Source organism: Pantoea eucrina (genome assembly GCF_002095385.1).
GTDB classification, from domain to species: Bacteria; Pseudomonadota; Gammaproteobacteria; order Enterobacterales; family Enterobacteriaceae; genus Pantoea; species Pantoea eucrina.
Window position 1 is genome coordinate 1 of record NZ_MIPP01000034.1, and the last position, 43,760, is coordinate 43,760.

Consider the following 43,760-nt stretch of genomic DNA (forward strand, 5'->3'; position numbering starts at 1 on the left):
GCGCCGTCAGGCAATTAACAGGCCTGCACTGCATAATTAACTTACAGGCGAGCGCTGTTATCCTGAGCGCTCGCATTTTTATTTTTCATCCGCAGGCGCGAATTATTGTCTTTCAGAATTATCGCGCTAATATAGCCTGCTATTCAGCTTATTCTGATTCAAATAGAAAAACCCGCTTTCCCGATCTTTTATTTAGACACATCTGGCAATATTTATCTAAATAACTCTACATTTGCTGCATCTTCACTCCACTATTCCGGCGTAATCTGACCTCACTGGAAAAGAGGAGGTCTTTCCATGAAAAAGCTTATTTCGTTAACGTCGATAGCGGTTATGGTCAGTTTGCTCAGCGGATGTATTATTGAGCACGACCGTGGCCGCGGCGCTGGCTGGGGTCATGACCGCGGCTGGCATCATGGCCACCATGGGCATCGTCACGGATAATCGGGCAAAGCGCACACAGCACTAATAAAAAACAAAAAACCAGGGCGGGAATATATCCCGCCCTTTTTTTAGCTTTTAATCGCGTAATTACACTGATACCAGGCTTTCTTTAATCCTGGCAGATGACTGTCCTGAGCAGGCAGAGAATCCACTTTATCAAAACCCCGCTCGCTGCAGTAATTTGCCAGGTCAACATTCATGGCATCCCGATTAAGGCTATGCGGATCGTAACGATATTGAACGGTGTTGGACGTATTATCTTCATCTACACGTTCAAATCCGCCAGGCTGATTAACGCTGCAGCCCGCCAGCATAATAAGCGCTAACGCGCCGGTAACGATATTTTTCATTCAGGTGTCCTCTTCAGGCGTCGAAGTGTAAACAACGATGCCACCGCGCGCCTATAGGAAAACGCGCGAAACAGTGTTAAGACCAGTGTTTTTGCCAATTGAATCAATAAAACCAAACGGCTTTTCTTATCATATGACAACTGCGATAGTGCAGTCAGACCACACGATGTCTGCTCCACACCAGGTAATATCAATAATAAGAAGATGTAACAAAGTGACCTTTGTGCCCGCGCTGAGCGGGCTTTTTTTCACCGGTTAGCCGTTGCTGTGCACCATATTACGTAAAAGGCCGGCGGCGCGCTTAGCAGGCAATGCGAGAATGGCGCTGTAGAGATCGATAGACATAGCACACAGCGCGCTGCGATCGACGGCGGTATCAGCCGGCTGATTAAGCTGCTGAAGTTTATTGCCCCATTTCCCATAAAGCCTGTCAACTATCTCACGCAGATCGCGGCGGGCCAGCGTCTGGTCGGTCTGCTGCTCTGCCCCCTGGCTGCTCAGCAGCAGGGCTTCAAGCGCATGACCGTCGCGCTGATAGAGTGCCGGAGTGAGCACCTCCTGCAGATTGATGCCGCCACTGACCTGCGGATAGAGGAACTGGAAACAGCGCTGCGGACTCTGCTGCTGCAGCGCCTGCATCTCTTCCACCGACACCTGAACATAGGCGATCACTGCATCATCGCTGGCGCGGGTCATACGTTTATTGACGATATCAGTCAGCCAGCCCCGCAGGTCGCCCAGCGCCTGTTCGGCGGAAACGCCCTGCTGCAGCTTATGCCGCAGTTCACGATTCAGTAATTGCCACAGCTCCGGCTCCTGAACCCTAAGCAGGCGATAGCCTGGCGCCGCGCTGAGCTGCTGCGCAACCGCCTCCATCTGTATCTTCTGTGCCTGACGCGGATGCAGCCAGCTAAACCAGATCAGATTAGCTGCCACAAGCGGCAGGATAAACAGCAGCACCCCCTGCCAGGCTCGCAGCGCCGTGGTGCGTACCAGCATCACAATCACCAGCGCCAGCAGTGCAAAAGCGGCCAGCACCGAAATAAAAAGCAGCGTCATAATACGGCGTTAATCCTTACGCACGTCCAGCAGAACCGGACAGGTCGCGCGTTCGATCACTGCCGCGCTGACCGAGCCTTTCAGCAGCCGGTTAAGCGGCGAGAGGTGCCGGCGTCCCATGATAATCATACTGGCGCGCAGTGCCGCAGCCTGCGCCACAATGGTTTCAGCGGCTTCACCCGCCAGGATGACGCCTCTGGCATTCACACCCGCCCGCAGCAGCGGAGCCAGCGCATGACGCACCACCATCTCGGCGGTGTTCTGCTCATCTTTTGCCGCGACAAAATCATCCGGATCTTCACCGGCGTCAATTTCGATAGGCTGGCTGCAGGCTGAATAGGCGGGATCGATACAGCATAGCACCGTGACCGGGGCGTTGAGCGCCAGCGCCTGTTCAAGGGTCAGCGCAATCACTTTCTCCGCGACCGGTGAGTTATCGATAGCCATTAACAACATTTTCATGAGTCGTTACCTCTTCTCCACAGCGGTTATTTTGCCAATTTCGCGCAGCAGCGCCTCTTTACAGGTGATGATCTCTTTGCGATAGCGCGCTTCATGTTGCGCAAAGCGCGCGCCGGGAACCAGCAGCGAGATAGAGAAACGTCCGAACAGTGTGTCAATGGCGACCGCCAGGGTGGTGATCCCTTCAAGCGTTTCACCGCGATCGATCGCCAGGCCACTGCTGCGTACTTCAGCAATCAGCGCCATCAGCTGCGGCAGCGTTTTTACCGTTTTATCCGTGAGTTCCTGCCAGGCATCGCCCACCAGCAGCTGTACATCTTCATCGCTCTCCAGCGCCAGCAGCGCCCGGCCGCCGGAGGTACTGTAGAGCGGCAGATTAAGCCCCATCCGCGGTACGACCCGCAGCTCGCGCGGCGCCACGACATAATGCACGATCGCCAGCTGCGTCCCGCTGGCGCGCGCCAGCGAGACAGTTTCATTAACCGTTGCTGAGAGCTGTTCCAGCAGCGGACGCGCCAGCTCCACCACATCTGTATGGACGCTGGAGATCAGTTTCAGCAGAGCTGGCCCCAGCCTGAGCCCCCCTGCCCCGCTACTGCGCACCAGCTGAGCGTTGTCGAGCGCTGCCACAATACGCTGTACCGTGGAGCGCGGCAGGTTCACCACCTGCGCAATTTCGCCCAGACTCATACCGCCGGGATGTTCACCCAGCGCATGTAAAATTTTTGCCGCACGCGCAATGACCTGAATGCCACCCGCTTTTTCATCCTCACGGCCTGAGGCAGATCCCACCATAATGCGTTCCTTATGAGCCTGCTTTACTGTAGCGCGAATGATCGCACTTTTGTACCTGCGTATCACATTGCAATACATCATACCGGCATGTAAGATGCGCGTCCTGTATCACATCGTAATACACTGCATCATAATTTCATGAGAGTTCTGCTATGACCGCTTCGCCCGCTGCTCCGCCAGCTCCGCACCCATTTACATTGCGCCTGGCTCTTGGGCTGGCGGGCGTGCTGATCGCGGCGCTGACGTCAGGGCTCAACGATCGGGTCACGGATATTGCGCTGGCAGATATCCGCGCCGCTATCGGTATCAGTCACGATCGCGGCAGCTGGATTGTCTCCGGCTATCAGGCGGCTGAAGTCGCCGCAATGATGATCGCGCCCTGGTTCGCCGTCACCTTTTCTCTGCGCCGCTTTGCCCTGGTGGTTTCTGCCGGCTTTATGCTGTGCGGCCTGGTGCTGCCGCTGACGCAGGATGCGACGCTGTTTATTGCGCTGCGCGTGCTGCAGGGTATCTTTGGCGGCGCGCTGCCGCCCTTGCTGATGACAGTGGCGCTGCGCTTTCTGCCGCCGCCGATCAAACTCTATGGCCTGGGCGCCTATGCGCTCACCGCCACCTTTGGCCCCAATATGGCGGCCTCGCTGGCGGCGTTCTGGACCGATGAAGTGGGCTGGACGTTTGTGTTCTGGCAGGTAGTCCCGGCCATGCTGCTGGCAATGACGCTGATTGCCTGGGGACTGCCGCAGGATCCGCTGCGCCTGGAGCGCTTTCGGCAGATCGACCTGTTTGGCATGCTTACCGGCTGCGCCGGCATGGCGCTGCTGATTCTGGCCCTGACTCAGGGGGAACGGCTGGACTGGCTCAGCTCACCGCTGTTTACCGCCATGCTGCTGAGTGCGCTGGCGCTGCTGACGGTGTTTCTGATTAACGAGTGGTTTCATCCGCTGCCGCTGTTCAGGCTGCAGATGCTGCGCCGTTCCAACCTGGCGCACGGCCTGCTGGCGCTGATGGCGGTGCTGATTCTGGCACTCTCCGGTTCAGCGCTGCCTTCGCTCTATTTTGGTCAGGTAGAGGGATTTCGCACGCTGCAGTTTGCGCCGCTGGCGCTGACCGTGGGCCTGCCGCAGCTGCTGATTGCCCCGCTGATCGCCGCTTTGCTGAACATTCGCCGGGTCGATTGCCGCTGGGTGTTGTGCTGCGGCGTGCTGCTGCTGGTCACCGCCTGCCTGCTGGGAACGCAGATTACCACTGACTGGGCGCGGCAGAATTTCTGGCTGATGCAGATCCTGCAGGCGTTCGGACAGCCGATGGTGATCCTGCCGGTGCTGATGAGTGCCACCAGCGTTGTGGCGCCGCCGGAGGGCCCTTTTGCTTCCGCCATGTTTAACACCGTGCGCGGTTTTTCCAGCATCGCGGCCAGCACGCTGGTGGAGTGGTTTATCAGCCATCGCGAACAGTTCCACTCGCATGTGCTGGTGGATCAGGCGGCCAGCCGCAGCTGGCTGATGACCGCGACCAGCAGCGCGCAGGCAAACAGCAGCACTCCCCTGCTGCCGGACGGCAGCGCCAGTAGCGTGCAGAACCTGAGCGGATTTGCCGCCCTGCTGAAACATCAGGCGCTGGTACTCAGCCTGAGCGACGCCTGGCTGATGCTGACCACCTTTGGCGCCCTGCTGCTGCTGCTGACGCTCTGTCTGGCGCACCGCGTCTGGCCGCCTCAAACATTGATTCAACCTGTTACGCCACGTCGGGAAAACTGATATGCAACTCTCTGCTGTAAAAAGAACGGCGCTGCTAAGCGCCCTGTTAGTGCTGCTGCTCGCGCTCGCCTTTCTCCTCTGGCGTGCGATGACCACCAACGATCATCGCACCGATGATGCCTGGGTTAATGCGGATTACACGCTGGTCGCCCCCAAAGTTTCAGGCTATATCGCCCGGGTCAGCGTGCAGGATAACCAGCACGTCCGGGCGGGCGATCTGCTGGCAACGCTTGACGATCGCGATTTTCGCGTGGCGCTGGAAACCGCGCGCGCTTCGCTGCAGGTCAGCGAGGCTAAGCGGCTAAGCACCCAGGCGCAGCTGGCGCAGCAGCAGGCGACGATTAATCAGGCAAAAGCGACGCTGGCGGCCAGTGAGGCAGCGGCCCGCTACGCCGGCCAGAACGCCGCACGTTATAATCAGCTTTATAAAAGTGGCACCATTGCGGCTGACGATCAGCAAAAAGCGGATACTAACCAGCGTTCCGCTTCGGCGACGGTACGACAGAGTGAGGCGGCGCTGGACGCGGCGCTTAAGCAGGTTAATGTCCTGCAGGCGGCCGTGCGTCAGGCGGAAGCGGATGTCGCAGTCGCGCAGGCGAATGTCGACCAGGCGCAGCTTAATCTCTCTTATACCCGCATTGTTGCGCCGGTAGAGGGCACGGTCGGCCAGCGTACCGTACGTCCGGGCGCCTATGTCAGCGCCGGCAGCCGCCTGCTGGCAGTGGTGCCGCTGCAGCAGCTCTACATTACGGCTAACTATCTGGAAACCCAGCTGACCGACGTGCGGCCAGGGCAAAAGGTCAGCGTTACTGTTGATGCGCTACCGGGTAAAACTTTTACCGGGCGTATCGACAGCATTGCGCCGGCAACAGGGGCAACCTTCTCGGCAATTTCACCTGATAATGCAACGGGTAACTACACTAAAGTGGTTCAGCGTCTGCCGGTAAAGATTGTGCTTGATGCGGGTCAGCCCGATCTGGCGCAGCTGCGCGTCGGCATGTCGGCGATCCCGCACATTCAGACCCAATAAATTGTGAGCAATATCTCAGAACCGGCCTATTTATTTCTGGATCGATTCCGCGTAAATTAGCGCCCGATCCTGTTCCGGTCTGGCCGGGACCACCTGAGTAGAAAGCGTGTAGCGTTAATGAACTCCACCTTTCTCTTATTCTGTTCGGGTTACGCTGGTCTGGGATCGCCATCACGGTAACCGCACAGAGGAGTTATGTTGTGAAATACGCTTTGATGGGCATCTCTTTTTTCGTGTTGCTTTGGGTCGGCACCTTTGTGCTGATGCTCTGAGTACCGGACGGGGCGACCATACCAGTCGCCCCGACGCACGCTTAACGCGTCTCTTCTGCTTCTTTTACCGCTCCCGGTAAGATACCGTCGGCGCGGAACATCGCCTTAATTCCCCGCACCGCCTGACGAATGCGATCGCTGTTTTCAATCAGCGCAAAGCGCACGTGTGTATCACCATATTCACCAAAACCGATGCCCGGCGACACGCAGACTTTGGCCTCCTGCAGCAGCAGTTTGGCAAACTCCAGCGAGCCAAGATGCGCGTAGCGTTCCGGGATTTTTGCCCAGACGTACATCGATGCCTTAGGCAGATCCACCATCCAGCCCGCTTCATGCAGCCCTTTTACCAGCACATCACGCCGGCGCTTATACTGCTCAGCGATATCGCGCACGCACTGCTGATCGCCCTCCAGCGCGGCAATGGCTGCCACCTGTAGCGGCGTGAATGTCCCGTAATCGTGATAGCTTTTGATGCGCGCCAGCGCCGCTACCAGCTCTTTGTTTCCTGTCATGAAACCGATACGCCATCCCGCCATATTGTAGCTTTTGGAGAGCGTAAAGAACTCTACCGCCACGTCGCGCGCACCCGGCACCTGCATGATTGAGGGCGCTTTCCAGCCGTCGTAGGTGATGTCAGCGTAGGCGAGATCGTGGATCACCAGCACGTTATACTGTTTTGCCAGCGCAATAACCCGTTCAAAAAAGTCGAGTTCGACGCACTGAGCGGTGGGATTAGAAGGGAAGCCGAGGATCATCATTTTCGGCTTTGGATAGCTTTCGCGAATTGCACGCTCCAGCTCAGTAAAGAAATCCACGCCCGCGACCAGCGGCACGGAGCGAACCTGCGCCCCGGCGATCACCGCGCCATAAATATGGATAGGATAGCTGGGGTTGGGCACCAGCACGGTGTCACCGTGATCGAGCGTGGCGAGCATCAGGTGCGCCAGTCCCTCTTTGGAGCCGATAGTCACAATCGCTTCTGACTCCGGATCGATATCCACCTGATAGCGCTCAGCGTACCAGCGCGAAATCGCCCGGCGCAGGCGCGGAATACCTTTTGAGGTGGAGTAGCCGTGCGTATCTTCACGCTGCGCCACCTGACAGAGCTTTTCCACAATATGCGGCGGCGTAGCGCCATCCGGATTCCCCATTGAAAAGTCGATAATATCTTCGCCGCGCCGACGCGCAGCCATCTTCAGTTCAGCGGTGATGTTGAATACGTATGGGGGAAGGCGTTCTATACGCGAGAAACGACGGGGTATGCTGTTATCAGCCATGATGTCCTCAGGATTACGTGAGCGCCCGGACCGTCCGAGCGACGCGGATCACTTGCTGTGACCTCACCCCGAACATAGCGCGCTGTGAGCTGCGCTGTCGAGAGCAGCAGAAAATTTTTTTATTTTTCGGGATTCAGGCAGCCAAACACCCAATCGTTTACCCACTGTCCATTTAACAGATAATTATCCCGCAGAGTCCCCTCCAGCATAAAATTATTCTTTTCCAGAATGCGTCGGGATGGCCAGTTTCCCTCAATTACCAGCGCTTTCAGCTTATGAAATTCTGCGCTGAACAGAAAGTGAACCAGCGCCGCCAGCGCTTCGCTGCCGTAGCCCTGCCCGATGTGGCTATGGCGCAGCATATAGCCAACTTCCGCCTGGCGATAAGGGTGCCACTCGGCGCTGCAGCCAAACAGGCCTATCGGTTCCTGATTTGTTTGCAGGCGCGCCACCAGGCACAGCATATGAAAGCTGGCGGGCTGCCACGGCGCCAGGCGTTCATTGAAACGCTGACGAATGTCGTTTTCATCGGGAATTTCGCTTACCCAGGTCATGGTGGCAGCGTCTTCATGTACCGCTTTGAAGATCTGCCAGTCCTCCGGCTGCAACCGGCTCAGGGTTAATCGCGGGGTCTGAAGTTGCATGGCGGCGCTCCGCTACGGGGAATAGTGCAACATAGCAAACTGCCGCAGCGACAGCCAGGGCGCCATTAATGGCGCCCCTGTGCGCCTCCGCACGGGCCGCATTTATGCGGCCCGTTAAACCCGGAGCGCTATGCTGGCGCATTGCGCGCGCATTTTTTATTATGACGCCACCGATATTCTGTCCCGGAAATGCCTGTGCCCTTCCATTTTGACATGCTGCTGGCGGTATTCGATCGCGCAGCGCTGATGCTCATCTGCCTCTTTTTTCTCACCCGCACCCGGGTATTGCGCCAGCTGCTGCAGAAAGATGAACACACGCTGAGCGAGAAAGCGATCGTCACCGTGATTTTCTCGCTGTTTGCGCTGTTCAGCACCTGGTCCGGCGTGGCGGTGGATGGCTCGCTGCTGAATGTCCGCGTCATTGCGGTGATGGCGGGCGGCATTCTGTTTGGCCCCTGGGTGGGCGTGACGACCGGCGTCATTGCCGGGCTGCACCGCTTCCTGATCGACATAGATGGCGTCACGTCAGTACCCTGCCTGATCACCAGCATTGTGGCCGGTATCGCCTCTGGCGTAATTAATCGCCGGGTCAGCAAAGAGCAGCGCTGGGGGGCCGGCATAGTGGGCGGCATGCTGTGCGAGGCGCTGACTATGCTGCTGATCCTGTTATGGGCAAAGCCTGCAGCGCTCGGCCTGACGATTGTCTCGGAAATCGCCCTGCCGATGATTCTGGGTGCCTCCAGTATCGGACTGATTGTGCTGCTGGTGCAGAGCGTAGAGGGAGAAAAAGAGGCGATCGCCGCCCGGCAGGCCAAACTTGCGCTGGAGATAGCGAATAAAACGCTGCCGCTGTTTCGGCAGGTAAACAGCGATGCGCTGCGCGAAGTGTGCGATATTATCCGGCGCGACATCCACGCTGACGCGGTTGCCATTACCAATACGCAGCAGATTCAGGCGTATGTCGGCTATGGTGAACAGAACTACCATAATGGCGATGATGGCATCAGCCCCACTACCGCACAGGCGATTGCCAGCGGAAAAATCATCATCAAAAACAACGACGAAGCGCATCGCACGCGCGATATTCACTCAATGCTGGTGATCCCGCTCTGGGAACAGGGTCAGGTGACCGGGACGCTGAAAATTTACTATCGCCGGGCGCATCGCATTACCGGCTCGCTGAAAGAGATGGCTATCGGGCTGTCGCAGATTATCTCGACCCAGCTGGAGGTATCGCGCGCTGAGCAGCTGCGTGAAATGGCCAATAAGGCGGAACTCCGTGCCCTGCAGAGCAAAATTAACCCTCACTTTTTGTTTAATGCCCTGAACGCTATCTCTGCCTCAATCCGGATGAATCCCGATACTGCCCGTCAGCTGGTTATCAACCTGTCGCGCTACCTGCGCTACAACCTTGAACTCAATGAGGATGAGCTGATCGATATCAAGAAAGAGCTGTGGCAGGTAAAAGATTATATTGCCATTGAGCAGGCTCGCTTCGGCGATAAGCTGTCAATGATCTACGATATCGACGACGATCTGCACTTTACTCTGCCCAGCCTGCTGATTCAGCCGCTGGTGGAAAATGCTATCGTGCACGGCATTCAGCCATGCCGGGGCAAAGGCGTGGTGACGCTCAGCGTGAAAGATCTGGGCGATCGGGTGCGTATCGCCGTACGCGACACCGGACCGGGGATCAGCGACGAGGTGATGCGCCGCGTTGCGCGCAATGAGATGCCAGGCAATAAAATTGGCCTGCTGAACGTTCACCATCGTGTCAGACTGCTGACCGGCCAGGGGCTGATTATCATGCGTCACCAGCCGGGAACGGAAATCGCCTTTAGCCTGCCGAAAAACAGCCAGCCTCTCCCTGCCGCGCTCAGCGTTCAACCGGAAATAACAGTATGAAAGCCATAATAGTGGAAGATGAATTTCTGGCGCGCCAGGAGCTCAGCTGGATGATTCAGCAGCATAGTCAGATCACGGTTGAAGCAAGCTTTGATGACGGGCTGGATGTGCTGAAATATCTGCAGACGCACCGGGTCGACGTGATTTTCCTCGATATTAATATTCCGTCGCTCGATGGCATGCTGCTGGCGCAGAATATTCATCAGTTTACCCACAAGCCCCTGATTGTTTTTATCACTGCCTGGAAAGATTATGCGGTGGAGGCGTTTGAACTCGACGCGTTTGACTACATCCTCAAGCCCTATCATGAGGCGCGCATCATCACCATGCTAAACAAGCTGGAGGCCACCACGCAGCCGCCGCCGCCGCAGAACAGCCCGGCTGTTGCGCCGCAGACGGTGAATCTGCAGAAAGATGAGCGCATCATCGTTACCGATATCAACGATATTTATTATGTAGAAGCGCATGAAAAGCTGACGTTTGTGTATACGCGGCGGGAAGCCTACGTGATGTCAGTGGCCATCAGTGAGTTCTGCAGCCGGCTGCCGGAGGCGCTGTTTTTTCGCTGTCATCGCTCTTACTGTGTGAACCTGAGTAAAATTCGCGAGATAGAGCCGTGGTTTAATAATACCTATCTGGTGAAGCTGCGCGATCTGGAAGCGCAGGTGCCGGTAAGCCGCAGCAAAGCCAGACCGTTCCGGCAGCTGATGCGGCTGTAAGGCGGACGACCCGCGCCGTCCGCCGCTGTGTCAGAGCACGCGGCCCAGCGCCTGACGCAGATGCGCGCCGGCACCCAGCAGGCCGGGCTGATCGTGCGTGATCATATACACCGGAATATCGACCAGATAGTCGCGGAAACGTCCCTTATCTTCAAACGCCGCGCGAAAACCGGAGGCTTTGAAAAAGTCGAGGAAGCGCGGCACGATGCCGCCCGCAATATAAACGCCACCAAAGGTGCCGAGGTTCAGCGCCAGGTTGCCGCCAAAGCGTCCCATGATCACGCAGAACAGCGTCAGCGCGCGACGGCAGTCGATACAGGTATCCTGCAGTGCCCGCTCGGTCACATCTTTGGGCTTGAGGTTTTGCGGCTCGCGCGCGTCAGATTTCACAATCGCGCGGTAAAGGTTGACCAGTCCGGCTCCTGACAGCACGCGCTCGGCAGAAACGTGGCCCATCTCTGCACGCAGCACTTCGAGGATCTGATCTTCCTCTTCGCTGTTCGGCGCGAAATCGACGTGGCCGCCCTCACCCGGCAGACTGACCCAGCGCTGATTGACGTGTACCAGATGACTGACGCCCAGTCCGGTGCCCGCACCGTAGATAGCGATCGGCTTATCTTTAACCGGCGCTTTGCCGCCAAACTGGATCACTTCGTTTTCCGTCAGCATCGGGATCGCCATAGAGACGGCGGTGAAGTCGTTGATAATTTCCAGCGTGCTGAAGCCCAGATTCTGTTTCATCTGGCGCGTTGAGAATGCCCAGTCGTGGTTGGTCATCTCGACCCAGTCTTCGGTGATCGGACAGGCGATAGCGATACAGCCATCAGTCACTGCCTGCTGCTGTTCCGCCAGATAGAAACGGATAACGGCTTCAAGATTGTCGTAGTCTGATGTGGAGAATGTTTTGGCGTGTGAGATGGCGCCGGTCTCTACCTCACACAGCGCGAGACGAGCGTTAGTACCGCCCACATCGCCGACCAGGGCGTATTTTGTCATTCTTCTGCTGCTCCGCTTGGGTCATAAATAGTGGCAAACACTATAGAAGCCTGCCAATAAAACAACAACGCCCGCCGGTGAGGCGGACGCTGTTAATCCAGTGTGATGCACAGCCTGGCGATTGTCAGGCCATCTGTATAGAGGCAACTTTCTTAAACTGCACCACTATTACGCTGATGCAGGGCGGCGGTAACTTTGCGCAGCAGCGGCGGCAGATCCTGTTTTTCCATTACCACTTCAATCAGCGACAAACGCGCGGTTTTGCTGACCACCGCCATCGCCGCCTCCAGCTGCGCGGTTTCGCTGACCCGCCAGCTCTGCGCCGCCCCTTCCAGGCTCATCGCCTGCGGCAGTGCGGTCCAGTTCCAGCGCGCAATGTCATTATAACGCTGTTCCGGACCGTGAATGGCGCGCTCTACGGTATAGCCGTCGTTATTGAGCAGGAAAATCACCGGGCGCTGGCCGTCACGCTGCATGGAGCCCAGCTCCTGAATAGTCAGCTGTGCTGAGCCATCGCCAATGATCAGGATCACCCGGCTGTCGGGCCGCGCCGTCTGCGCACCAAACGCCGCCGGCAGCGTATAGCCAATCGATCCCCACAGCGGCTGTACCAGCAGCTGCGCCCCCTCCGGCAGCTGCAGGGCCGCTGCGCCAAATGCCGCCGTACCCTGATCGGCAAGGATAATATCACCCGGCAGCAGGAAGTGCTGCATTGCCTGCCAGAATGCCTGCTGAGTGATTATCCCTGCAGCAATCTGATGATTTTCCTCGCACTGCATGCTCTCTCCGGTCGGCCAGCGCGGGCAGTGACGCTGATAAACCGGCTGCAGCGCCGCCAGCGCCGCCTTCATTGGCAGCGCAAAGCGCTCGCCCGCCACACAGCTGTGAAACGGCTGGATATCGATAACGCGTTCAGCGGAGAGCTGCTGGGTGAAGCCAGCGGTCAGCGTGTCGGTAAAGCGCACGCCCGCGCACAGCGTCACATCCGTCTCCTCAATCGCCCTGCGGATAGCGATGCTGCTGCCCGCCGCCGCGTAAGTGCCGACAAAACCAGGCTGCTGTTCATTGAGCACGCCTTTGCCCATCAGCAGCGTCGCTGACGGGATCGCGCGCAGCTCACGCAGTCCGGCCAGCTGTGCGGCAGCCCCCCAGCGTGCGGCGAGAAAATCAGCCAGCAGCGCCACGCGCTGTGCCGGTGCCAGCAGACGCTCAGCCGCCGCCGCAAAGGCTGCAGCGGCATCTGCGTTTTCGCTGTGCGGCTCAGCGCGGGCTGACGGCGGGGTTATCGCTGCCGCGGCCACATCCACCGCCAGCAGCAGGTAGCCCGGCCGATGCTCATGCAGTGCAGTGCTTACCACGCGATCGATCTCCGCCGCGGCGTTCTCTGCGGTAAGCACCGCTGTCGCGGCGTTGACCTCCTGCGCCATGCGCAGAAAATGGTGAAAATCACCGTCGCCCAGCGAATGGTGCACGCACTCCCCCTGCTGCTGCACCGTCAGCGCCGGCGCACCGACAATCTGGATCACCGGCACATACTCGGCATAGCTGCCGGCGATGCCGTTAATCGCGCTCAGCTCACCCACGCCAAAGGTGGTCAGCAGCGCTGCCGCGCCCTGACAGCGGCCATAGCCGTCAGCGGCATAGGCGGCGTTAAGCTCGTTGGCACAGCCGACCCAGGCGATCGCCGGATGCGCGATCACGCTGTCGAGAAACTGCAGATTATAATCGCCCGGCACCCCAAACAGGTGACGGATGCCAGCCTGTTCCAGCCGCTGTAACAGATAGTCGCTTACGGTGAACGTCTTCATCTGATGCTCCTTCCAGGGGGAATGTTCTGGAGTATCAGTGATGGGTCTGAAATGAAGCGACTTTTTCATCGCGATTGCGCCGGGCGCAATGGCAAGCATTCGTTACGGCATGATATCTCTCTGCAGAATGGGATCTTTCACGCTTTTTAGCGCAGTGTAAACGCATACACTGAGCGGCCAGAATACGCTTTTTTATTACAGGATAACCTCAAGCCATGCCTGTTTTTCCTCATCCCGATCGTTATCAGCAGATGCACTATCGTCGCAGTGGCCAGAGCGGCCTGAAACTGCCCGCTATTTCACTGGGACTCTGGCACAACTTTGGTGATGCGACGCGCGTTGATACCAGTCGCGAACTGCTGCGTCACGCCTTTAACTGCGGTATTACCCATTTCGATTTGGCCAATAACTATGGTCCGCCGCCCGGCTCAGCAGAGAGTAACTTTGGCCGTATTTTACGGGAGGATTTTTCCGGTCTGCGCGATGAGCTGGTGATTTCGACTAAAGCGGGATACACCATGTGGGATGGCCCCTATGGTGACTGGGGGTCGCGTAAATACCTGATTGCCAGTCTCGATCAGAGCCTGAAACGCATGGGTCTGGAGTATGTGGATATCTTTTATCATCATCGTCCCGATCCGCATACGCCGCTGGAAGAGACGATGCGCGCGCTCGATCATTGCGTGCGTCAGGGGAAAGCGCTCTACGTTGCGCTTTCTAATTATCCGGCTGAGCAGGCCGCACGCGCCATAGCGCTGCTGCGTGAACTGGGCACGCCGTGTCTGATTCATCAGCCACGTTATTCTCTGTTTGAACGCGGTCCTGAACAGGGTCTGCTGGATGTGCTGGGCGAACAGGGAACCGGCTGCATCGCCTTTTCGCCGCTGGCGGGCGGCATACTGACCGATCGCTATTTACAGGGTGTTCCGCAGGATTCACGCGCCGCCAGCGGCAGTAAATTTCTGAATGAGGACCAGCTTACCGCAGATAAAATGGAAAGAGTCCGGCAGTTGCAGGCGCTGGCGCAGCAGCGCGGGCAGAAGCTGGCGCAGATGGCGCTTAGCTGGGTATTACGCGATCCACGCATCACTTCTGTGCTGATTGGTGCCAGCAAAACCGCGCAGATTGACGATGCAGTAGCGATGCTGAGCCAGCCGGCGCTTACCTCCGAAGAGCTGCAGTCCATTGATCAGATCCTGATGTAACCGCTCTCTTTTACGGCAGCAGAGACTATTAACAGCCCACATAATCTGCTGCCGTCGTGTTTTTTCAGACTAAATCTCAAGGCTAAGCTGGTCCGATGTGGCACACTGGCCTGACGGCAGCAGTGATAAGCTGTCGCAAGGAGATAACATGAAATCTGCACTTTTCGTTGCCGTTTTGCTGGCAACATTATCGCCGCTGGTGCCACACACAGCCCATGCTACCAGCGCTACCATCAATCTTGCTCCCGGCGTCAGTTTACAGCTGGGTGAACGCGACCGTCGCGGCTATTACTGGGATGGCGGGAACTGGCGCGAACCGCGCTGGTGGAACGACCGCTACCAGTATAATGAACATCGCTGGTGGCGCCATGAAGAGTGGAAACGTCATAAAGCGTGGGAGCGCGACCGCGAACATGAACGACGCCGGCACGAGCGGGAGCGCTGGCGTGAACAGGATCGTCATCATGAACGGGAACGTCGCGCGCACTGGCGACACGGTGGCCCGCCGCATCATCATCATGACCACCATCACTGATCCCTCTCCCGGCGCTTTGGCGCCGGCTTTTACGCTACCAGCCGAGCGCCTCTCCCACCAGTAAATAGATGTTCAGTGCCACCACCAGCATCACAATCAGCCGGCCGGTGTTCTGCATCAGGCGGGAGTTCACCAGTTCATCTCCCATCAGTTCACGATTACCGGTAAATGCCAGCAGCGGGATCAGCGCCAGCGCGATGCCAAAGCTCAGCAGCACCTGACTCATCACCAGAATGCGCGTCGGGTCCCAGCCAGCCCAGATAACAATAAACGAGGGCAGCATGGTAATTACCCGCCGGACCCACAGCGGAATATGAAACCGGATAAAGCCCTGCATCACCACCTGCCCTGCCAGGGTGCCGACCACCGTGGAAGAGAGTCCGGCCGCCACCAGGCTCAGCCCAAAGACAATTGCCGCGGCCTGCCCGAGCAGCGGTTCCAGCGTCAGGTACGCCTGATCGAGATCAACAATGGAGGTGTGTCCGCTGAAGTGAAACGCCGCCGCTGCCGTAGCCATCATCGCCAGGTTAACGAAACCGGCAATGGTCATGGCGATCGCCACATCCAGCTTGGTAGAGGAGTAACGTTCTGCTTTAGTGCCTTTATTACCGTGCTGAGTCAGCGCTGAATGCAGATAGATAACGTGCGGCATAATGGTGGCACCCAGTACACCGGCTGCCAGAAATACCGCATCAGAGCCCGGCAGCGAAGGCAGGGCCATCCCGGTAACGAGCTGGCTGACGCTGGGCTGGGAGAAAAAGAGCTCAACGATATAGGCCGCGGCAACAAACAGCAGCAGGCCACCAATCACCCGCTCCAGCGGTTTCTGTCCGCGGCTTTGCAGCATCAGGATCAAAAAGGTCGCAATGCCGGTCAGTACGGCGCCCTGCAGCAGTGAGATGCCAAGCAGCAGCTTAAAGCCCAGCGCGGCACCGATAAACTCTGCCAGGTCGGTCGCCATCGCGATGATTTCGGCCTGCACCCAGTAAAACCAGACGGCGGGACGCGGGAAACGGTCGCGTATGTGCTCCGCCAGGTTTTTACCGGTTGCGATCCCCAGTTTGGCTGACATCAGCTGGATCAGCATCGCCATGATGTTTGCCCAGACCACTACCCACAGCAGCTTATAGCCATAGGCGGCTCCTGCCTGAATGTTGGTTGCAAAGTTACCCGGATCGATATAACCGATAGCGGCGATAAACGCAGGCCCCAGCAGGGCGAGCTTGAGTTTTCTGGCTCCGCGGGCGGCGCGCTCTGCGGTGCGGCTTTCTGACATAGTGTGATCCTGTCCTGACGCGTGTAGACCCGCTGAGTTTAAGGGGCCTTACAGGCAAGTGAAATCTGGTTATATTTATCGCAGTAATAGATAGTGCTATAAAGTATAGCCAATGCTATACATCAACGCAAAGATCGGCCTCTGACAAAGCATAGAACGGATTTACTCTACGCCCGGAACAAATTATAAACAATCTCTGTGTGGATAAATTGTGTGAGCGGTTTGTTACGGTGATGTGAGCAGGCAGAGTTATCCGCAAAAAATTGCGATACTGAATACTTATAATGCGGGTTTGATCTCGTTTTTAAGTAACGTGTTACATAGAATACGCAGCAAAATACAACCCTCCTCAAATTTGGAGCCGATATGTCCCATATTTTGCATTTCCTTTTAGCACTGGTGGTCGTCGGCGTGCTGGCCCTGCTGGTCAGTCACGACCGTAAAAGTATTCGCTTTCGCTATATCGCACAGCTTTTAGTGATTGAACTCCTGCTGGCGTGGTTTTTCCTGACCTCTGAGGCGGGACTGGGCTTTGTTAAGGGCTTTGCCAGCATGTTTGATTACCTGCTGAAATATGCAGGTGAAGGCACCAATTTTGTGTTTGGCGGCATGAACGAAAAGGGACTCGCCTTCTTCTTCCTTAATGTTTTATGCCCTATCGTCTTTATTTCTGCGCTGATCGGTATTTTGCAGCATTTCCGCATTCTGCCGTGGATCATCCGCGGTATCGGAACCGTGCTGTCAAAAGTGAACGGCATGGGCAAGCTGGAGTCTTTTAACGCCGTCAGTTCTCTGATTCTGGGACAGTCAGAAAACTTCATCGCGTATAAAGATATTCTCGGCAAAATGTCGCAGCGTCGTATGTACACCATGGCGGCCACCGCTATGTCGACCGTATCGATGTCCATTGTTGGCGCCTACATGACCATGCTGCAGCCAAAGTATGTGGTTGCCGCACTGGTGCTAAATATGTTCAGTACCTTTATCGTTCTGTCGCTGATCAACCCTTACCGCGTAGAGAACGAAGAAGATCTGCAGCTGCAGGATCTGCATAAAGGTCAGAGCTTCTTTGAGATGCTGGGTGAATATATTCTTGCCGGATTTAAAGTGGCGATTATCGTTGCGGCTATGCTGATTGGCTTTATTGCCTGATCTCCGGTCTGAATGCGCTGTTTGACCTGATTTTTGGTATCAGCTTCCAGGGCGTGCTGGGCTATGTATTCTATCCGTTTGCCTGGGTGATGGGTGTTCCGGCTCATGAAGCGCTGCAGGTAGGCAGTATCATGGCCACCAAACTGGTCTCTAACGAATTTGTGGCGATGATGGATCTGCAGAAAGTTGCAGGCCAGCTGTCACCTAACGCAGAGGGCATTCTTTCGGTGTTCCTGGTATCGTTCGCTAACTTTTCATCCATCGGGATTGTGGCTGGTGCGATTAAAGGACTGCATGAAGAACAGGGCAACGTGGTATCACGCTTTGGCCTGAAACTGCTCTACGGTTCAACGCTGGTCAGCGTGCTCTCAGCTGCCATTGCCGGTCTGGTACTCGCTTTCTGATTATCAGGGCGGGCTTCGGCTCGCCCTGCTCTCCTGCTCAGCCGTTACGCCTTCAGCACCACGCTTCCCGCTTTTTTCTGCGCTTTCTGCGCTTTCTGCACATCACTGATTTTCATCAACGGAATAGCTGCCGCTATAAAGCGTGCGTTGCAGGGAGCAGAACTGACAGAAAAAGGTCATTCAGGAAGAGATTTATCGCAGTAACGGGAAGATATTCAGAACAACAACGAAGATTTGGTGGAGATAAGCGGGATCGAACCGCTGACCTCTTGCATGCCATGCAAGCGCTCTCCCAGCTGAGCTATACCCCCACATCTGGAATCATTCTTTCGGTTCAAACCGTTGGGAGCGGTTTGGTGGAGCTAAGCGGGATCGAACCGCTGACCTCTTGCATGCCATGCAAGCGCTCTCCCAGCTGAGCTATAGCCCCGTACCGAAAAAACTGCCGGGCAGACCCGACGGACGGCATAATATGAAACCACTCTGAGTGTGTCAACGGCAAATTCTCGTTCTGTGTGCAATCGCTGAAAAAGACGGCAAACCCGTGTTGTAGTGACCTTTTTTTCACCACTTATGCTCCTCCTGCTGCTTATGGTGGCCAAAAAGCAGCGCGCTGGCGGGTTAAATTCAGGTTAAAGATGTTAGCGCCAGACTTGTTTTCGTTAATGGTCCGTGTAAAACTTCGCACGCTAATTAACCGGTTGACCTGCCAGGGTTAGCTCCTTAATAACCGGTAAAATCATCCCTTTGTTTAATAAAAGAAAAAGAGAATTATGTCACTACATACTCCTAAAGAGATCGCCCAGCTGGCGATTCAGGCTGGCGTGGCTAAAAGCCGCCTGCCCGTTTCAACCTTATTAATCCTTGGCTTTATGGCCGGTGCCTTTATCGCTACCGGCTTCCTGCTTGATCTGCACGTCATTAACCAGCTGCCTGCTGAATGGGGCTCATTCTCCAGCTTCCTGGGCGCTGCCGTATTCCCGGTCGGTCTGATTCTGACCGTGCTGGCTGGCGGTGAGCTGCTGACGGGCAATATGATGACGCTGCCGGTGGCGTGGTTTGCCCGCCGTATCAGCGCTCTGAGCGTCCTGCGTAACTGGTTCTGGGTTACGGTTGCGAACTTTATTGGTAGCGTCGCCGTCGCCTGGTTCTTTGGGCATATGCTGGGCATGACGGAAGGTGACTACCTGAAAAAAACCGTTGCGATTGCGCACGCTAAAGTCAGCGCCGATTTCCTGCATGCCTTTATCTCTGGCGTAGGCTGTAACTGGCTGGTCTGCCTGGCGGTATGGCTGGCGTTTGCCAGTAAAGATATGGTGGGCAAAATCATGGGGATGTGGTTCCCGGTGATGGCGTTCGTGGCCATTGGTTTCCAGCACGTCGTGGCGAACATGTTTATTGTGCCGGCGGCTATCTTTGCGGGTCAGATGAGCTGGGCCGAGTTTGCGCCTAACGTAATTGCCGTGTTCCTCGGCAACGCCGTAGGGGGAGCCATTTTCGTCGGTCTGACCTATTTCCTGGCGTTCCGCCCTGAACAGGCAGTTGCTCGCGAAGCCTCGTAACCTATTAATGTCTTTTATTGGTCGTAAAAAGCATTTTCTGTCCGGATTACTTTTCCCAGTAACGTTTTGTTGTAATATGTAGAGCTAATGTATTCAACAGGGACAGCATCGTGAAAAAGGAATGGCTAACCCCCGAAGAGCTCGCGCTTGAAACGGGCTACAGTCGGCAGACGGTGAACAAATGGATCAAACGCGAAAACTGGACCACCACGCCTAAGCCCGGCGTACAGGGCGGCAAAGCGCGTTTGATCCATATCGATGAGCGGGTGAAAAGCTTTATTCAGTCCACCCGCCACGCGAGTGAACCGGCAGCGAATTACGCCGCTCAGCAGAATACGTTACCTGCGTTATTAATAAATTCTGTCCAGCAAATGACGCAGACAGAACAGGACCAGCTCGCCGCCCTGTTACTGCGTGAAGGGATCCGCGGTGTTCTGGAAAGACTGGGTATTCAGGATGCATAAAAAAGCCGGAGGCAATTGCTTCCGGCTTTTTTGTTGTACCTGATAACGCTCCCGCGGCGTGCGAGAGCGATAAGCTATCAGGCGTTAGCTTCGCGCTCAGCAATAAATGCCAGCGCTTTATCAATCCGCGCAACGCTGCGGCTGCGGCCAATCGCTTCCACGGTCACATCCAGCGCCGGCGACTGCCCTGCTCCGGTAACGGCAACACGCAGCGGCATGCCCACTTTCCCCATACCCAGCTCAAGTTCATCCGCCGCGCTCTGAATCGCATGGTGAATCTGCTCTGCATTCCAGTCGCTGTCGCTCAGTGCAGCCAGCTTGTCACGCACCCGCTCCAGCGGCTGACGCGCAACCGGACGCAGATGCTTCTTCGCGGCATCCGCATCAAAGGCGTCAAACTCTTCATAGAAGTAGCGGCAGGAAGCGGCAATCTCCACCAGCGTTTTGCAGCGGTCGCCCAGCAGCGTCACCAGTTTTGCCAGTTCAGGCCCGGTGCGGGTATCGATCTGCTGCTGTTCAATGTGCCACTGCAGATGCGTCGCCACATACTCTGGCGGCAGCGTAGTAATATAGTGGTGATTCAGCCACTGCAGTTTTTCAGTGTTGAAAGCGCTGGCTGATTTACTGACCGCATCCAGCGTAAACAGCGATTTCATCTCAGGAATGCTGAAGATCTCCTGATCGCCATGAGACCAGCCCAGACGAACCAGATAATTAAGCAGCGCCTCCGGCAGATAGCCATCGTCGCGATACTGCATCACGCCTACCGCGCCGTGACGCTTGGAGAGTTTTTTACCATCATCACCGAGGATCATGGAGACGTGCGCATAGACAGGAACCTGCGCGCCAATCGCTTTCAGGATGTTGATCTGACGCGGTGTGTTATTGATGTGATCTTCACCACGGATAACGTGCGTGATCCCCATGTCCCAGTCATCCACCACTACGCAGAAGTTGTAGGTCGGTGAACCATCGGTACGACGAATGATCAGGTCGTCCAGCTCCTGATTGCTGAATTCAATCGGGCCGCGGATCTGATCGTCAAAGATGACAGAGCCATCCTGCGGATTACGGAAACGGACCACGCACGGCTCATCAGCAGCGTGATGTTCATGGCTGTCGCGGCAGCGACCGTCATAGCGTGGCTTTTCACCGTTAGCCATCTGCTCTTCACGCAGTGCATCAAGACGCTCGCGGGAGCAGTAGCACCTGTAGGCGGTGCCCGCTTCCAGCATCTCATCAATGACGTCGTTATAGCGGTCAAAACGTTTGGTCTGATAGTAAGGACCTTCATCCCAGTCAAGGCTCAGCCAGTTCATACCATCCATAATGGCTTCGATCGCTTCCGGCGTGGAGCGCTCCAGGTCAGTGTCCTCAATACGCAGGACAAACTCGCCTTCGTAATGACGTGCAAAAAGCCAGGAGTAAAGCGCGGTGCGGGCGCCTCCAACGTGCAGATAGCCGGTCGGGCTGGGGGCGAAGCGGGTTTTAATTTTCATTCAGCATTGCCTTAGATGCGCAGGTTTTCTTGTCTGGATGACAAAAAAACGGGTTAACGCGAAAAAACAGTGCGCACATTCTAGCAGGTGGAGACGATTCCTCAATCACTCTCACCGCCGCAGCGCAAACGGCTTTTTCTGCTAATAAAACCAGTACATTGGCTAAAACCCCTTCAGGGTGACTATTTTTAAAGCGAACAAACATTTTAATTTTAAAAAGCGTTGACTCACTTCGAAGGATCCCTATAATGCGACTCCACACAGCGGGGGTGATTAGCTCAGTTGGTAGAGCATCTCCCTTACAAGGAGGGGGTCGGCGGTTCGAACCCGTCATCACCCACCACTCTTAAGGTGGCCCGCAGTGAACAGGTAGTAAGAGATAAGATATGGGTGATTAGCTCAGTTGGTAGAGCATCTCCCTTACAAGGAGGGGGTCGGCGGTTCGAACCCGTCATCACCCACCATATCTTAGCCCGGCAGCCTGTTAAAGAAGTACCGAAGTGGGTGATTAGCTCAGTTGGTAGAGCATCTCCCTTACAAGGAGGGGGTCGGCGGTTCGAACCCGTCATCACCCACCACTTCGGGTCGTTAGCTCAGTTGGTAGAGCAGTTGACTTTTAATCAATTGGTCGCAGGTTCGAATCCTGCACGACCCACCAAATTCAGAAAAAAGCGCCCTATGGGCGCTTTTTTTGTTTCTTTTGGGCGGCATTAATGCCGCCCCTACAAATAAGCCGCTCTGCTCGCACCTGTAGGGGCCGCATTTATGCGGCCCTGAAATCAGCGCGGCCTCAACATCCGGGCGGCACACCTGAAGCTTTTGCTGCTGCTGCCGATAACCTTCAGGGTCTATGGCAAGGAGAAAATCATGACAGCAATATCAGGTATCAGCAGCATCGGAATAGGTGGCAGCAGCGGGGGCGGAGCAGCCTCCGAGATTGCCGGGATTAATAAACAGATCGCCGCGATTACCAGCCAGCTCAAATCTCTGGCAGACGATCATACGCTGACGCAGGAGCAAAAATCAGAACAGCAGCAGATGCTGGAGAATCAGATTCAGATGCTCTTTGCACAGATTGCTCAGATTCAGCAGCGCGAAGCGGAAAAGGCAGAACAGCAGCAGCAGACTGAGCAGCCGGTGAGCGCCCGGGCTGATGGCATTAACCGGCCAACGCCAGATAATCAGATCGACGTCTATATCTAAAACGCCGGATAGAGTGAGCGCGTCTGCGTCAGCAGTTCAGCCTGCTGACGCACTTCCTGCCAGACCGCCTCCGCAGCGGGCGTAAGCGAACGGTTTTTACGTTTGATCAGCATCAGACTGCGGTTCATCTCCGGATAAAGCCGGCGTACCACCAGCTTACGTCCCGAAGGCAGCGGCAGCGCCAGGGCCGGTAAAATACTGATGCCGATGCCCGCTTCCACCATCGGGTAGAGCGTAGCCGGATGACCAATCTCCTGTACCACATTCACACTGACAGCCAGCTGCTGCAATATCGCATCAACCAGCATCCGGCTGCCTGATGCATAATCCTGCAATACCATATTGCGATCTGTCAGCATCGCCCAGGTCACTGTCTCTGTTTGCGCCAGCGCGTCATTCTGGTGACACAGCAGCAGAAAAGGCTCCTGCAGGATCTCTTCGGCATCAAACTCTGCGTCACCCAGTGGGCCAATCACAATGCCAAAATCAACTTCTGCATTGCGCACGCTTTGTAGCACCGCCTGCTGCACCCTGTCGTGCAGGATCACGCGGATATCGGGATAGTGCTGCTGCGTGCTGGCCAGACATTGCGGCATCAGATGCGCAGACGGCGTCTGGCTGGCTGCAACCCGCACGGTGCCGCTGCGCTGCTCGCCGTAACTGCGCACATCCAGCAGCGTAGTATTCAGCTCTTCCAGCAGGCGCGTCAGCCGGGTTGCCAGCTGCTGCCCTGCCCCGGTGAGTAATACTTCACGCGTCGTGCGGTCCAGCAGGCGCACGCCTATTTCCGCCTCCAGCTCTTTCACGCTATGGCTTACCGCCGACTGGCTTAACCCTATCAGCTGCCCCGCCTGGCTAAAGCTTCCCTGTCGGGCAACAGCAACAAAAGTACGCAGCTGGCGTAACGTATAATTCATCGATTCTGCTCATAGATTAATGCAATAAATCAATTTTATTTCTAAACGCGCTTAGCGCACAATCTCTGCCAGACTTTTTCTTTTAACCGGACGTTAACAATGGGCTTTTTACGACTCGATCCAATGATGATCAAACTCATCATTACCGTACTGCTGGCCAGCTTTCTGCCGGCACGCGGCGGTTTTGTCGACTTTTTTGAATACCTCACTACGGCCGCTATCGCCCTGCTCTTCTTTATGCACGGTGCCAAACTGTCGCGCGAGAAGATTATTGCCGGCAGCAGCCACTGGCGTCTGCATCTGTGGATTATGTGCAGCACGTTTGTGATTTTTCCGGCGCTCGGGCTGCTGCTGGTCTGGTGGCACCCGGTTAACGTCGGGCCTGAAATCTATACCGGCTTCCTCTACCTCTGCATTCTGCCTGCCACCGTACAATCCTCTATCGCCTTTACCTCTATGGCAGGCGGGAATGTTGCGGCGGCGGTCTGCGCTGCGTCAGCGTCCAGCCTGCTGGGCGTGTTCATCTCTCCCTTACTGGTCAATCTGGTGATGAACGTCCACAGTGCGGCACCGGGTAACGGTCTGGAGCAGATTGGTAAGATTATGATGCAGCTGCTGGTGCCGTTTGTTATTGGTCACCTCTCCCGCCGCTGGATTGGCGGCTGGGTGGAAAAGCATCGCAGCCTGATTGGCAAAACCGATCAAACCTCGATTCTGCTGGTTGTCTATTCAGCCTTCAGTGAGGCCGTGGTAAATGGCATCTGGCATCGCGTGGGCGTCGATACCCTGCTGTGGATTCTGGCAGGCAGCCTGCTGCTGCTGCTGATTGCGCTGGCAATCAATATCGGTGCCTCACGGCTGTTTGGTTTCAGCCGGGCTGATGAGATTGTGGTGCTGTTCTGCGGTTCGAAAAAGAGCCTGGCGAACGGCGTGCCGATGGCTAATATTCTTTTCCCGGCCAGTGCGGTGGGCATTATTGTGCTGCCGCTGATGATCTTTCATCAGGTACAGCTGATGATCTGCTCGTTCATTGCCCAGCGCTATAAAGCAGGGAATGAAAAGCAGCTGGCGCAGCAGCCAGAAGCGCAGAAATCGTAATAAAAAGCCCGCGCAAGCGGGCTTATTTATTTGGGGCTCGCCTGAGCGGTGTGACCAGTCCCTGCAAACCCTCAATTTTAATCGCCAGCGTCAGCTGCATCAGCTCACCCAGCGTACCTGCCGGGAACGCGTTTTTACGTGCAAACCAAAGCAAATACTCTTCCGGCAGATCGATCAGCAGCCGCCCCTGATATTTACCAAATGGCATCACCGTGCTGGCAATGGCCAGCAGCTGCTGTTTATCCATCTTACACGTCCAGCAGGCGGATCATCTCCGCTTCGTCGATGACCGGAATACCCAGCTCCTGCGCCTTCGCCAGCTTGGAGCCCGCCGCTTCGCCAGCGATCAGCAGATCGGTTTTCTTTGATACGCTGCCGCTGACTTTAGCACCCAGCGCCGCGAGACGCGCTTTCGCATCATCGCGGTTCATCTGCGACAGAGAGCCGGTAAGCACTACCGTTTTACCGGCAAACGGACTGTCGATCTCTTCAGCTTTGATCACCGCGACCGCAGGCCAGTGAACACCTATCTCTTCTGTCAGCTCGCGGATCACCTCACGATTGCTCTCTTCTTCCATAAAATTGCGTACGTGGGCGGCCACAACCTTACCCACATCCGGCACCGCAATCAGCGCGTCGAGATCGGCATTCATCACCCGCTCCAGCTCGCCAAAGTGACGGGCGAGGTTAGCCGCCGTGGCTTCACCCACCTCGCGGATCCCCAGCGCATACAGGAACCGCGGCAGCGTGGTCAGCTTTGCTTTCTCCAGCGCGGCCACCACGTTTTGCGCCGATTTTGGCCCCATGCGATCCAGTCCGGTCAGTTTGCCTGCCGTCAGGCGAAACAGATCGGCAGGCGTTTTCACATACTCTTTCTCAACCAGCTGATCGATGATTTTATCACCCATGCCATCCACATCCATGGCGCGGCGCGAGACAAAATGCTTCAGTGCCTCTTTACGCTGGGCACCGCAGATCAGCCCTCCGGTACAGCGCGTCACCGCTTCACCCTCTACCCGCTCCACGTCAGAGCCGCATACCGGGCAGTGCTGCGGAAACACAATTTCACGCGCGTCAGCCGGCCGGTCAGACTCTACCACGCTGACCACCTGCGGGATCACGTCGCCAGCGCGGCGAATCGCTACGCGGTCGCCGATGCGCAGGCCGAGACGGGCGATCTCATCAGCGTTGTGCAGGGTGGCATTACTCACTATCACGCCTGCAACCTGTACCGGCTCCAGGCGCGCGACCGGCGTAATGGCACCGGTGCGTCCAACCTGAAACTCAACGTCGCGCACTACGGTGAGCTGCTCCTGTGCCGGGAATTTAAAAGCGATCGCCCAGCGCGGCGCGCGCGCCACAAAACCGAGCCGCTCCTGCAGCGTCTGTGAATCGACTTTAATTACCACGCCATCAATATCAAAACCGAGTGCCGGTCGTTCCTGCTCAATATGATGATAAAACGCCAGCGCTTCATCAGCGGTATGAACCAGCTTGATGCGCTCACTGACCGGTAAACCCCAGGCTTTGAACTGCTGCAGGCGTGCCCAGTGGCTGGCCGGCATTTCGCCGCCCTCCAGCAGACCAAAACCGTAGCAGAAGAAAGTCAGCGGGCGTCTGGCAGTGATCCGGGGATCGAGCTGACGCAGCGAGCCGGCTGCTGCGTTGCGCGGATTCGCAAAGACTTTACCACCGGTACGTCGCGCTTCTTCATTGAGCTTTTCAAAACCGCTTTCAGTCATAAACACTTCACCACGCACTTCCAGCCGCGCCGGGATATTGTCGCCCTGCAGCCGCAGCGGAATCGCCCGGACGGTGCGCACGTTAGCCGTGATATTTTCGCCGGTTGTGCCGTCGCCGCGGGTAGCGGCCCGCACCAGTAAGCCGTTTTCATACAGCAGGCTGACCGCCAGACCATCAAGTTTGAGTTCACAGCAGTAGGTCAGCTCATCGCTGCTCTTAAGCCGATCCTGTACGCGTTTGTTAAAGGCGCGGAACCCTGCCTCATCAAAGGTATTATCCAGCGACAGCATCGGCACTTCATGCCGCACCTGCTCAAAAGCGGTCAGCGGCGCCGCGCCGACCCGCTGCGTAGGTGAATCGGGCGTAATCAGATCGGGATGCGCACGCTCCAGCTCGCGCAGCTGATTCATCAGCCGGTCATATTCAGCATCCGGAACTTCCGGCGCATCCATCACGTGGTAGAGATACTCATGATGACGCAGCGTGGTACTGAGCGCTGCGATCTGCTCCTGGACTGATTTCATAGTGTTTATCCGATAAAAAAACCCCCGGCTGGCGGGGGTTGAGAGTGACTCTGTTTCACGCTGCAAATGGCGGGCGTAAACATGTAATACTGCCGTAGCGGTTAGCCGCCAACCACCTCGCGAATGCGGGCTTTGTAAGTCTCAAGCTTCTGCGGCGTCATCATGCGACGCTCATCATCAAGCACCACGCCGCCGACGTCATCGGCAATACGCTGGGCTGACTGCAGCATCAGCTTAAAGTTCTGATGCGCGTCGCCGTAGGATGGCACCATCATAAACATCGAGACGCCAGGTGTCGTGAAGTCGCCCATGGTGTCAGGGTTGAAGGAACCCGGCTTCACCATGTTAGCAAGACTGAACAGAACAGGGCCGCTGCCGGCCGGACTCAGATGGCGGTGAAAAATGTTCATCTCGCCAAACTGGAAACCCGCCTGTAACACGCCCTGCAGCAGCGCTTCACCGTTGAGCGCACCGCCTGCATGAGCGGCAACGTGCAGAACCAGTACCGTCTCTTTTTTACTGCCAGGCGCTGCAGGCTGCGTTTCCTGCGGGGCCGGCGTCGCTTCATGCTCAGGTACGGCTTCAGGCTCAGGTGCAGCGCTGAATTCCGGAGCGGGCTGTACCGCTGGAAGAGGTTCGTTATCCAGCAGCGGATCGGCCTGTACCGGCGCAGGCTGCGGTTTCGCAACCGGCTGCGGCGCAGCAGGCTGCTGCACAGGCGGCGGAGAAACAGGCTGCTGCGGCGCGGAGTGCGCAGGCGCAGGCTTGCTGTCCAGCAGCGGATCGCCCGTCAGCGGGGTTTCATGCTGTGTGAAAGGCTGGCGTGCCGGCTCCGGCGCTCGCGGCGCGGCCGGTTTGGCTGGCGGCGCGGTGAACACAGGTTCATCACTGTCGTCATGCTGACGATGGACGCGCACTTCACCGACGCCATCCTCTTCATCACTCAGCAGATCGTCATCCGCGTCATCGCGCTGTTTGAGACGTTTGTGCGGGCGATCGCGAAATACGGACGAACGCTCTTTACGACTGGTCCACAGTCCGTGAAGAAGCAGCGCTATTATGGCGATCGCGCCAACAACGATTAATATCAGACGCAAATCCTGCATCATTGTATTCTCTGTTGTTCCAATACCTTGCCACCACGGCAAACTTTATCCTCTAACTGTATTTGCCCTGCTACACAAGTGCAAGTCTGCGCACTATTTTCTGACAAATAAGATAGCCAGCCGACGCTTTTTCGCTGTTTTTTCGCACAAAGCAGGCCAGCTCACCGGGAAAAGCCAGGGTATGATGTTGATGCCGCTACTTACAGGAGAAAGGCTTGTTATGCCCGCAGAGAATTCAGTCTCATCATTTAATGGTCTTCACTACTTTGCCCGCGGCTGGAACCTGGTGCATATGCGGGGGATCCGCCGCTATGTCATTGTGCCGCTGCTGGTGAATGTGCTGCTGCTCGGCGGCGCGTTTTACTGGCTGTTCCGGCGGCTGGGAGAGTGGATCCCTCAGCTGCTTTCACACGTGCCCGACTGGCTGCAGTGGCTGAGCTATCTCATCTGGCCGCTCTCAGTGATTTCAATCGTGCTGGTGTTTGGCTATTTTTTTTCCACGCTCGCCAACCTGATTGCCGCTCCCTTTTGCGGCCTGCTGGCTGAACAGCTGGAGGGACAACTCACCGGCAGGCCGCTGCCTGACAGTGGCTGGATGGGCCTGCTTAAAGATCTGCCGCGCATTATGAAACGTGAACTGCAGAAGCTGGGTTACTACCTGCCGCGTGCGCTGGGCCTGCTGCTGCTCTATTTTATCCCTGGCTTTGGTCAGATAGTGGCGCCGGTATTGTGGTTTCTGTTCAGCGCATGGATGCTTTCTGTCCAGTACTGCGACTATCCTTTTGACAACCATAAGGTCAGCTTTCCGCATATGCGCACTGCCCTGCGGCGGCATAAAGTCGCCAATATGCAGTTTGGCGCGATGGTCAGCCTGTTTACCATGATACCCATTCTGAATCTGGTGATTATGCCGGTGGCCGTATGCGGGGCGACCGCGATGTGGGTCGATCGCTATCGTGCTGATTTAGCTCGTCATTAACCGCAGCGATCCAGGCTTATGCATTTTTCCGCACGGCTTATGGTCAGGGGCTATATAGATATACTATTTCTTTCCTTCCGCGCGGAGACAGAACAGGTATCCTCAAAGGGTTCCCAATATTTCATACAGTTAAGGACGGGCAATGAGTAAGATCTACGAAGACAACTCGCTGACAATTGGTCATACGCCGCTGGTTCGACTGAACCGCATCGGTAACGGACGTATTCTGGCGAAGGTCGAGTCGCGTAACCCGAGCTTCAGCATCAAGTGCCGTATCGGTGCCAATATGATTTGGGATGCAGAAAAACGCGGAATTCTGAAGCCTGGCGTAGAACTGGTTGAGCCGACCAGCGGTAACACGGGCATCGCCCTGGCATACGTCGCCGCTGCACGCGGCTACAAGCTAACGCTGACCATGCCAGAGACGATGTCAATTGAGCGTCGTAAGCTGCTGAAAGCGCTGGGTGCCAATCTGGTGCTGACCGAAGGGCCAAAAGGCATGAAAGGCGCCATCGCCAAAGCGGAAGAGATTGTTGCCAGCGATCCGGATAAGTATGTTCTGCTGCAGCAGTTCAGCAACCCGGCTAACCCGGAGATTCATGAAAAAACCACCGGGCCGGAAATCTGGGAAGACACCGATGGCGAAGTTGATGTCTTTATTGCCGGTGTAGGAACCGGCGGCACCCTGACCGGCGTAAGTCGCTATATCAAGAATACCAAAGGCAAAAAAGAGCTAATTACCGTGGCGGTAGAACCTACCGACTCGCCGGTTATCGCACAGGCGATGGCGGGTGAAGAGATCAAACCGGGTCCGCATAAAATTCAGGGCATCGGCGCAGGCTTCATTCCCGGTAACCTTGATCTGCAGCTGGTCGATCGGGTTATTGCCATCACCAACGATGAAGCGATCAGCACGGCGCGTCAGCTGATGGAAGAAGAAGGTATTCTTGCCGGCATCTCATCGGGTGCGGCGGTGGCTGCTGCGCTAAAGCTGCAGGAAGATGAAGCCTTCGCAAACAAGAATATTGTGGTGATCCTGCCCTCTTCCGGCGAACGCTATCTCAGCACCGCACTCTTTGCCGATCTGTTCACGGAAAAAGAGCTGCAGCAGTAATCGTCAAAGTCTTAAAGTGTCGAAAAAAGCACCCCTTCGGGTGCTTTTTTGTGGCGCAGATCTCACTTTCATCACCGGGCAGATTGATTTCAGTGATGCCGCTCTGGTATTTAAGCTGCCAATTATTTCGGTGCCTGAAATTAATCTGCCCTTGAAGTGGATCAAGCTGAATCGATTTACTGATTTGGCGAAATGGCGAATCACGGCATAATTAACCCGGTGACGAACAAACGCAGTTGTTGATCCGTCATTGCAAAAATGGCTTATTCATCAGAGCGTCCTTTTCTGGTCAGCATGATGCCATACCAGCGTACCTACACAGGCTAAAGTTACGGCTCCAGGCTAGACTTTAGATCCATAACACCAAACCTGAAAAAGTTGGGGAAATAGCATGTTCCAGCAAGAAGTTACCATTACCGCACCAAACGGTCTGCACACGCGTCCTGCTGCACAGTTCGTCAAAGAAGCTAAGGCGTTCCAGTCAGAAATCACTGTGACTTCCAACGGCAAATCTGCCAGCGCAAAAAGCCTGTTTAAGCTGCAGACGCTGGGTCTGACCCAGGGAACCGTAGTCACGCTCTCTGCTGAAGGTGAAGATGAGCAGCAGGCAGTTGAACATCTGGTTAAGCTGATGGCCGAGCTCGAGTAACTTCGCGCGGTCACCACCAAATCGACTCCTTTGCCCCATTGAGTGCAACTATCTTGATCGCGGACAACCTGTCCGCGATATCGCTTCACTAGAGTACTGCTCCACGACAATGGCAATGCATCGGGTCAACGAGCCATCGTGATAAAAAGGTAGGGTTATGATTTCAGGCATTTTAGCATCACCGGGTATCGCTTTCGGCAAAGCACTGCTGCTGAAAGAAGATGAGATCGTCATCAACCGTAAAAAGATTACAGACGACCAGGTTGATCAGGAAGTTCAGCGCTTCCTTGATGGACGTAGCAAAGCAGCAGAACAGCTTCAGGCGATCTGCGTCAAAGCCGGTGAAACCTTCGGTGAAGAGAAAGCGGCGATCTTTGAAGGTCACATCATGCTGCTGGAAGACGAAGAGCTTGAGCAGGAAATCATTGACCTGATTAAAAAAGATCATGTCACCGCTGACGCTGCGGCTCACTCTGTGGTTGAAGGCCAGGCTAAAGCGCTGGAAGAGCTCGATGATGAGTATCTGAAAGAGCGCGCAGCGGACGTACGTGATATCGGTAAGCGCCTGCTGCAGAACATTCTTGGCCTGCATATGGTCGATCTCGGCTCTATTGCTGAAGAAGCGATTCTGGTCGCAAAAGATCTGACTCCATCAGAGACTGCACAGCTTAACCTGAAAAAGGTGCTGGGCTTTATCACCGATCTGGGTGGACGCACCTCGCACACCTCAATCATGGCGCGCTCGCTGGAACTGCCTGCGATTGTCGGCACCGGTAGCGTGACTACCACCGTTAAAAACGGTGATTTTCTGATTCTGGATGGCGTAAACAACAAAATTTATGTCAATCCAACTGAAGCGGAACAGGAAGAGCTGAAAGCGATTCAGACTCAGTACCTTTCTGAAAAACATGAGCTGGCCAAGCTGAAAGATCTGCCTGCCATTACGCTGGATGGTCATCAGGTTGAAGTCTGCGCCAACATCGGTACCGTTCGCGACGTGGCGGGTGCAGAGCGTAATGGTGCAGAAGGCGTGGGCCTCTATCGTACCGAATTCCTGTTTATGGACCGTGATTCGCTGCCTTCAGAAGAGGAGCAGTTCCAGGCCTATAAAGCCGTCGCAGAGGCCGTAGGTTCTCAGGCGGTTATCGTGCGCACGATGGATATCGGCGGCGATAAAGATCTGCCTTACATGAACCTGCCGAAAGAAGAGAACCCGTTCCTCGGCTGGCGTGCAATTCGTATCGCAATGGATCGTAAAGAGATCCTGCATGCCCAGCTGCGCGCCATTCTGCGCGCCTCCTCTTTTGGCAAGCTGCGTATCATGTTCCCGATGATTATTTCGGTGGAAGAAGTGCGCTTCCTGAAAGCGGAGCTGGAGACCCTGAAAGCGCAGCTGCGTGAAGAGGGCAAAGCCTTTGATGAGTCTATTGAAATGGGCATCATGGTGGAAACCCCGGCTTCAGCCGTTATCGCCCGTCATCTGGCGAAAGAAGTCGACTTCTTTAGTATTGGGACAAATGACCTGACGCAGTATACTCTGGCGGTCGATCGTGGTAATGATTTGATTTCACACCTCTATAACCCAATGACGCCATCTGTACTTGGCCTCATTAAGCAAGTGATCGACGCATCACATGCCGAAGGGAAATGGACCGGCATGTGTGGTGAGCTGGCGGGTGATGAACGTGCTACACTACTGTTACTGGGAATGGGGCTGGACGAATTCAGCATGAGTGCCATTTCGATCCCGAGCATCAAGAAAATCATTCGTAATACCAATTACGAAGATGCTAAGGCTCTGGCAGAGCAGGCTCTGGCTCAACCCACAGCGGAAGATTTAATGAATCTGGTCAACAAGTTCATTAAAGAAAAAACGCTCTGCTGATCCACGTGATGCTGGCCCCAAAATACTGCTTAGGAGAAGATCATGGGTTTGTTTTCTAAACTTTTTGGCGAAAAATCAGAGAGCGCGTCAGGGACTATCGATATCGTTGCGCCTCTGTCAGGCGAAATTGTCAATATTGAAGACGTACCTGATGTCGTGTTTGCTGAGAAAATCGTGGGCGATGGTATCGCAATCAAACCGACTGGCAACAAAATGGTTGCACCGGTTGATGGTACTATCGGCAAGATTTTCGAAACTAACCACGCGTTTTCCATTGAATCAGACAACGGCATTGAGCTGTTTGTCCACTTCGGTATCGATACGGTAGAGCTGAAAGGTGAAGGCTTTAAACGTATCGCCGAAGAAGGTCAGAAAGTGAAAAAAGGCGACGTTGTGATCGAGTTCGATCTGCCGCTGCTGGAAGAGAAAGCGAAATCCACGCTGACACCGGTTGTGATCTCGAATATGGATGAGATCAAAGATCTGACCAAGCTTTCCGGTCAGGTAACTGTTGGCGAAACGCCGGTTATTCGTATCAAAAAATAACGGACGTTAGCACTCTCTGAAAACGGCACCCGATGGGTGCCGTTTTTGTTTTCGCTACGCTTTGCGCCAGTGCGGGAGCCTGAGAATCACCTCAAGACCACCTTCTGGCATATTCTGCGCCTGAACTTCGCCATGATGAGCCAGCATCACCTTACGGACGATAGATAGCCCGAGGCCGTAACCTTTTCCGGCCAGCGGCGTGTTTACCCGCACAAAGGGATCGAAGATACTGGAGAGTTTGCTGTGATCGACGCCGGGTCCGCTATCGCGAATGCAGATCGTCAGCCAGGCGGCTTCCGCGTGCAGATCTACCCGGATCACCTGCCCCTGCTGCGAAAAACGCAGCGAATTTCGCAATACATTCTCTGCGCCACGCCGGATCAGCTCGGCGTTACCGCGCACCGTATAGTCAGCCGTCTCATCGGCGGTAAACTCCACCAGCACGCCAGTCAGCTGCGCTTCATAGCGCAGATCGGTTATAACCACCTCCAGCAGCCCGAGAAGATCAAAGTAATCTTCTCCCGGCAGGCTTTCGTGACTGACGCGTGACAGCGTCAGCAGCTCGCCAATCATCTTGTCGAGGCGACCCGCTTCCTCATCAATGCGGTTAAGTGATACCGCGACCGTTGCCGGCGTCTGACGCGCCAGCCCGGTTGCCAGCTGCAGGCGCGCCAGCGGTGAACGCAGCTCGTGCGAGATATCGTGCAGCAGCGCCTCGCGGGCGTAATCAGCGTATCAAGCCGCTCTACCATGGCATCAAAATCGTGCGCCACGCTGGAGAGTTCATCGTGACGCCGGCGCATCAGCGGCCAGAGCCGCACCGAGAGATCGCCGCTGGCCACGCGGGCGAATCCTTCGCGCAGCTGACGCATCGGGCGCGTAAGATTCCAGGCGAGCAGCAGGCTGAAGAGCAGCCCCAGCGCACCGGCGAAGATAAACATCGGTTGCGGAATATTCAGAATGCGGCGCGGGCGCTCGCCTATGGTGCTGTCGCGCCGCAACGCCCTGACGTCATAACGCAGCTCCCAGCCGTTGCCGTCTGCGTCTGTTACCTGGCGCACTATCACGTCAGGAATGGGGCCGTGAAACGGCGCGCCAAACGCTGGCTGCGTCCTGCCGGCGGCGCGCGGCGCCGTCGCACGCTGGGGCAGCACCGAGAAAAATTGCCGATCTTCCGCAGACCAGTCAGCCATCATGTCGTCAAGCGCAGCAGGACCGCCGCGCTCAAGAACGGAGACAGCGGAGGCCATCTGCAGATTCACAATGCGCCGTACCGCGGCAATGTCGGGCGGCTCATGCCGGCTGCCCGACAGCGCAAAGCCGAGCCAGAGCAGCTGGCTGATAATCAGGAATACCAGCCAGAAACCCAGCAGAATTTTCCAGAACATGCGCCCGCGATAGCTGCGCTTCATCGGATGCGATAGCCAATACTGCGCACGGTTTCAATCGTCACGCTCTCAGCTGTCAGCGCCGCCAGTTTCTGCCGGATATTGCTGATATGGACATCAACGCTGCGATCGTAAGCTTCCCGCGACCGTCCCAGCCCCTGCTCAGAGAGTTCATCTTTGGTTACCACCCGCTCAGGCGCCCGCAGCAGCAGCTGCAGCAGGTTAAATTCTGACGCGGTCAGCTCCAGCGCCCTGCCCTGCCATGCGGTAACGCGGGTCGCCGGGTTGAGCGTCAGGTCACCCAGGCAGAGCGGCTCCTTTTTATCCGCCTCCGCCGGCAGCTCCTCCACGCGGCGCAAAACTGCACGCAGGCGCGCCACCAGCTCGCGCGGATAGCAGGGTTTCGGGACATAATCATCCGCGCCCATCTCCAGCCCGATCACGCGGTCAATATTGTCGCCTTTTGCCGTCAGCATGATCACCGGCAGGCGGCTGTTCTGGCGCACCTGACGCAGCACGTCGGTGCCGCTCATGTCAGGCAGCATGATATCCAGGATCATGGCGCTGTAGCTGCCTGACAGTGCCCCCTCAATCCCGGCGCTGCCGGTCAGGGCAAGCTGCGTTTCAAAGCCTTCAGCAAGCAGGTACTGGCTGAGCATGGTGCCCAGCTCAGCGTCATCATCAACAAGCAGGATTTTCATCGGTTTCTCTCAGCTAAAGTGGTGTTATTTTGTGCCGATTGCGGGAGAAACGCAGCAGGATTTACGCGATCCTTACAGTCAGATGCGCGGATACAGAAGCGGCAAGCCGGTCAGCGCAGCAGGCTGACCGGGCAGATGCTGTCAGTGAAAAACACCGGTGGAGAGATAACGATCGCCCCGATCGCAGACGATCGCCACTATCACGCTGCCGGGCTGCGCCCGGGCGATGCGCAGCGCCCCCGCCACGGCGCCGCCGGAGCTCACGCCGCAGAACAGCCCTTCACGCTGCGCCAGCGCACGCATCGTCTCTTCCGCTTCCTGCTGCCCCATATCCATGATCTCGTCTACCACCTCAGGGCACCAGATGCCAGGCAGATAGGCTTCAGGCCAGCGACGAATACCGGGTATGGCGCTGCCTTCCTGCGGCTGCAGGCCAATGACTTTGACCGCCGGCGCGTGCTCTTTCAGGAAACGGCCCACGCCGCTGATGGTGCCGGTCGTGCCCATACTGGAGACAAAGTGCGTCAGACGCCCGCCGCTCTGCTGCCAGATTTCCGGAGCAGTGGTGAGATAGTGGCCCAGCGGATTATCGGGATTGTTAAACTGATCGAGCACCCGGCCTTCGCCGCGATCGGCCATCGCCTGCGCCAGATCGCGTGCGCCTTCCATGCCCTGTTCACGCGTTACCAGCACCAGTTCGGCCCCGTAAGCGCGCATCGCATCCTGTCGCTCCTGACTCATGTTCTCCGGCATCAGCAGCCGCAGCCTGTACCCTTTGAGCGCGGCGATCATCGCCAGCGCAATACCGGTGTTGCCGCTGGTGGCTTCAATCAGCCTGTCGCCGGGCCTGATTTCACCGCGCAGCTCAGCCTGATGAATCATCGACCAGGCCGCGCGATCTTTCACTGAGCCGGCCGGGTTATTCCCCTCCAGCTTCAGCCAGACTTCGCTGCCATTATCGGGCGACAGGCGTTGCAGCCTGATCAGCGGCGTATTGCCGATGGTATTTTCCAGAGTGGTCACGATCGTTTTCCAGGCGCAAGAGAGGCAATAAAAACGGGCGGGAAAGTCCCGCCCGAAAGAGATGTCAAAATATCAGGCGCTCTCGGCAAAGGCAACCGGGCGCAGCGGGGTATTCCCCTGATAGAGACGGGCCTGCTGCAGCCCCACAAACAGACGCTCACCGCGTACCGGGGCCGCCTGCTCACCTTCGAAGACCAGGGTAAACGGCTCTTCATGCCAGCCTGAGGCCTGTACCACCAGCTGCCAGAAGTGTCCGCGCGGACTGATTTCCAGCACCTGTACCGGCAGCGGCGTCTCCAGGCTGCTCTGCCGTGAGACATCCACTTCCCACGGGCGCAGGAAGAGTTCAACGCGACCCTGATGCGCTGGCGTATAGCCCAGCGGCCAGTGATGGGCGGCAACGTGGAATTGCGATCCGTGCACTTCGCCCTCAAAGCGATTGACCTCGCCCAGGAACTCCAGCACAAAGCGGGTAGCGGGTTCGCGCCATACTTCATCCGGGGAACCTGTCTGTTCAATGTTCCCCTGGCTCATTACGACCACGCTGTCCGCGACTTCCATCGCCTCTTCCTGGTCGTGCGTAACAAACACGCTGGTAAATTTCAGCTCTTCATGCAGCTGACGCAGCCAGCGGCGCAGCTCTTTACGCACCTGCGCATCGAGTGCGCCGAACGGCTCATCCAGCAGCAGGATCTGTGGCTCTACCGCCAGCGCACGCGCCAGCGCCACGCGCTGCTTCTGTCCGCCAGAGAGCTGGGCCGGAAAGCGGTTTGCCAGGTGCGCCAGCTGTACCATCTCCAGCAGGCGCGTGACGCGCTGTTTGATCTCAGCGGCTGAAGGGCGCTCGCGGCGCGGCAGCACCGTCAGGCCAAAGGCGATATTGTCAAACACCGTCATATGGCGGAACAGCGCATAGTGCTGGAAAACAAATCCCACCTGGCGATCGCGGGCGTGAATGCGGCTGACATCTTTGCCATGAAAGTAGATCTGTCCGCTGTTCTGATGCTCCAACCCGGCGATAATACGCAGCAGCGTGGTTTTGCCTGAGCCGGAAGGGCCCAGCAGCGCCACCATTTCGCCGGAAGGAATATCCAGAGAGATATCATTCAGCACCGGGGTGCGGCCAAAGGCTTTATTAATTTGTTTGATCTCAATGCTCATGATTTTCCTCCTGTTGGCGCTTCTGCTGATGCTCTAATCGCCACTGCACCACGCTTTTCAGAAACAGCGTTACAATTGCCATCAGGGTCAGCAGCGCGGCGGCAGTGAATGCGCCCACGGTGTTGTAATCCTGATGCAGTAATTCAACCTGAAGCGGTAACGTATAGGTCTCACCGCGAATCGATCCTGACACCACCGACACCGCACCAAACTCACCGATGGCCCGCGCGTTGGTCAGTACCACGCCGTAGAGCAGCGCCCAGCGAATGTTGGGCAGCGTTACGCGGCGAAACATCTGCCAGCCCGATGCGCCAAGCAGCACCGCAGCTTCATCTTCGTTACTCCCCTGACTCAGCATTACCGGTACCAGCTCACGCACCACAAACGGACAGGTGACAAATACGGTCGCCAGCACCATGCCGGGCCAGGCAAACATAATCTGAATATTGTGGGCATCGAGCCAGCCGCCCGCCGGGCCGTTAATGCCCCAGAACAGCAGATACATCAGGCCCGCCACCACCGGTGATACCGCAAACGGAATATCAAACAGCGTCAGCAGCAGCTGCCGTCCCGGAAAGGTAAAGCGGGTGACCAGCCACGCCAGCAGCGTGCCAAACACCAGGTTTACCGGAACGGTAATGAGCGCAACCAGCACCGTCAGCCAGATCGCGTGCAGCATGTCGCCATCCTGCAGGTTGCTGAACGCCTGGCCTACGCCCTGCGCCAGCGCCTCCCAGAAGATAGAGATCATCGGCACTACCAGCAGCAGTATCGATATCAGTGCACCGGTGCCAATCAGCAGCCATTTGCCCCAGTTAAAAGGCTCACGCTCAGCGCGATTGAGGTGTGAAATCTCCGCCATTAGTGACCTCCCAGGCGACGGCCAAAGCGGCTCTGCAGCGTATTAATGGCAAACAGCAGCAGCAGCGAGGCGGCAAGGATCACCGAGGCGATAGCGCTGGCGGCCGGATAATCAAACTCCTGCAGACGAACAAAAATCATCAGTGACGTCACTTCCGTTTTCCAGGCGATGTTGCCGGCGATAAAGATCACCGCACCAAACTCCCCGAGGCTGCGGGTAAACGAGAGCGCCGTTCCGGCCAGCAGCGCCGGAGCCACCTCAGGCAGCACCACGCGCCGGAAGCTTTGCCACGGCGTGGCACCCAGCGTTTCCGCCGCTTCCTCATATTCCGGGCCCAGCTCTTCCAGTACCGGCTGAACGGTACGCACCACAAACGGAATGCTGGTAAAGGCCATCGCTACTGCGATACCAATCCAGGTATAAGAGACTTTGATATCAAAATGCGCCAGCCACTGACCATACCAGCCGTTAACGGAAAAGAGTCCGGCCAGCGTCAGCCCCGCTACCGCTGTGGGCAGGGCAAACGGCAGATCCATCAGGCCATCCAGCAGCGTACGTCCCGGAAAACGATAACGGGTCAGGATCCACGCCATCAGCATGCCAAACACCGCGTTGAACAGCGACGCGACGCCGGCTGACAGCAGCGTTACTTTATAAGCCGCTACCAGCTGCGGACTGGAGATCACCGCCCAGTACTGCGCCAGCGTCATCTGCGACAGCTGCATCAGCAGCGCGCTGATAGGCAGCAGCAGAATCAGGCAGGTAAACAGCAGGCTGGTGCCGAGGCTCAGGCCGAAACCTGGCAGGACGCGTTTTTGTGCTGTAGCAAACATCAGCCGCGCCCCGCTGCCAGTAATTTATCCAGCTCACCGCCGCTGACGAAATGCGTTTTCATTACCTGCTCCCAGCCGCCAAACGCCTCATTGACGTTAAACAGTGTGGTCTGCGGGAAGCGATCCTTCTGCTCTGCCATCAGCTGTGGATTGTTCACGCGGTAGTAGTAACGGGTGATAATCGCCTGAGCCGCTGGGGTGTAGAGATAGTTCAGATACGCTTTAGCTGCGTCAGCGGTGTTGTTATGCGCCACATTCTTATCTACCCAGGCAACCGGGAACTCCGCCAGGATGTTGTTGCGCGGCACAATCACTTCGTAATCATCTTTGCCATACTGATTGCGGATATTGTTTACTTCTGACTCAAAGCTAATCAGGACGTCACCCAGACCGCGTTCAGCAAACGTGGTGGTCGCGCCGCGCCCGCCGGTATCAAACACCTCAACGTTCTTCAAAAACTTCTGCATATAGGCTTCAGTTTTTGCGCGATCCTGACCGTCAGCTTTTTCCGCTGCGCCCCAGGCGGCAAGATAGGTATAGCGGCCGTTGCCGGAGGTTTTCGGATTCGGGAAAATCAGCTTTACGTTGTCGCGCGCCAGATCGGCCCAGTCATGGATCTGCTTTGGATTACCTTTGCGCACCAGAAACGCCATGGTGGAGTAGAAGGGCGAGCTGTTATTTGGCAGACGACTTTGCCAGTCAGCGGCAATCAGGTTGCCTTTATCATGCAGCACCTGCACATCAGTGACCTGGTTGTAGGTAACGACATCTGCCCGCAGCCCCTGCAGGATAGCCAGCGCCTGTTTGGACGAGCCGGCGTGAGACTGCTTAATCGTGAGTTTATCGCCAGGGTGTGCCGCATCCCACTGCTGTTCAAAGGGTGCGTTGAGTGCCACAAAAAGTTCGCGTGACACATCATACGAGCTGTTCAGCAGCTCCGTTGCCTGCGCCGCCGCTGCCAGCGACAGTGACAGCGCCACGCCGCTGAGCCATGTTTTCAAAACCGGAAGTGTCATGCAGCACCCTGATAAATAGAAATCCAGCCTGGGCCAGTAGATGCTGTCAGTGTATTTATAACTTCCCGGAAAGCAGTAACGGTTTTATATATCTTTTGGGGATTTAAAAGTCGAAAAAGGCATAAGCGATCGGCAGAGAAAAGCAGGTTTTCAGAAATATACGCAGGCGGGTGCGGGCCGCCTGAAAGCGGCCCCCGGCAGGGTTAGCGCTGCCAGACAATTTTACTGATCGTCCAGCTTTTCAGCGTGTCATCTGAAGGCATCAGACCCGCCGGGCCGTGCCATTTGCCGCTGTAGACATAGAAGATATGCTGACTGCCCGGCGCCTGGCACTCAACGTCGTGCGCATCGAGGCCTGCGACCATTTTGCAGTTGTTGAAGGCTTTAGTGAACGTATCGCTGAAGCGGTCACCGATTTTACTGCCGCTGCTGCTCTCCGCTGCCGCATCCAGCACCTCGATCCGTTCAACGGCGGGTTTACCGCTGATGATCAGCTTCACCTTGCCATCCTGCAGCGCCTGCCAGAACTCAGCCACCTCGCCCTGTTCGCTGCGCATACCCTGCCGCAGCTGGTAATCATTATTCAGCGCCTGCGAAATAGCCGATTCACTCATCAGGGTGCTGCCATTGAGACCCGCCACACCCTGCTCAGTTACCTGCAGAGAACCGCCAAACCAGCTTAGCGGGTTGAGCGCGGCCCAGTGGTAAGTCAGTGGATTATACCAGTGGCTCTCATGCTCTGCCGGTACCTGGCCGGTAGTGGCGCAGCCTGACACGGCCAGCGCCGCCGCCAGCGCCGCAAAACGTACAGCTTTCATGCTAACTCCATGGTTTCAACTTTATTGCGTGCCTCTTGGAGTCACGCGATGGCAAAAAGTTTAGCCGGCCGGATCAATCAATATTCGCGATCTTCAATCAGTCGCTTGCCCAGCAGCAGCGCCTCCACGGGTTCATAGTCGAGCTTTTCATAAAATGCCACGACCTGATCGTTCTCTTCCCGCACCATGAGATGAATTTTCGGGCAGCCGCGGGCAATCAGCTTTTTCTCCAGCCGGTTCATCAGCGCATTGGCAAAGCCGCGCCCCTGATAGTCCGGATGCACAGCCAGATAGTAGGCTGAGCCGCGATGACCGTCGTAGCCGCCCATCAGCGTGCCGACCACTTCGCCGCCCACTTCAGCGACCAGAAACAGTTCCGGGTCATGATTCATTTTGCGTTCGATATCCAGCTCCGGGTCGTTCCACGGGCGTAACAGATCGCAACGCTCCCAGAGCGTGATTACTTCATCAAAATCTTCCTGGCGGAAAGAGCGAATTTCCATCGACGTATCCTGCTGATCGGCATAATTCGCTGATTATCACGCATTCTTTGCGTGGCGCAACCCTCCTGCTCCGCAATGGCAGAAAAAAGCGGCTAAATCCCGGTTAGCACCGTGCAATACAAAGTAATACGCTGAAATGGTTGCGGGGTCGCCGTGCTGCGGCGGTTACGTTATAACACTGGGCTTATTTCTCCGCCAGGGACCTGTAAATGAAAAAGATTTCACTGCTTTCACGCCTGACTAACCGCCGCCAGCTGATCCTTTCGGGACTGGCGCTGGCAGTGCTTTCGCCGCGCGCAATTCAGGCGAAGGAGACGCGGGCAGAGATCACAGCGGCGCCGCGTCATGCCGCACCGAAACCTGCTGCCAGCGGTAAGCGAATTGTGATGATCGATCCCGGTCATGGCGGTATCGACTCCGGCGCGGTGGGACAGGAAGGCGCGGAGGAGAAGCATATTGTTCTGGAGATTGCCAATACCGTGCGCACGCTGCTGCAGTCACATCCGCATATTGAGGTGCGACTGACGCGCGACAGTGACCACTTTATCCCTCTCTATCAGCGGGTGGAGATTGCACATCAGCACGGCGCGAGCTGTTTATGTCGGTTCACGCTGACGGCTTTACCAGCCCGGATGCCAACGGCGCCTCGGTATTTGCCCTCTCCAATCGCGGCGCCAGCAGCGCAATGGCACGCTATCTGTCGCAGCGTGAAAACGATGCAGATAAAGCAGGCGGCGGCGCCGTACAGCAGAAAGATCACTATCTGAATGAGATTCTGTTTGATCTGGTGCAGACCGATACGATTCGCAACAGCCTGACGCTGGGCAAGCACGTCCTGGATCAGATCCGCCCGGTGCATCATCTGCACAGTCAGCATACCGAGCAGGCCGCCTTTGCCGTGCTGAAGTCGCCCTCTATTCCCTCCGTGCTGGTTGAAACCTCGTTTATTACCAATCCGCATGAAGAGCAGCTGCTGGGCACTACCGCCTTTCGCCATAAGATCGCCACCGCCATTGCCAGCGGAATTGTTAACTATTTTGCCGCATACGATCGTCGCCAGGCGTGATCCCGGGCTGTGGTAAGCTTACGGCACATTTACAGAGAGAGTGACGCATGAGCAATCCCGATATTTCACGCGTTAAGGCATTTTTGCTGACGCTGCAGGATGAGATCTGCAATCAACTGGCCGCAGCGGATGGCGGCGCAACGTTTGCCGAAGATAGCTGGCAGCGTCCCGGTGGCGGTGGCGGACGCAGCCGGGTTCTGCGTAACGGCACGGTATTTGAGCAGGCCGGGGTCAACTTTTCCCATGTGCATGGCGACCAGATGCCCGCTTCAGCCACCGCGCATCGTCCGGAGCTTGCCGGACGCAGTTTTGAGGCGATGGGCGTTTCACTGGTAGTCCATCCGGAAAACCCCTATGTGCCGACCAGCCACGCTAACGTGCGCTTTTTCATCGCTGAAAAACCCGGTGCCGATCCGGTCTGGTGGTTCGGCGGCGGGTTTGATCTGACGCCTTACTACGGTTTTACCGAGGATGCCATGCACTGGCATCAGACCGCAGCCAATCTTTGCGAGCCGTTTGGCGAGGATGTCTATCCGCGCTATAAAAAATGGTGTGATGACTATTTCCACCTGAAGCATCGCAATGAGCAGCGCGGTATCGGCGGTCTGTTTTATGACGATCTGAACACGCCAGACTTTGACCGCTGCTTTGACTTTATGCAGGCGGTCGGCCGCGGCTATCTGCAGGCCTATCTGCCGATTGTTGCACGCCGTAAAGCACTGCCGTGGGGCGATCGCGAGCGCCAGTTCCAGCTCTACCGCCGCGGGCGTTACGTTGAGTTTAATCTGGTGTGGGACCGCGGCACGCTGTTTGGTCTGCAGACTGGCGGCAGAACCGAGTCAATTCTGATGTCGATGCCGCCGCTGGTGCGCTGGGAATATGACTATCAGCCCGAGCCCGGCTCACCGGAAGCGCAGCTTTATACGGATTTTCTCCCCGTGCGGGAGTGGCTTAGCGGGAGTGGCGCTTAGCAGCGCGGGAGTTGTGCGCTGGGCAGCGCGGGGCTGGGC

The 43,760-nt window shown here is 56.4% G+C and carries 42 protein-coding genes, 6 tRNA genes and 3 pseudogenes; 26 read left to right on the forward strand and 25 right to left on the reverse strand.

What is annotated here, in order from left to right:
- Window positions 1-224: hypothetical protein (locus tag HA43_RS19070; protein ID WP_211279581.1), on the forward strand; the 224-nt coding region annotated here is incomplete at its 5' end.
- A gap of 73 nt (window positions 225-297) precedes the next feature.
- Window positions 298-444: a hypothetical protein gene (locus HA43_RS19025; protein WP_166714036.1), complete on the forward strand. Its 147-nt coding sequence runs from the start codon at window positions 298-300 to the stop codon at window positions 442-444.
- 68 nt (window positions 445-512) lie between these two features.
- Here the strand turns inward: HA43_RS19025 and HA43_RS13925 are convergent, their stop codons facing one another.
- From HA43_RS13925 to HA43_RS13940, 4 genes are all read right to left on the reverse strand, one after another.
- Complete coding sequence (locus HA43_RS13925; RefSeq protein ID WP_039379385.1) at window positions 513-794, reverse strand: hypothetical protein; 282 nt, start codon at window positions 792-794, stop codon at window positions 513-515.
- Between the two features lie 255 nt (window positions 795-1,049).
- Window positions 1,050-1,853 (reverse strand): hypothetical protein, encoded by an 804-nt coding sequence (locus HA43_RS13930; RefSeq protein WP_094111912.1) that lies wholly within the window; start codon window positions 1,851-1,853, stop codon window positions 1,050-1,052.
- 9 nt (window positions 1,854-1,862) lie between these two features.
- Window positions 1,863-2,315, reverse strand: coding sequence for a universal stress protein (locus HA43_RS13935; RefSeq protein WP_039379390.1), 453 nt, complete (start codon window positions 2,313-2,315; stop codon window positions 1,863-1,865).
- A gap of 6 nt (window positions 2,316-2,321) precedes the next feature.
- Window positions 2,322-3,110: an IclR family transcriptional regulator gene (locus HA43_RS13940; protein WP_094111913.1), complete on the reverse strand. Its 789-nt coding sequence runs from the start codon at window positions 3,108-3,110 to the stop codon at window positions 2,322-2,324.
- 152 nt (window positions 3,111-3,262) lie between these two features.
- Between HA43_RS13940 and HA43_RS13945 the strand changes: the two genes are divergently transcribed.
- From HA43_RS13945 to ypdK, 3 genes are all read left to right on the forward strand, one after another.
- Window positions 3,263-4,867, forward strand: coding sequence for an MFS transporter (locus HA43_RS13945; protein ID WP_094111914.1), 1,605 nt, complete (start codon window positions 3,263-3,265; stop codon window positions 4,865-4,867).
- Between the two features lies 1 nt (window position 4,868).
- Window positions 4,869-5,897: an HlyD family secretion protein gene (locus HA43_RS13950; protein WP_094111915.1), complete on the forward strand. Its 1,029-nt coding sequence runs from the start codon at window positions 4,869-4,871 to the stop codon at window positions 5,895-5,897.
- Between the two features lie 200 nt (window positions 5,898-6,097).
- A complete protein-coding gene (ypdK, locus tag HA43_RS18730) occupies window positions 6,098-6,169 on the forward strand; it encodes a membrane protein YpdK (RefSeq protein WP_006120362.1) in 72 nt (23 codons plus the stop codon).
- A 41-nt stretch (window positions 6,170-6,210) separates the two neighbouring features.
- Here ypdK and alaC read toward each other — a convergent pair whose 3' ends face one another.
- Together alaC and HA43_RS13960 are read right to left on the reverse strand one after the other, a co-directional pair.
- Window positions 6,211-7,446: an alanine transaminase gene (gene alaC, locus HA43_RS13955; protein WP_039379399.1), complete on the reverse strand. Its 1,236-nt coding sequence runs from the start codon at window positions 7,444-7,446 to the stop codon at window positions 6,211-6,213.
- A 119-nt stretch (window positions 7,447-7,565) separates the two neighbouring features.
- Window positions 7,566-8,090: a GNAT family N-acetyltransferase gene (locus HA43_RS13960; RefSeq protein ID WP_094111916.1), complete on the reverse strand. Its 525-nt coding sequence runs from the start codon at window positions 8,088-8,090 to the stop codon at window positions 7,566-7,568.
- A 213-nt stretch (window positions 8,091-8,303) separates the two neighbouring features.
- Between HA43_RS13960 and HA43_RS13965 the strand changes: the two genes are divergently transcribed.
- Both HA43_RS13965 and HA43_RS13970 read left to right on the forward strand, forming a co-directional pair.
- Complete coding sequence (locus HA43_RS13965; protein ID WP_094111917.1) at window positions 8,304-9,995, forward strand: sensor histidine kinase; 1,692 nt, start codon at window positions 8,304-8,306, stop codon at window positions 9,993-9,995.
- Complete coding sequence (locus HA43_RS13970; protein ID WP_039379407.1) at window positions 9,992-10,714, forward strand: LytR/AlgR family response regulator transcription factor; 723 nt, start codon at window positions 9,992-9,994, stop codon at window positions 10,712-10,714. The genes HA43_RS13965 and HA43_RS13970 overlap by 4 nt, the downstream gene beginning before the upstream one ends.
- A gap of 30 nt (window positions 10,715-10,744) precedes the next feature.
- Here the strand turns inward: HA43_RS13970 and glk are convergent, their stop codons facing one another.
- Together glk and HA43_RS13980 are read right to left on the reverse strand one after the other, a co-directional pair.
- Window positions 10,745-11,710: a glucokinase gene (gene glk / locus HA43_RS13975; protein ID WP_039379409.1), complete on the reverse strand. Its 966-nt coding sequence runs from the start codon at window positions 11,708-11,710 to the stop codon at window positions 10,745-10,747.
- A gap of 152 nt (window positions 11,711-11,862) precedes the next feature.
- Window positions 11,863-13,518: an alpha-keto acid decarboxylase family protein gene (locus HA43_RS13980; RefSeq protein ID WP_094111918.1), complete on the reverse strand. Its 1,656-nt coding sequence runs from the start codon at window positions 13,516-13,518 to the stop codon at window positions 11,863-11,865.
- A gap of 215 nt (window positions 13,519-13,733) precedes the next feature.
- Between HA43_RS13980 and mgrA the strand changes: the two genes are divergently transcribed.
- Entirely contained in the window at window positions 13,734-14,723 is a 990-nt protein-coding gene (gene mgrA, locus HA43_RS13985) for an L-glyceraldehyde 3-phosphate reductase (protein WP_094111919.1), read from the forward strand.
- Window positions 14,724-14,871: 148 nt separating this feature from the next.
- Window positions 14,872-15,258, forward strand: coding sequence for a DUF2502 domain-containing protein (locus tag HA43_RS13990; protein WP_094111920.1), 387 nt, complete (start codon window positions 14,872-14,874; stop codon window positions 15,256-15,258).
- Between the two features lie 34 nt (window positions 15,259-15,292).
- On the opposite strand, the gene HA43_RS13995 is transcribed toward HA43_RS13990, so the two are convergent.
- Complete coding sequence (locus HA43_RS13995) at window positions 15,293-16,534, reverse strand: Nramp family divalent metal transporter (protein WP_094111921.1); 1,242 nt, start codon at window positions 16,532-16,534, stop codon at window positions 15,293-15,295.
- A gap of 366 nt (window positions 16,535-16,900) precedes the next feature.
- Between HA43_RS13995 and HA43_RS14000 the strand changes: the two are divergent.
- Window positions 16,901-18,090, forward strand: a pseudogene (locus tag HA43_RS14000) (NupC/NupG family nucleoside CNT transporter).
- Between the two features lie 235 nt (window positions 18,091-18,325).
- Here HA43_RS14000 and HA43_RS14005 read toward each other — a convergent pair.
- Together HA43_RS14005 and HA43_RS14010 are read right to left on the reverse strand one after the other, a co-directional pair.
- A tRNA-Ala gene (locus HA43_RS14005) sits at window positions 18,326-18,401 on the reverse strand.
- A 43-nt stretch (window positions 18,402-18,444) separates the two neighbouring features.
- A tRNA-Ala gene (locus HA43_RS14010) sits at window positions 18,445-18,520 on the reverse strand.
- A 343-nt stretch (window positions 18,521-18,863) separates the two neighbouring features.
- Here HA43_RS14010 and HA43_RS14015 point away from each other — a divergent pair.
- Together HA43_RS14015 and HA43_RS14020 are read left to right on the forward strand one after the other, a co-directional pair.
- Window positions 18,864-19,652, forward strand: coding sequence for a formate/nitrite transporter family protein (locus HA43_RS14015; RefSeq protein WP_094111922.1), 789 nt, complete (start codon window positions 18,864-18,866; stop codon window positions 19,650-19,652).
- Window positions 19,653-19,762: 110 nt separating this feature from the next.
- The gene (locus HA43_RS14020; RefSeq protein ID WP_039379424.1) at window positions 19,763-20,116 is read left to right on the forward strand and encodes a YfeC-like transcriptional regulator; all 354 of its coding nucleotides are present in this window, start codon (window positions 19,763-19,765) and stop codon (window positions 20,114-20,116) included.
- 77 nt (window positions 20,117-20,193) lie between these two features.
- Here the strand turns inward: HA43_RS14020 and gltX are convergent, their stop codons facing one another.
- Entirely contained in the window at window positions 20,194-21,615 is a 1,422-nt protein-coding gene (gene gltX, locus HA43_RS14025) for a glutamate--tRNA ligase (protein WP_071668079.1), read from the reverse strand.
- A 267-nt stretch (window positions 21,616-21,882) separates the two neighbouring features.
- Between gltX and HA43_RS14030 the strand changes: the two genes are divergently transcribed.
- The 5 genes from HA43_RS14030 (at window position 21,883) to HA43_RS14050 (ending at window position 22,818) form a co-directional block, all read left to right on the forward strand.
- Window positions 21,883-21,958 (forward strand) — tRNA-Val (locus tag HA43_RS14030).
- Between the two features lie 45 nt (window positions 21,959-22,003).
- Window positions 22,004-22,079, forward strand: a tRNA-Val gene (locus HA43_RS14035).
- A 38-nt stretch (window positions 22,080-22,117) separates the two neighbouring features.
- Window positions 22,118-22,193: transfer RNA gene (locus tag HA43_RS14040), tRNA-Val, on the forward strand.
- 4 nt (window positions 22,194-22,197) lie between these two features.
- Window positions 22,198-22,273: transfer RNA gene (locus HA43_RS14045), tRNA-Lys, on the forward strand.
- Between the two features lie 209 nt (window positions 22,274-22,482).
- The gene (locus tag HA43_RS14050) at window positions 22,483-22,818 is read left to right on the forward strand and encodes a FlxA-like family protein (RefSeq protein ID WP_094111923.1); all 336 of its coding nucleotides are present in this window, start codon (window positions 22,483-22,485) and stop codon (window positions 22,816-22,818) included.
- Here the strand turns inward: HA43_RS14050 and HA43_RS14055 are convergent.
- A complete protein-coding gene (locus tag HA43_RS14055; protein ID WP_094111924.1) occupies window positions 22,815-23,735 on the reverse strand; it encodes a LysR family transcriptional regulator in 921 nt (306 codons plus the stop codon). The genes HA43_RS14050 and HA43_RS14055 overlap by 4 nt on opposite strands.
- Before the next feature lie 99 nt (window positions 23,736-23,834).
- Between HA43_RS14055 and HA43_RS14060 the strand changes: the two genes are divergently transcribed.
- A complete protein-coding gene (locus HA43_RS14060) occupies window positions 23,835-24,833 on the forward strand; it encodes a bile acid:sodium symporter family protein (RefSeq protein WP_094111925.1) in 999 nt (332 codons plus the stop codon).
- Between the two features lie 22 nt (window positions 24,834-24,855).
- On the opposite strand, the gene HA43_RS14065 is transcribed toward HA43_RS14060, so the two are convergent.
- From HA43_RS14065 to zipA, 3 genes are all read right to left on the reverse strand, one after another.
- Entirely contained in the window at window positions 24,856-25,080 is a 225-nt protein-coding gene (locus tag HA43_RS14065; RefSeq protein ID WP_094111926.1) for a DUF3820 family protein, read from the reverse strand.
- A gap of 1 nt (window position 25,081) precedes the next feature.
- Window positions 25,082-27,100, reverse strand: a complete 2,019-nt coding sequence (gene ligA, locus HA43_RS14070; protein WP_094111927.1) for an NAD-dependent DNA ligase LigA — start codon at window positions 27,098-27,100, stop codon at window positions 25,082-25,084.
- Between the two features lie 101 nt (window positions 27,101-27,201).
- Window positions 27,202-28,209 (reverse strand): cell division protein ZipA, encoded by a 1,008-nt coding sequence (zipA, locus tag HA43_RS14075; RefSeq protein ID WP_094111928.1) that lies wholly within the window; start codon window positions 28,207-28,209, stop codon window positions 27,202-27,204.
- 217 nt (window positions 28,210-28,426) lie between these two features.
- Here zipA and cysZ point away from each other — a divergent pair, with 217 nt between their 5' ends.
- The 6 genes from cysZ to crr all read left to right on the forward strand — a co-directional run bounded on the left by cysZ (window position 28,427) and on the right by crr (window position 33,379).
- Window positions 28,427-29,185, forward strand: coding sequence for a sulfate transporter CysZ (gene cysZ / locus HA43_RS14080; protein ID WP_039379442.1), 759 nt, complete (start codon window positions 28,427-28,429; stop codon window positions 29,183-29,185).
- Between the two features lie 142 nt (window positions 29,186-29,327).
- Window positions 29,328-30,299: a cysteine synthase A gene (gene cysK, locus HA43_RS14085; protein ID WP_039379445.1), complete on the forward strand. Its 972-nt coding sequence runs from the start codon at window positions 29,328-29,330 to the stop codon at window positions 30,297-30,299.
- 16 nt (window positions 30,300-30,315) lie between these two features.
- Window positions 30,316-30,510, forward strand: coding sequence for a hypothetical protein (locus HA43_RS14090; protein ID WP_039379447.1), 195 nt, complete (start codon window positions 30,316-30,318; stop codon window positions 30,508-30,510).
- A gap of 180 nt (window positions 30,511-30,690) precedes the next feature.
- Window positions 30,691-30,948: a phosphocarrier protein Hpr gene (gene ptsH / locus HA43_RS14095; RefSeq protein WP_007889063.1), complete on the forward strand. Its 258-nt coding sequence runs from the start codon at window positions 30,691-30,693 to the stop codon at window positions 30,946-30,948.
- Window positions 30,949-31,105: 157 nt separating this feature from the next.
- Window positions 31,106-32,833, forward strand: a complete 1,728-nt coding sequence (ptsI, locus tag HA43_RS14100) for a phosphoenolpyruvate-protein phosphotransferase PtsI (protein WP_094111929.1) — start codon at window positions 31,106-31,108, stop codon at window positions 32,831-32,833.
- A 42-nt stretch (window positions 32,834-32,875) separates the two neighbouring features.
- Window positions 32,876-33,379 carry a PTS glucose transporter subunit IIA gene (gene crr, locus HA43_RS14105; protein ID WP_039379452.1) on the forward strand — a complete coding sequence of 168 codons (504 nt, stop codon included), beginning with the start codon at window positions 32,876-32,878 and terminating at the stop codon, window positions 33,377-33,379.
- A gap of 54 nt (window positions 33,380-33,433) precedes the next feature.
- Here the strand turns inward: crr and HA43_RS14110 are convergent.
- The 9 genes and pseudogenes from HA43_RS14110 to HA43_RS14150 all read right to left on the reverse strand — a co-directional run bounded on the left by HA43_RS14110 (window position 33,434) and on the right by HA43_RS14150 (window position 41,684).
- Window positions 33,434-34,791 (reverse strand): annotated as a pseudogene (locus HA43_RS14110) (ATP-binding protein).
- The gene (locus tag HA43_RS14115; protein WP_094111930.1) at window positions 34,788-35,468 is read right to left on the reverse strand and encodes a response regulator transcription factor; all 681 of its coding nucleotides are present in this window, start codon (window positions 35,466-35,468) and stop codon (window positions 34,788-34,790) included. The pseudogene HA43_RS14110 and the gene HA43_RS14115 overlap by 4 nt, the downstream one beginning before the upstream one ends.
- Before the next feature lie 141 nt (window positions 35,469-35,609).
- Window positions 35,610-36,491, reverse strand: a complete 882-nt coding sequence (gene cysM, locus HA43_RS14120) for a cysteine synthase CysM (protein WP_094111931.1) — start codon at window positions 36,489-36,491, stop codon at window positions 35,610-35,612.
- A 72-nt stretch (window positions 36,492-36,563) separates the two neighbouring features.
- The gene (cysA, locus tag HA43_RS14125) at window positions 36,564-37,652 is read right to left on the reverse strand and encodes a sulfate/thiosulfate ABC transporter ATP-binding protein CysA (RefSeq protein ID WP_071668086.1); all 1,089 of its coding nucleotides are present in this window, start codon (window positions 37,650-37,652) and stop codon (window positions 36,564-36,566) included.
- Window positions 37,642-38,514 (reverse strand): sulfate/thiosulfate ABC transporter permease CysW, encoded by an 873-nt coding sequence (gene cysW / locus HA43_RS14130; protein WP_094111932.1) that lies wholly within the window; start codon window positions 38,512-38,514, stop codon window positions 37,642-37,644. The genes cysA and cysW overlap by 11 nt, the downstream gene beginning before the upstream one ends.
- Window positions 38,514-39,347, reverse strand: a complete 834-nt coding sequence (cysT, locus tag HA43_RS14135; protein ID WP_039379465.1) for a sulfate/thiosulfate ABC transporter permease CysT — start codon at window positions 39,345-39,347, stop codon at window positions 38,514-38,516. Before cysT ends, cysW begins: the two co-directional genes overlap by 1 nt.
- Window positions 39,347-40,363, reverse strand: coding sequence for a sulfate ABC transporter substrate-binding protein (locus HA43_RS14140; RefSeq protein ID WP_039379467.1), 1,017 nt, complete (start codon window positions 40,361-40,363; stop codon window positions 39,347-39,349). Before HA43_RS14140 ends, cysT begins: the two co-directional genes overlap by 1 nt.
- 203 nt (window positions 40,364-40,566) lie before the next feature.
- On the reverse strand, window positions 40,567-41,181 hold the full coding sequence (locus HA43_RS14145) for an RpoE-regulated lipoprotein (RefSeq protein WP_094111933.1): 615 nt from the start codon (window positions 41,179-41,181) through the stop codon (window positions 40,567-40,569).
- Between the two features lie 77 nt (window positions 41,182-41,258).
- On the reverse strand, window positions 41,259-41,684 hold the full coding sequence (locus HA43_RS14150) for a GNAT family acetyltransferase (RefSeq protein WP_039379472.1): 426 nt from the start codon (window positions 41,682-41,684) through the stop codon (window positions 41,259-41,261).
- A gap of 209 nt (window positions 41,685-41,893) precedes the next feature.
- On the opposite strand from HA43_RS14150, the pseudogene amiA reads away from it, so the two are divergent.
- A pseudogene (amiA, locus tag HA43_RS14155) lies at window positions 41,894-42,750 on the forward strand (N-acetylmuramoyl-L-alanine amidase AmiA).
- A 47-nt stretch (window positions 42,751-42,797) separates the two neighbouring features.
- Window positions 42,798-43,721 carry an oxygen-dependent coproporphyrinogen oxidase gene (gene hemF / locus HA43_RS14160; protein WP_039379477.1) on the forward strand — a complete coding sequence of 308 codons (924 nt, stop codon included), beginning with the start codon at window positions 42,798-42,800 and terminating at the stop codon, window positions 43,719-43,721.
- Window positions 43,722-43,760: the final 39 nt, after the last annotated feature.

Coding starts and splice junctions, on each gene's coding strand:
- HA43_RS19025 (WP_166714036.1), top strand. CDS start 298: ATGAAAAAGCTTATTTCGTTAACGTCGATAGCGGTTATGGTCAGTTTG.
- HA43_RS13925 (WP_039379385.1), bottom strand. CDS start 794: ATGAAAAATATCGTTACCGGCGCGTTAGCGCTTATTATGCTGGCGGGC.
- HA43_RS13930 (WP_094111912.1), bottom strand. CDS start 1,853: ATGACGCTGCTTTTTATTTCGGTGCTGGCCGCTTTTGCACTGCTGGCG.
- HA43_RS13935 (WP_039379390.1), bottom strand. CDS start 2,315: ATGAAAATGTTGTTAATGGCTATCGATAACTCACCGGTCGCGGAGAAA.
- HA43_RS13940 (WP_094111913.1), bottom strand. CDS start 3,110: ATGGTGGGATCTGCCTCAGGCCGTGAGGATGAAAAAGCGGGTGGCATT.
- HA43_RS13945 (WP_094111914.1), top strand. CDS start 3,263: ATGACCGCTTCGCCCGCTGCTCCGCCAGCTCCGCACCCATTTACATTG.
- HA43_RS13950 (WP_094111915.1), top strand. CDS start 4,869: ATGCAACTCTCTGCTGTAAAAAGAACGGCGCTGCTAAGCGCCCTGTTA.
- alaC (WP_039379399.1), bottom strand. CDS start 7,446: ATGGCTGATAACAGCATACCCCGTCGTTTCTCGCGTATAGAACGCCTT.
- HA43_RS13960 (WP_094111916.1), bottom strand. CDS start 8,090: ATGCAACTTCAGACCCCGCGATTAACCCTGAGCCGGTTGCAGCCGGAG.
- HA43_RS13965 (WP_094111917.1), top strand. CDS start 8,304: ATGCTGCTGGCGGTATTCGATCGCGCAGCGCTGATGCTCATCTGCCTC.
- HA43_RS13970 (WP_039379407.1), top strand. CDS start 9,992: ATGAAAGCCATAATAGTGGAAGATGAATTTCTGGCGCGCCAGGAGCTC.
- glk (WP_039379409.1), bottom strand. CDS start 11,710: ATGACAAAATACGCCCTGGTCGGCGATGTGGGCGGTACTAACGCTCGT.
- HA43_RS13980 (WP_094111918.1), bottom strand. CDS start 13,518: ATGAAGACGTTCACCGTAAGCGACTATCTGTTACAGCGGCTGGAACAG.
- mgrA (WP_094111919.1), top strand. CDS start 13,734: ATGCCTGTTTTTCCTCATCCCGATCGTTATCAGCAGATGCACTATCGT.
- HA43_RS13990 (WP_094111920.1), top strand. CDS start 14,872: ATGAAATCTGCACTTTTCGTTGCCGTTTTGCTGGCAACATTATCGCCG.
- HA43_RS13995 (WP_094111921.1), bottom strand. CDS start 16,534: ATGTCAGAAAGCCGCACCGCAGAGCGCGCCGCCCGCGGAGCCAGAAAA.
- HA43_RS14015 (WP_094111922.1), top strand. CDS start 18,864: ATGTCACTACATACTCCTAAAGAGATCGCCCAGCTGGCGATTCAGGCT.
- gltX (WP_071668079.1), bottom strand. CDS start 21,615: ATGAAAATTAAAACCCGCTTCGCCCCCAGCCCGACCGGCTATCTGCAC.
- HA43_RS14050 (WP_094111923.1), top strand. CDS start 22,483: ATGACAGCAATATCAGGTATCAGCAGCATCGGAATAGGTGGCAGCAGC.
- HA43_RS14055 (WP_094111924.1), bottom strand. CDS start 23,735: ATGAATTATACGTTACGCCAGCTGCGTACTTTTGTTGCTGTTGCCCGA.
- HA43_RS14060 (WP_094111925.1), top strand. CDS start 23,835: ATGGGCTTTTTACGACTCGATCCAATGATGATCAAACTCATCATTACC.
- HA43_RS14065 (WP_094111926.1), bottom strand. CDS start 25,080: ATGGATAAACAGCAGCTGCTGGCCATTGCCAGCACGGTGATGCCATTT.
- ligA (WP_094111927.1), bottom strand. CDS start 27,100: ATGAAATCAGTCCAGGAGCAGATCGCAGCGCTCAGTACCACGCTGCGT.
- zipA (WP_094111928.1), bottom strand. CDS start 28,209: ATGATGCAGGATTTGCGTCTGATATTAATCGTTGTTGGCGCGATCGCC.
- cysZ (WP_039379442.1), top strand. CDS start 28,427: ATGCCCGCAGAGAATTCAGTCTCATCATTTAATGGTCTTCACTACTTT.
- cysK (WP_039379445.1), top strand. CDS start 29,328: ATGAGTAAGATCTACGAAGACAACTCGCTGACAATTGGTCATACGCCG.
- ptsH (WP_007889063.1), top strand. CDS start 30,691: ATGTTCCAGCAAGAAGTTACCATTACCGCACCAAACGGTCTGCACACG.
- ptsI (WP_094111929.1), top strand. CDS start 31,106: ATGATTTCAGGCATTTTAGCATCACCGGGTATCGCTTTCGGCAAAGCA.
- crr (WP_039379452.1), top strand. CDS start 32,876: ATGGGTTTGTTTTCTAAACTTTTTGGCGAAAAATCAGAGAGCGCGTCA.
- HA43_RS14115 (WP_094111930.1), bottom strand. CDS start 35,468: ATGAAAATCCTGCTTGTTGATGATGACGCTGAGCTGGGCACCATGCTC.
- cysA (WP_071668086.1), bottom strand. CDS start 37,652: ATGAGCATTGAGATCAAACAAATTAATAAAGCCTTTGGCCGCACCCCG.
- cysW (WP_094111932.1), bottom strand. CDS start 38,514: ATGGCGGAGATTTCACACCTCAATCGCGCTGAGCGTGAGCCTTTTAAC.
- cysT (WP_039379465.1), bottom strand. CDS start 39,347: ATGTTTGCTACAGCACAAAAACGCGTCCTGCCAGGTTTCGGCCTGAGC.
- HA43_RS14140 (WP_039379467.1), bottom strand. CDS start 40,363: ATGACACTTCCGGTTTTGAAAACATGGCTCAGCGGCGTGGCGCTGTCA.
- HA43_RS14145 (WP_094111933.1), bottom strand. CDS start 41,181: ATGAAAGCTGTACGTTTTGCGGCGCTGGCGGCGGCGCTGGCCGTGTCA.
- HA43_RS14150 (WP_039379472.1), bottom strand. CDS start 41,684: ATGGAAATTCGCTCTTTCCGCCAGGAAGATTTTGATGAAGTAATCACG.
- hemF (WP_039379477.1), top strand. CDS start 42,798: ATGAGCAATCCCGATATTTCACGCGTTAAGGCATTTTTGCTGACGCTG.